Source organism: Dokdonia sp. LLG6352-1, from assembly GCF_045055815.1.
GTDB classification, from domain to species: Bacteria; Bacteroidota; Bacteroidia; order Flavobacteriales; family Flavobacteriaceae; genus Dokdonia; species Dokdonia donghaensis.
In genome coordinates this window covers 1,593,428-1,651,098 of sequence record NZ_CP159329.1, presented here as the reverse complement: position 1 = coordinate 1,651,098, position 57,671 = coordinate 1,593,428, and the positions used below count along the sequence as shown (strand labels likewise).

51 protein-coding genes and 3 tRNA genes (2 of these 54 running past the window's edge) are annotated in these 57,671 nt (G+C 38.8%); 27 read left to right on the top strand and 27 right to left on the bottom strand.

The window, feature by feature from the left end; all coding sequences use genetic code 11:
• The 3 genes from ABVM49_RS07375 to ABVM49_RS07365 all read left to right on the top strand — a co-directional run.
• Nucleotides 1-811: the 3' portion of an HlyD family secretion protein gene (locus ABVM49_RS07375; RefSeq protein ID WP_405201354.1), read on the top strand. Its footprint begins 542 nt before the window's first position; only the last 811 of its 1,353 coding nucleotides appear in the window; its start codon lies beyond the left edge, outside the window; the stop codon is at nt 809-811.
• On the top strand, nt 811-2,217 hold the full coding sequence (locus ABVM49_RS07370) for a TolC family protein (protein ID WP_405201353.1): 1,407 nt from the start codon (nt 811-813) through the stop codon (nt 2,215-2,217). Before ABVM49_RS07375 ends, ABVM49_RS07370 begins: the two co-directional genes overlap by 1 nt.
• Before the next feature lie 156 nt (nt 2,218-2,373).
• Nucleotides 2,374-3,519 carry a glycoside hydrolase family 5 protein gene (locus ABVM49_RS07365; protein WP_405201352.1) on the top strand — a complete coding sequence of 382 codons (1,146 nt, stop codon included), beginning with the start codon at nt 2,374-2,376 and terminating at the stop codon, nt 3,517-3,519.
• A gap of 81 nt (nt 3,520-3,600) precedes the next feature.
• Here the strand turns inward: ABVM49_RS07365 and ABVM49_RS07360 are convergent, their stop codons facing one another.
• From ABVM49_RS07360 to ABVM49_RS07310, 11 genes are all read right to left on the bottom strand, one after another.
• Nucleotides 3,601-7,281 (bottom strand): ABC transporter permease/M1 family aminopeptidase, encoded by a 3,681-nt coding sequence (locus ABVM49_RS07360; protein WP_405201351.1) that lies wholly within the window; start codon nt 7,279-7,281, stop codon nt 3,601-3,603.
• A gap of 2 nt (nt 7,282-7,283) precedes the next feature.
• Nucleotides 7,284-8,174, bottom strand: a complete 891-nt coding sequence (locus tag ABVM49_RS07355) for an ABC transporter ATP-binding protein (RefSeq protein WP_405201350.1) — start codon at nt 8,172-8,174, stop codon at nt 7,284-7,286.
• 317 nt (nt 8,175-8,491) lie between these two features.
• Nucleotides 8,492-8,566 (bottom strand) — tRNA-Val (locus ABVM49_RS07350).
• A 35-nt stretch (nt 8,567-8,601) separates the two neighbouring features.
• Nucleotides 8,602-8,676 (bottom strand) — tRNA-Val (locus ABVM49_RS07345).
• 107 nt (nt 8,677-8,783) lie between these two features.
• Nucleotides 8,784-10,001 carry a bifunctional folylpolyglutamate synthase/dihydrofolate synthase gene (locus ABVM49_RS07340; RefSeq protein WP_405201349.1) on the bottom strand — a complete coding sequence of 406 codons (1,218 nt, stop codon included), beginning with the start codon at nt 9,999-10,001 and terminating at the stop codon, nt 8,784-8,786.
• 28 nt (nt 10,002-10,029) lie between these two features.
• Complete coding sequence (locus ABVM49_RS07335) at nt 10,030-10,863, bottom strand: energy transducer TonB (RefSeq protein WP_405201348.1); 834 nt, start codon at nt 10,861-10,863, stop codon at nt 10,030-10,032.
• Between the two features lie 62 nt (nt 10,864-10,925).
• The gene (locus ABVM49_RS07330; protein WP_021778197.1) at nt 10,926-11,318 is read right to left on the bottom strand and encodes a biopolymer transporter ExbD; all 393 of its coding nucleotides are present in this window, start codon (nt 11,316-11,318) and stop codon (nt 10,926-10,928) included.
• Between the two features lies 1 nt (nt 11,319).
• Entirely contained in the window at nt 11,320-12,024 is a 705-nt protein-coding gene (locus tag ABVM49_RS07325) for a MotA/TolQ/ExbB proton channel family protein (protein ID WP_021778196.1), read from the bottom strand.
• A 59-nt stretch (nt 12,025-12,083) separates the two neighbouring features.
• Nucleotides 12,084-13,487: a sodium:proton antiporter NhaD gene (gene nhaD / locus ABVM49_RS07320; protein WP_375252988.1), complete on the bottom strand. Its 1,404-nt coding sequence runs from the start codon at nt 13,485-13,487 to the stop codon at nt 12,084-12,086.
• 46 nt (nt 13,488-13,533) lie between these two features.
• Entirely contained in the window at nt 13,534-14,766 is a 1,233-nt protein-coding gene (locus ABVM49_RS07315; protein ID WP_405201347.1) for a Glu/Leu/Phe/Val dehydrogenase dimerization domain-containing protein, read from the bottom strand.
• 65 nt (nt 14,767-14,831) lie between these two features.
• Entirely contained in the window at nt 14,832-15,938 is a 1,107-nt protein-coding gene (locus ABVM49_RS07310) for an anhydro-N-acetylmuramic acid kinase (RefSeq protein ID WP_405201346.1), read from the bottom strand.
• 84 nt (nt 15,939-16,022) lie between these two features.
• Here ABVM49_RS07310 and ABVM49_RS07305 point away from each other — a divergent pair, with 84 nt between their 5' ends.
• On the top strand, nt 16,023-17,165 hold the full coding sequence (locus tag ABVM49_RS07305) for an acyl-CoA dehydrogenase (protein WP_405201345.1): 1,143 nt from the start codon (nt 16,023-16,025) through the stop codon (nt 17,163-17,165).
• 64 nt (nt 17,166-17,229) lie between these two features.
• Here ABVM49_RS07305 and ABVM49_RS07300 read toward each other — a convergent pair whose 3' ends face one another.
• Genes ABVM49_RS07300 through ABVM49_RS07290 form a run of 3 tightly spaced genes read right to left on the bottom strand, consistent with a single transcriptional unit; the run spans nt 17,230 to nt 21,306 of the window.
• The gene (locus tag ABVM49_RS07300; RefSeq protein ID WP_405201344.1) at nt 17,230-18,039 is read right to left on the bottom strand and encodes a DNA/RNA non-specific endonuclease; all 810 of its coding nucleotides are present in this window, start codon (nt 18,037-18,039) and stop codon (nt 17,230-17,232) included.
• A gap of 9 nt (nt 18,040-18,048) precedes the next feature.
• Nucleotides 18,049-19,149 (bottom strand): ABC transporter permease, encoded by a 1,101-nt coding sequence (locus ABVM49_RS07295; protein ID WP_405201343.1) that lies wholly within the window; start codon nt 19,147-19,149, stop codon nt 18,049-18,051.
• A gap of 3 nt (nt 19,150-19,152) precedes the next feature.
• Nucleotides 19,153-21,306 carry a carboxy terminal-processing peptidase gene (locus ABVM49_RS07290; protein WP_405201342.1) on the bottom strand — a complete coding sequence of 718 codons (2,154 nt, stop codon included), beginning with the start codon at nt 21,304-21,306 and terminating at the stop codon, nt 19,153-19,155.
• A 147-nt stretch (nt 21,307-21,453) separates the two neighbouring features.
• Here ABVM49_RS07290 and surE point away from each other — a divergent pair, with 147 nt between their 5' ends.
• From surE to ABVM49_RS07265, 5 genes are all read left to right on the top strand, one after another.
• Nucleotides 21,454-22,227, top strand: a complete 774-nt coding sequence (gene surE, locus ABVM49_RS07285) for a 5'/3'-nucleotidase SurE (RefSeq protein ID WP_405201341.1) — start codon at nt 21,454-21,456, stop codon at nt 22,225-22,227.
• A 63-nt stretch (nt 22,228-22,290) separates the two neighbouring features.
• Nucleotides 22,291-22,578 carry a hypothetical protein gene (locus ABVM49_RS07280; protein ID WP_035325485.1) on the top strand — a complete coding sequence of 96 codons (288 nt, stop codon included), beginning with the start codon at nt 22,291-22,293 and terminating at the stop codon, nt 22,576-22,578.
• On the top strand, nt 22,578-23,699 hold the full coding sequence (gene lpxB / locus ABVM49_RS07275; RefSeq protein ID WP_405201340.1) for a lipid-A-disaccharide synthase: 1,122 nt from the start codon (nt 22,578-22,580) through the stop codon (nt 23,697-23,699). Before ABVM49_RS07280 ends, lpxB begins: the two co-directional genes overlap by 1 nt.
• A 29-nt stretch (nt 23,700-23,728) precedes the next feature.
• Nucleotides 23,729-24,202 (top strand): C40 family peptidase, encoded by a 474-nt coding sequence (locus tag ABVM49_RS07270; protein WP_405201339.1) that lies wholly within the window; start codon nt 23,729-23,731, stop codon nt 24,200-24,202.
• A 62-nt stretch (nt 24,203-24,264) separates the two neighbouring features.
• The gene (locus ABVM49_RS07265; RefSeq protein WP_405201338.1) at nt 24,265-26,289 is read left to right on the top strand and encodes a ComEC/Rec2 family competence protein; all 2,025 of its coding nucleotides are present in this window, start codon (nt 24,265-24,267) and stop codon (nt 26,287-26,289) included.
• Between the two features lie 5 nt (nt 26,290-26,294).
• Here ABVM49_RS07265 and ABVM49_RS07260 read toward each other — a convergent pair whose 3' ends face one another.
• From ABVM49_RS07260 to ABVM49_RS07250, 3 genes are all read right to left on the bottom strand, one after another.
• Entirely contained in the window at nt 26,295-26,834 is a 540-nt protein-coding gene (locus tag ABVM49_RS07260) for a thioredoxin family protein (RefSeq protein ID WP_405201337.1), read from the bottom strand.
• Nucleotides 26,835-26,944: 110 nt separating this feature from the next.
• The gene (locus ABVM49_RS07255; protein ID WP_035325495.1) at nt 26,945-28,534 is read right to left on the bottom strand and encodes a peptide MFS transporter; all 1,590 of its coding nucleotides are present in this window, start codon (nt 28,532-28,534) and stop codon (nt 26,945-26,947) included.
• A 41-nt stretch (nt 28,535-28,575) separates the two neighbouring features.
• On the bottom strand, nt 28,576-30,765 hold the full coding sequence (locus ABVM49_RS07250) for a S9 family peptidase (protein WP_405201336.1): 2,190 nt from the start codon (nt 30,763-30,765) through the stop codon (nt 28,576-28,578).
• 174 nt (nt 30,766-30,939) lie between these two features.
• Here ABVM49_RS07250 and ABVM49_RS07245 point away from each other — a divergent pair, with 174 nt between their 5' ends.
• Nucleotides 30,940-32,253: a hydroxymethylglutaryl-CoA reductase, degradative gene (locus ABVM49_RS07245; RefSeq protein ID WP_405201335.1), complete on the top strand. Its 1,314-nt coding sequence runs from the start codon at nt 30,940-30,942 to the stop codon at nt 32,251-32,253.
• A 10-nt stretch (nt 32,254-32,263) separates the two neighbouring features.
• A complete protein-coding gene (locus tag ABVM49_RS07240) occupies nt 32,264-33,178 on the top strand; it encodes a GYDIA family GHMP kinase (RefSeq protein WP_405201334.1) in 915 nt (304 codons plus the stop codon).
• Nucleotides 33,179-33,263: 85 nt separating this feature from the next.
• Here the strand turns inward: ABVM49_RS07240 and ABVM49_RS07235 are convergent, their stop codons facing one another.
• The 9 genes from ABVM49_RS07235 to ABVM49_RS07195 form a co-directional block, all read right to left on the bottom strand.
• A complete protein-coding gene (locus tag ABVM49_RS07235) occupies nt 33,264-35,405 on the bottom strand; it encodes a peptidylprolyl isomerase (protein WP_405201333.1) in 2,142 nt (713 codons plus the stop codon).
• Between the two features lie 77 nt (nt 35,406-35,482).
• Complete coding sequence (locus ABVM49_RS07230) at nt 35,483-36,781, bottom strand: hemolysin family protein (RefSeq protein ID WP_375252779.1); 1,299 nt, start codon at nt 36,779-36,781, stop codon at nt 35,483-35,485.
• A complete protein-coding gene (locus ABVM49_RS07225) occupies nt 36,781-36,975 on the bottom strand; it encodes a hypothetical protein (RefSeq protein ID WP_021778176.1) in 195 nt (64 codons plus the stop codon). The genes ABVM49_RS07230 and ABVM49_RS07225 overlap by 1 nt, the downstream gene beginning before the upstream one ends.
• A complete protein-coding gene (gene lptC / locus ABVM49_RS07220; protein WP_380034683.1) occupies nt 36,972-37,544 on the bottom strand; it encodes an LPS export ABC transporter periplasmic protein LptC in 573 nt (190 codons plus the stop codon). Before lptC ends, ABVM49_RS07225 begins: the two co-directional genes overlap by 4 nt.
• Nucleotides 37,544-38,923 (bottom strand): tetratricopeptide repeat protein, encoded by a 1,380-nt coding sequence (locus ABVM49_RS07215; protein WP_405203642.1) that lies wholly within the window; start codon nt 38,921-38,923, stop codon nt 37,544-37,546. Before ABVM49_RS07215 ends, lptC begins: the two co-directional genes overlap by 1 nt.
• A 17-nt stretch (nt 38,924-38,940) precedes the next feature.
• On the bottom strand, nt 38,941-40,188 hold the full coding sequence (locus ABVM49_RS07210) for a hypothetical protein (protein ID WP_405203641.1): 1,248 nt from the start codon (nt 40,186-40,188) through the stop codon (nt 38,941-38,943).
• Nucleotides 40,181-40,906: a type III pantothenate kinase gene (locus ABVM49_RS07205; protein WP_405203640.1), complete on the bottom strand. Its 726-nt coding sequence runs from the start codon at nt 40,904-40,906 to the stop codon at nt 40,181-40,183. Before ABVM49_RS07205 ends, ABVM49_RS07210 begins: the two co-directional genes overlap by 8 nt.
• 69 nt (nt 40,907-40,975) lie before the next feature.
• The gene (locus tag ABVM49_RS07200) at nt 40,976-41,734 is read right to left on the bottom strand and encodes a zinc-dependent peptidase (RefSeq protein ID WP_405203639.1); all 759 of its coding nucleotides are present in this window, start codon (nt 41,732-41,734) and stop codon (nt 40,976-40,978) included.
• 137 nt (nt 41,735-41,871) lie between these two features.
• Nucleotides 41,872-41,944, bottom strand: a tRNA-Phe gene (locus tag ABVM49_RS07195).
• A 252-nt stretch (nt 41,945-42,196) separates the two neighbouring features.
• On the opposite strand from ABVM49_RS07195, the gene ABVM49_RS07190 reads away from it, so the two are divergent.
• The 16 genes from ABVM49_RS07190 to ABVM49_RS07115 all read left to right on the top strand — a co-directional run bounded on the left by ABVM49_RS07190 (nt 42,197) and on the right by ABVM49_RS07115 (nt 57,408).
• A complete protein-coding gene (locus ABVM49_RS07190; RefSeq protein WP_013750118.1) occupies nt 42,197-42,532 on the top strand; it encodes an arsenosugar biosynthesis-associated peroxidase-like protein in 336 nt (111 codons plus the stop codon).
• Between the two features lie 79 nt (nt 42,533-42,611).
• Nucleotides 42,612-43,667, top strand: a complete 1,056-nt coding sequence (gene arsS / locus ABVM49_RS07185; protein WP_013750119.1) for an arsenosugar biosynthesis radical SAM (seleno)protein ArsS — start codon at nt 42,612-42,614, stop codon at nt 43,665-43,667.
• A 91-nt stretch (nt 43,668-43,758) separates the two neighbouring features.
• Complete coding sequence (locus ABVM49_RS07180) at nt 43,759-44,364, top strand: DUF2064 domain-containing protein (RefSeq protein ID WP_405203638.1); 606 nt, start codon at nt 43,759-43,761, stop codon at nt 44,362-44,364.
• Between the two features lie 66 nt (nt 44,365-44,430).
• Nucleotides 44,431-47,646 (top strand): SusC/RagA family TonB-linked outer membrane protein, encoded by a 3,216-nt coding sequence (locus ABVM49_RS07175; RefSeq protein WP_405203637.1) that lies wholly within the window; start codon nt 44,431-44,433, stop codon nt 47,644-47,646.
• 34 nt (nt 47,647-47,680) lie between these two features.
• The gene (locus ABVM49_RS07170) at nt 47,681-49,120 is read left to right on the top strand and encodes a SusD/RagB family nutrient-binding outer membrane lipoprotein (protein ID WP_405203636.1); all 1,440 of its coding nucleotides are present in this window, start codon (nt 47,681-47,683) and stop codon (nt 49,118-49,120) included.
• A gap of 116 nt (nt 49,121-49,236) precedes the next feature.
• Nucleotides 49,237-50,571, top strand: a complete 1,335-nt coding sequence (locus ABVM49_RS07165; protein ID WP_405203634.1) for a sodium:solute symporter — start codon at nt 49,237-49,239, stop codon at nt 50,569-50,571.
• Nucleotides 50,556-51,383: a metallophosphoesterase family protein gene (locus ABVM49_RS07160; RefSeq protein ID WP_405203633.1), complete on the top strand. Its 828-nt coding sequence runs from the start codon at nt 50,556-50,558 to the stop codon at nt 51,381-51,383. The genes ABVM49_RS07165 and ABVM49_RS07160 overlap by 16 nt, the downstream gene beginning before the upstream one ends.
• A 72-nt stretch (nt 51,384-51,455) precedes the next feature.
• Complete coding sequence (locus tag ABVM49_RS07155) at nt 51,456-51,881, top strand: rhodanese-like domain-containing protein (RefSeq protein ID WP_405203632.1); 426 nt, start codon at nt 51,456-51,458, stop codon at nt 51,879-51,881.
• The gene (locus ABVM49_RS07150; protein ID WP_021778162.1) at nt 51,882-52,073 is read left to right on the top strand and encodes a hypothetical protein; all 192 of its coding nucleotides are present in this window, start codon (nt 51,882-51,884) and stop codon (nt 52,071-52,073) included.
• Nucleotides 52,073-52,252: a hypothetical protein gene (locus ABVM49_RS07145; RefSeq protein ID WP_405203631.1), complete on the top strand. Its 180-nt coding sequence runs from the start codon at nt 52,073-52,075 to the stop codon at nt 52,250-52,252. The genes ABVM49_RS07150 and ABVM49_RS07145 overlap by 1 nt, the downstream gene beginning before the upstream one ends.
• Complete coding sequence (locus tag ABVM49_RS07140; protein WP_405203630.1) at nt 52,252-52,854, top strand: TIGR04282 family arsenosugar biosynthesis glycosyltransferase; 603 nt, start codon at nt 52,252-52,254, stop codon at nt 52,852-52,854. Before ABVM49_RS07145 ends, ABVM49_RS07140 begins: the two co-directional genes overlap by 1 nt.
• A 34-nt stretch (nt 52,855-52,888) precedes the next feature.
• Nucleotides 52,889-53,701, top strand: coding sequence for a purine-nucleoside phosphorylase (locus tag ABVM49_RS07135; RefSeq protein ID WP_405203629.1), 813 nt, complete (start codon nt 52,889-52,891; stop codon nt 53,699-53,701).
• A gap of 99 nt (nt 53,702-53,800) precedes the next feature.
• Nucleotides 53,801-54,769 (top strand): arsenosugar biosynthesis arsenite methyltransferase ArsM, encoded by a 969-nt coding sequence (arsM, locus tag ABVM49_RS07130; protein WP_035334537.1) that lies wholly within the window; start codon nt 53,801-53,803, stop codon nt 54,767-54,769.
• A gap of 98 nt (nt 54,770-54,867) precedes the next feature.
• Entirely contained in the window at nt 54,868-55,761 is an 894-nt protein-coding gene (locus tag ABVM49_RS07125; RefSeq protein WP_405203628.1) for a DUF547 domain-containing protein, read from the top strand.
• Between the two features lie 85 nt (nt 55,762-55,846).
• Complete coding sequence (locus ABVM49_RS07120; protein ID WP_405203626.1) at nt 55,847-56,647, top strand: DUF547 domain-containing protein; 801 nt, start codon at nt 55,847-55,849, stop codon at nt 56,645-56,647.
• A 53-nt stretch (nt 56,648-56,700) separates the two neighbouring features.
• Complete coding sequence (locus tag ABVM49_RS07115) at nt 56,701-57,408, top strand: TIGR04283 family arsenosugar biosynthesis glycosyltransferase (protein WP_405203624.1); 708 nt, start codon at nt 56,701-56,703, stop codon at nt 57,406-57,408.
• 5 nt (nt 57,409-57,413) lie between these two features.
• Here ABVM49_RS07115 and ABVM49_RS07110 read toward each other — a convergent pair whose 3' ends face one another.
• On the bottom strand, nt 57,414-57,671 hold the 3' portion of the coding sequence (locus ABVM49_RS07110) for a winged helix-turn-helix transcriptional regulator (RefSeq protein ID WP_405203623.1). It continues 69 nt past the right edge of the window; only the last 258 of its 327 coding nucleotides appear in the window; its start codon lies off the right edge, out of view; it ends in the stop codon at nt 57,414-57,416.

Here is a 57,671-nt window from a genome sequence, read left to right as displayed (position 1 = left end):
TAGAGATATTGCTCAAACACAGTACGAACGTACCGCAACATTACAATCTGAAGGTTTAAAAAGTACAGCAGAGGTAGAAGATAAGCGCCTTAAATTACAAGAGACAGAGGCAAAACTTATCTCTCAAGAAAATAAATTACTAGCTAGTCAAAATGAGGTACTTAATGCAACCCTAGAGATCTCTAGAACACAAGCTACCTATGCCGAAAAAATAAGCAAAGCTCAGAGTGATAAATTTACAGCCTCATCTGCTCAATATGACACAGAAGCACAGGTAAGTAAACTAGACAATGCATCTACTAATTATGAGATACGTAGCACATTACAATATGTAGTTGCTCCTCAAAATGGATATATAAACAAAGCCATAAAAGCAGGTATAGGAGAAACTTTTAAAGAAGGAGAGCAACTGGTAGGCATTATGCCATCCGACTATGACCTAGCTGTAGAGACTTTTGTAAGACCTATAGACTTACCACTCATCCATACCGGTGAGAGTATACGTGTACAATTTGATGGATGGCCTGCTATCGTATTTAGTGGATGGCCAGATGCCTCTTTTGGGACCTATGGAGGTACCGTGGTGGCTGTCGAAACTTTTATAAGTAGTAACGGAAAATTTAGAGTTCTTATCGCTCCAGATCCAGAGGCCGAAAGCTGGCCAAAAAACGTTCGTGTAGGCTCTGGCGCACAAACTATTGCTTTACTTAATGATGTACCTATCTGGTATGAACTATGGAGACAGCTCAATGGTTTCCCTGCAGACTACTATTTACCAGATGGAAAAGAACCTGTAAAAGATAAAAAGTAATGAGATTAAACACCTTCATTATATTAACAAGCTTGTTAAGTCTGTTTACTACTGTGAGTCACGCTCAAGAGAATGTCTCAACCCTAGAAACCACTTTTACTTTTGAAGAGTTTATAGGCTATGTAAAGCAGCACCATCCGCTTATTAAACAGGCAGAGCTTGTACTTACTACTGGCGAGGCAAACTTACTTAAAGCTCGAGGGGGATTTGACCCAAAAATTGAGGTAGACTATGACCGCAAGAAGTTTAAAGGGACTGAGTACTACGACCAGCTCAATGCTACTTTTAAAATTCCTACCTGGTACGGGATAGAGCTTAAAGGAAATTTTGAAGAAAATACTGGAGAGTTTCTCAACCCTAACCTTACCGTTCCAGAAGATGGATTGTACAGTGCTGGTGTATCTTTTTCTCTTGCACAAGGACTTCTCATTAATGATCGTATGGCAACGCTCAAAAAGGCTCGCTTTTTTGAACAACAAACGCAGGCAGATAGGGACTTGCTGGTCAATAATCTCATATTTGAAGGAAGTCTGGCCTATTTTGACTGGCTAGAGGCAGAAAATGAAAAACGTATCTACACCACCTTTTTAAAAAATGCAACGACTAGACGTAAAGCAGTAGAGCGCAGTGTAGAAGAGGGTGATAAGGCCGCTATAGATATTACCGAAGCTCGTATTACAGAGCAAAACAGACGACTTAATCTCGAAGCCGCAACACTCAAAGCGCAAAAAGCTCGTCTTGTGGTGAGTAACTTTTTATGGCTAGACGGTATCCCATTAGAAATAAATGAGACAGTAAACCCAGTGTTTCCAGATCTTACAGTACTTGATACCTCACTCCTACTAGCTGGTATCACAGACGTCTCAGTTTTTATGGCAAACCACCCTAAATTGAGAAGTCTAGACGCAAAAATCAATAGTTTAGAAGTAGATAGATTTCTTAAGAAGAATAAGCTTTTACCTAAGGTAAACTTGCAATACAACTTCTTAACCCCAGATGGAGACCAACTCAATAGCCTCAATACCGCAAACTATAAAGCCTTTGTAGATGTAAGCTTCCCTATATTTTTACGTAAAGAACGTGGAGACCTTAGGCTTGCAAAAATTAAGGTACAAGATGCAGAGTATGAGCGTAGCGCAAGCACCCTTTCTATACAAAACAAACTAGAAGCCACACAGGCAGAAATCACATCTCTGGCTACCCAAAATACACTTATTGCAAATATCGTAACAGATTATGAAGCACTAGTAAAGGCCGAAGAACGTAAGTTCTTTTTAGGAGGTAGCTCACTCTTTCTTATTAACTCACGTGAGCAAAAGCTTATAGATTCAAGACTCAAGTCTAACGCACTACTGGTAAAACAACTGGCTGCTAAGGCCAAGTTATACAACGCTGCAGGATTATAATTTTTTACGCTTTCGCGAAAGCGTAACCACCCACAACACAAATATCTTATTACACATAACATTGCCTTATGCTACTATGGCAATGTTATGTTTTTATATTTTGTAATTTTAATAGAATTTTTTCTACAAAAAGGAAATACACAAACCTATTAAATTATGAAACTACAGCTACACAAGTACATCTTACCTATACTTATAAGTATAAGCTCGCTGGCCTGCTCTGACAACGAAACGCCAGAAACGACAAATCAAAATATTCCAGAAGATGAAAACCCTGTGGCGGATACAAGTATAGACATACCAGGTACTATAAGAGATATCTCATCTACAACACTTGTTGCCGAAATGGGTATAGGATGGAATCTTGGTAATAGCCTAGATGTAGAAAATGCAGATAAAACCGCCTGGGGAAATCCATTACCCTCACAAGCTATTATAGATAAGGTATACGAGATGGGCTTTAGAACACTAAGAGTACCTATCACGTGGGGATACGACCAGCAGTCTACAGCGCCATATACTGTTAATGAAGATTTTATGACTCAAGTGCAAGAGACAGTAAATTATGGAATAAGTAAGGATATGCACGTTATTATAGACGTGCATCACGATAATGCCTGGTTACGTCCTACTACAGAAGATGCACCGGCCGCAAAAGAACGACTAGCAAGTTTATGGACACAAATAGCAAATCGATTTAAGAGTTATGGTGACAAACTCATCTTTGAAACACTCAATGAAAATAGACTTCTTAACTCTCCAGAAGAGTGGTCTGGCGGTACAGAAGAGGGAAGAACAATCCTCAATGAGTATCACCAGACAGCGCTTAATGCTATAAGAGCTACTGGAGGCAACAACCTAGGTCGTCACGTTATGATAAGTACTTATGCAGCAAGTACAACACCCGCGGCGATGGATGGACTTGTACTGCCAGAAGATGACCACCTTATAGTTTCTTTACATACCTATTTCCCTTGGCCATTTACAGGTCAAGAAGATGGCACAGCAAACTGGGGAACAGATGAAGAGAAAGCACAACTCGAAAATGAATTTGACTACATTAGAGAAAAATGGATTGTACAACAAGGACGTCCTGTAATATTAGGCGAGTGGGGCGCTATAGACAGAGATAACACAAGCACTAGAGAAGCCTATATGCAGTTTTATGTTGAGCAAAGTTTAGCACGTGGTCTCCTACCTATAGTTTGGGATGATGGAGGGAACTTTAGACTCTTAGATAGATCAAATCTAGAGTGGCACTTCCCCACCCTAGCAGAAACTATAATTGAAGCAAGTAACTAGTACTGTAGAAAATGACATAAACAAACAAGCCTCACTCTTAATTGAGTGAGGCTTGTTTACTTATAAGCGATGTATTTACTTTTACTCTTCTATAGTAGCGGTGTTTTCTGTTACCTTTTTTCGGTTATCGCTTCCTCTTCTATCTATGAGTTTATTAAATGGATCTATACCAGCTTCTACAGGTTTTTGATCTACGATGACATCAAAATTATTATTGATATCGCTCACCTTTATCTTCTGTAAGTATAGAACGTTCTCATCACCTGTCTCCTCATCTTCTTCTCCAAAGATACCAAGCTCTATATAATCACTTAGTGGTAAAGATACTAGTGCATCTTCTTCTCCTTCTGGAGTATAGGCAATACTGTCTCCTTGTTTTGAAACAAATTGCTTTTTACCTTTTTTCTGAGAGTGATATTTACTCACAAATGCTTTTACATTTACAGCATACTTACCATCTGGAAGTTCTGTATAACTAGCCTCATCTACTTTATTATCATACAGTGTGATTTTTTCAAACATATCTGTGATAAGATATTGCAGCGAGTCTGGTGTTACCGCTCTTAAGTCATTTACAAACTCTGTAGCTGTAGGGTAAGGACTGGCTTTAAATTGATACTTCTCTGCAAATCTTTTGGCAACTCCATTAAAGACGTCTTCACCTAGATAGTCACTCATTGCGTAAAGTACTAGCGACCCTTTTTGATAATGGATATACTGCTGGTTTTCATTATACATTAATGGCTGTTCTTTTATTTGCTCGGCTGTTCTACCTGTGAGATAGCCATCCATAGCATCTTTTAAGAAACGACGCATTTGAGTTTTTCCATACGTTTTTTCTAACACCTTAAGTGAGCTGTACTCAGACATACTTTCTGATAACAAAGTAGCTCCTTTTACTGGAGCACCTATCACTTGGTGTGCCCACCACTGGTGTGCAAGCTCGTGAGCAGTAATAGACAGAGGATAATCTACCGCATCTTGATCCTCGTCATCTACATCTGCTACAAAACCTAAGCCTTCACTAAAAGGTATTGTATTTGCAAATGCTTGTGCAAAAGTTCCGTAAGCCTTTGGAAACTCAATAATACGCACCTGCTTATGCTGGTATGGGGTATAATTAGTCCCGTAATAGTCTAGTCCCTTTTTCATACCGTTCATCATACGGTCTAAGTTATATGTATGATCTGGATGGTGATAAATCTCAAGGTTAATACCATTATACACTTCTCTCTTCACCTCGTAAGATGCACTTAAGAAGGAGTAAAAGTTAAGCATCTTAGAGTCCATCTTATAGTGATAGTACTTACGCCCATCTTCTTCCCACTCTTTTGTGAGGTATCCTGGTGCGATTGCAATTTGATCTGGAGCCGTGCTCAAGGTTGCCTCAAAGTCTATCCAGTCACTATATCCTCCTATGTAGTTACGATCTCTTGCTCCCGGAGTGTCTGGGTCTGGCATTCTATCTTTAGGCGCGAGGTCATACTTTTTACGCACCTCTGTACTACGTATTTCAAAACGCTCATCATACCCTATAGAAGGAAACATCCCGTAGTTTACAAAAGTTCCGTTTGTAGAAATAGGAGACTTATCGTCTAAAAATTTGTTCTCCTCATTCTCCATTGTAAACTTAAATACCAATGTATCTCCAGGCTGCATTGCTTTCGCGAAAGCGTACATTTTATAGTTATAATCTTCATTATCATAAACAATCTCTGCCTCACGGTCTAGTGTGATTTCTGTAGGGTAATCTGTGAGGTTTACGTGTAGAGTGTCTATGGCTACTGAGTCTTTATTTACCATTGTAAATGTTGCCCCAGCTTTAAAATCACGCGACGCTGGATACATATCCATAAACGTATTTACAGCTACTAGTCGTGGCTGTGGGATGCCGGCATATTTACCTAAATCTCTTTCGGCCTGCACGCGTAATTCTTCTCTTTCTTTACCTGTGAGCAGCTCATTTTCTACATTATTTATGTACCAAGAATAACTACCTATCGCTAAAAAGACAATGAGACTTGCCACTGCTGTGGTAATGATGGGTGTAGTTAATCTCGCTTTCGCGAAAGCAAAACGCGCCTTTGCCGTAGCCCCCATACCACGCCTATAGAACAGTATAGCCGCCATAAGTAAAATGATACCGAAAGCAATCCAATATACTCTAAATGTATAAAAACGAGGTAGTACGGTACCGTAACCATCAAAATCTGACGGGCTAGGCGTTCCTCCAGAGTTAAAGTCAAAGATAGCTTGCTGGACACCTATCGCATTCTGAAGTAATGGAACTCCAATACCTATAACTAGTAAGGTAACCAGACCCACCCACTTATTTTTAATTAAAGTATGTACGAGTAATGCCAGTAATATCCACGGTACATATTTCCAGACATTAATTAAAAATGCTTGAAAAACGTAAAGGTCTATCTGGTAATCATAAAACCCTTTTAAGGTTTGAAAAGCGAGACCACAAAGTATTAATACAACTTGTAAAAAAGCAGTCATTAAGAATAATGAAATTCCTCTAGAGACTAGAAACACCCAATCTTTTGTAGGTGTTACATCTACAATCTGATTGATGTGAGCTGCCTTTGCCCTGTCCATTAAAAATCCAGAATATAAGTGTATGAGCAAGAATGAAAATAACACGATATATGCAGATGGCTCTGCGAGCATTGTCCACGTTTTTGGTAAGATTGCCGTATTATATATAAGTTGAGAGAAACTCATCATTACAAAGGTCAATACAATAGCTAGAAACGTTATGATTATAAACGGCCAGCCAGTAATGATGTATTTAGTTTCACTTTTTACGAGCTGCCATAGGGTCTTAAACTGCCCCACCATTGAGAAGTCTGTAGTGACGGCAGGCATCTCTATGCGTTGTATTTTACTAGTATTTTTCTTTACTGCTCTAATTGCCTTTTTCTTAAAGAAATTAAAGCGCATAGCGTGCTGCTGAAAGTTAAAACGTGCAATGATTAAAAAGAGGATTCCAAAGGATATACCTGCCCACAATAATCTATTGTAAAGTAAAGTACCCACCATAGGTATAGATTTATTGTTTTGCTCAACTGGTGTCCAGTACTCTGTAGCATCTGCTAGTGCCACATTTGCCATAGGGTCAAAAAGCGCATACCAAAAGGTGTCGTCTGCATTATCTGCCATACTTGTCGCTATAAGCTGGATAATAATCATCGTGAGTACGGTCATAAATCCAATGTTGAGATTACGAGTAAACACGACTATAGCAAAAACAATCGCACTGTAAAAAAGCACATTAGGAAATATGATATAAGCAAATGGCTGTACATAATTCCATAAACTAAAAGGTCCCAAAAGCGCCTCATTAGATCCTGGAAGGAAAGATCCTACAAGAAGGCCTAATATGGTAGCGATAGCTATTAATAAGTTAATGGTTATTGCTGCCGAGAATTTGGCAAGTAAGTACTGCACCTTAGTAAGCGGGTACGAGTACAAAACATTGTGCATATTATTTTTAAAATCTCGATCTATTGTGCCCCCTGTAATAGAAGGAATTAATAGATAAGCAAGCATTGCCAGCTGTGATAAAATACCCGTTATAGCCAGCGGACTATTAAGATAAACATTGCTAGTCACTGTAACATTATCACTACTAAAAACGCCTAAGCCAGCTGCCATTATAAGTACAGCTAGTAAAAACATTATGGCAGAAAATATATAAAAAAGCGGTTTCTTAAACCACGTCTTTATCTCGTGTAGATAGATAGTACTAAACATAACTATGCTACCGTTTGAGATTGGTTCTTATTGAGTGTTGTAAAATACACATCTTCTAGTGTGGCAGCTACTGGTTCAAAACCATCTCCTGGCATACTCTCGCTATAAACGCGCACATCTAGATCGTTTGAATCATTAAAGCTAGATGATATTACATTATGGCTATTCTGTAATACTTCTACACCTTCTCTAGAGGTTGTAGTTTTCCAGATATGTCCCTCTAGGCTTTGCACTAATTCCTTTGGAGTGCTTTGCGATAAGATTTTACCTCCATTAAGAATTGCCATATCTGTACATAATTCTTTTACATCATCTACAATGTGTGTTGAAAATATAACAATGTGGTTTGTCCCTATCTCACGTAATACATTTAAAAATCTATGACGCTCTGCTGGATCAAGACCTGCTGTAGGCTCATCTACAATTATTAGTTTTGGATTATTAAGTAATAACTGGGCGATACCAAAGCGTTGCTTCATCCCTCCAGAATATCCTGCTACGTGTTTATTGCGCACATCACTTAGGTTAGTCACCTGAAGTGCTTTATCTACAATAGCTGTACGTTCTGCTTTATTTGTAATTCCCTTTAGGCTTGCAAAATAATGTAGCAAGTCACTGGCACTCATTTTAGGGTATACTCCAAACTCTTGAGGTAAGTACCCAAGTGTTTTTCTAAATTCAATTTTGTTGTTAAGTATATCAAGTCCATTAAAGTCTATCTCTCCTGTATCTGGCTCTTGTAATGTTGCAATAGTTCTCATAAGAGAAGACTTTCCTGCACCGTTAGGTCCTAGTAGACCAAACATTCCTGCCTTTATATCTATGGTTACATTATCAAGGGCTTTTACACCGTTAGGGTACGTTTTTGAGACATTCTTTAAACTTAGAATCATATATATGGTTTTTGTTAGTGCATAAGTATATCAATAATACATATTGTTACACCACAAGAGCGCATATAAAAGAATTAACCACCTGTTGCATATGCTCAATGACTGATAGTTCCTTTGTAAGTAATGCATTACAAGATAGTATAAAGAAAAATTAATGCATAAAAAAAGGCTCCCATTTCTGGAAGCTATTGTAATCGCTATGAGATTTCAAATCTCAAAACGTATTGATTTAATACCGATTAAGATTTGGTGAGAACAATATGTAAACGAAGAAATTCATAAAAACAAAAAAAGGCTCCCATTTCTGGAAGCCTCTGTGGGCGCTAAGGGATTCGAACCCCTGACCCCTTGGGTGTAAACCAAGTGCTCTGAACCAACTGAGCTAAGCGCCCGATTATTTTTAGACAAGTTTATCGTTTCTTGTTTGTGGGCGCTAAGGGATTCGAACCCCTGACCCCTTGGGTGTAAACCAAGTGCTCTGAACCAACTGAGCTAAGCGCCCCGACTTATGTAGTCAAGTGACATTAAAAAGATAGCGTTGCCATTATTTCAATGCGGGTGCAAATATAGAATTAAAGTTTAATAGTGTAAAATCTTTTGCAATAAAAATTAAATTATTTCTGCTACAACAAAGGTGCTTCCGCCTATAAAAATAAGATCACTGGTTCCTGCAACCTTTTTTGCCGCCTTAAAAGCCTCTGCTACACTAGGGTATGCTTTACCCTTAAGTCCTAACCCTTCTGCTTCCTTTTTTAATTGTTGTACTTCCATTCCTCTTGGCACGGCAGGTTTACAAAAGTAATAAGAGGCATATCCCGGAAATAATGGTAAAATGCTCTCTAAATCCTTATCTGAAACTACGCCAAGTACAATATGTAAATTCTTATAACGCTCCTTACCTAATTGATTCATCACATAAGTGAGCCCTTCCTTATTGTGCCCAGTATCGCAAATCACCTTTGGCTCCTCTTGTAATATTTGCCACCTTCCCTGGAGGCCCGTATTTTTTACCACGTTCTTTAATCCCTTTGCAATATGCTGGATCCCTACGTGAAAACTCGCTCCCTGCAAAACAGAAAACGCTACTTGAACCGTACGTATGTTGTTTTTTTGATAATCTCCCACTAGGTCAGATTGCATAGGCATTAAGTCAAAATCGTAGGCTTTGTGAAGGGGTGCATTACGCTTTCGCGAAAGCGTACTAAAGACCTCCTCTGTCTCTTCATTATACTCACCTATTACAACAGGGACATTCTCTTTAATAATACCTCCTTTCTCTGCGGCTATAAGCGGGATGGTATCACCCAAAAACTGCGTGTGATCCATACCAATATTTGTTATAACCGAAAGTACAGGCGTAATAATATTTGTGGCATCTAGCCTACCTCCTAAGCCTACCTCTATGATCGCAATATCTACTTCTTTTGCGGCAAAATATGAGAAGGCCATCCCTACAGTCATTTCAAAAAATGATAGTTGATGCTCTTCAAAAAAGGCTTTGTGCTTTTTTACAAACCCCATTACAAACTGCTTGCTACAAAGCTCACCGTTTATTTTTATGCGCTCTCTAAAGTCTTTAAGATGCGGTGAGGTATATAGCCCTACTTTATAACCTGCTTCTTGTAAAACAGATGCCATCATATGACTAGTAGATCCTTTACCGTTTGTGCCTGCTACGTGAACGGTTTTAAATGTGATATGAGGATTACCTAGATGTGCTGCTAGAAGATTTATGTTACTTAGGTCTGCCTTGTATGCAGCAGCTCCCTTGCGTTGATACATAGGTAGCTGGTTAAAAAGCCAGTCTAAGGTTTCTTGATATGTCATTGTGGTATAAAGATAGGTGTTACAACGATTAGTCTGAGAGACTAAAGCGGTATACTATTTTTCCTATTTGTTTTGAAGGCGCTTTTGAGTCGGCATTAAATTTTGTGGCAAGTGCTGCTGCTTTTGCCGGCTCTAAGAGACATCGTGTGTTATTTGTAGTGCCTCGCACTCCTGGCGTAGCTTTTATAACTTTACCGGTACGGTCTACCTCAATACTCACTACAACTACTCCTGACTCATTACACTCTTGCTGGCGTTTTGGTTTTCCTAGCGCTTTACGACCTCCTAGCTGGTAGTTACCATCACCATCTAGACCTCTTCCGGTACCATAATAACTAGATGCGTTGGGGTCACCATTAGGGTCGCCCTTATCTCCAGCTTGGCTATCATTACCTTCACCTCCTTGTGCTACTCCATCCTTTTTAGGACCATTAATAAGTGCGTCTAGTGCACTTGTGGTAGACTTATCTGGTTTAGGATCTGGCTTTGCTTCTTCTACGGGTTTTTCTACCAGCTTTTCTTTTGGTTTCTCAACCTTAGGCTTTGGAGTTTCCTTTGGTTTTTTTTCTATAACCGGAGCATCTTCTGTGTCTTGCGTGACAACCTCATCCTTAATCTCTGGTTCTGGTGGAGTGGGCTCTGGTTGTGGTGCTGTATTTTTTGGTGCAGATGCCACAGGTTTTGTAGGCTGTACGTTACCAGAACCTACACTAGAGGTTCCAAAGTTTACGGCTATACCTCCTTCTTCTGGCGGGTCCATATAATTCATCCCCACCATAAACATAAGCAATAATATAATCGCCATAATAATACTACTTATGGTGAAAGATTTGCGTTTATGTATGGTATCTAGGTATGCCAAGGTATATTTATTTAAGAGTGTAATTACGCTTTCGCGAAAGCGTACCAAAAACCATTTATCAATTAGTTAGGCCTTACCGCTAGTACAATTTTGTACTTATTACGGTTTGCGATATCCATAATCTTTACGGCATTTTCTATAGGCACTCCTTCTTCTGCTCTTAGTATGATGGTAGGTTCTTCTACTCCAGCTAGCTCGCTATTGATAAAGCCTTCTATACCGTTTTCTGTCACACGCTCCTTGTTTACATAATAGTCAAGGTCTTTTGTGATACTTACAGATAGGTTTTGCTTGTTACTGGTTTTTCCTTTTGCTTTAGGCAAAATAAGGTCTAGGGCATCTGGCGTGATAGCTGGTGAGGTTAACAGAAAGAATACAAGTAGTAAAAAGACAATGTCTGTCATACTACTCATACTGAACTCTGGGCTCACTTTATTTCTTCCGCGCAGATTCATACTAGCTAGGCTCGTTTAATAGGTCTAAGAAATCTACCGCATTTGCCTCCATAGAGTGTACTACTTTATCTGTACGCACTACAAGGTGGTTATATCCCATATAAGCAATAATACCCACAATAAGACCGGCAACTGTAGTGGTCATCGCGGTATAAATACCCTCTGCAAGGGTACCCATCTCTGCTTGTCCAGAACTTGTTGCTAGCGTGTGAAAGGCAAGTACCATACCTATTACAGTCCCTAAGAACCCAATCATAGGAGCTGCTCCCGCAATGGTAGCAAGTACACTTACATTGCGCTCTAGTTTATAAACTTCTAGTTTCCCTTGATTTTCTATAGCTGTATTAATATCCTCAAGAGGGCTCCCTATACGAGAGATTCCCTTTGCAGTTAATCTAGATACAGGAGAGTTAGCCTGAGCACAGTATATTTTTGCTCCTTCTATGTTACCAGAAGCGACATTATCTCTTATTTGATTCATAAAATTACCATCTACTTTTGAGGCTGCTTTTATAGCAAATAGCCTTTCAAAATAGATATAAATAGCTACAAAAAGTAGTACAAATAGAACGGCAATAATGATGATTCCCGCTGTACCTCCAGTTAAGAGCAAATCTATGATAGATAATGTCTTCTCTACGGGCTCGTCTGTAGCAAGAATATCTGCCGCATCTTGAGCTCCGTCTTGAATAAGTGTATTAAGCATATGTTTATTAATTGAGGCTTTAGAATGAAACGAACGTTATTTTAGAAAATTGCCTAGACTTAAGCACCCATTGTTCCTCCCGTAAGAAGAACAAAGGCAATAGCTCCCGCAGCAAACCCTACAAAGGCTAACCACGTGATCTTTTTAAGGTACCAGATAAAATCTATCTTTTCCATTCCCATAGCTGCAACTCCTGCCGCAGAACCTATGATAAGCATACTTCCTCCTGTTCCAGCAGAGTATGCAATAAAGTGCCATAATAAACTGTCTGTCTCTGCAGTATACATACCCATAGAGGCAGCCACAAGTGGCACGTTATCAATAATAGCAGATAGAATACCAAGTATTACTACCACAACATCTTGATTTGGTACCGCTCCATTAAGAATCTCTGCAACATAACGTAATGTCCCCACTGGATCACCAGCTTCAGACACACCATATACAAGACTTTCAAGTCCTGCTACTGCCATTAATATTCCTAAAAAGAAAAGGATACTTGAAATCTCGATACGAGAAAGTGCTTTGTGAGCACTGTATAAGTGCTTACGCTCTTTTGTAAAGTCTTCTTCTGGGTGAATGTACTCAGATACTAACCACACTACACCTAGTGCAAGCATCATACCCATATAAGGAGGTAAGTGCGTTATAGTTTTAAAAATAGGCACAGATACAATCATACCTAGTCCTAAGAAAAGCATTGTCTTACTACTTAGTAATCTTCCTGCTTCTTCATCTTCTTGTGTGTCTACAACTATATCGCCTTTAAAAGCTGGCAAGTAGGTTGCAATAAAGAATGGTATAACAAAACAAATTACAGAAGGTATAATTACAAACTTAATAAGTCCCATTGCTGTAACATTATCTGCAATCCAAAGCATTGTAGTTGTAACATCTCCAATAGGTGACCAAGCTCCCCCTGCATTTGCAGCAATTACTACCATTGCAGCAAACCAGAGACGTTGCTCTCTGTTTACAATAAGCTTACGTAATAAGGTAATAAGTACAATTGTAGCGGTAAGGTTATCTATTATAGCAGAAAGTATGAATGCTAGTATTCCTATAATCCATAATAACTTCTTCTTGCTACGAGTTCTTACAGCTCCTTTAAGAACTTCAAAACCTCTGTGAAGATCTATAATCTCAACAATGGTCATCGCCCCTATAAGGAAGATAAGTATCTCTGCTGTTTTACCTAAGTGGTGCAAAAGTGTGTTATCAAAACCGTGCTCTGCATCGTGCAAGGCATCTCCCGTAAGAGGTACCCCATTAGAAAACAAGCTATAAGCTTGCTCATAGGTATCTATTACGTCAAACCAGCCTAGGTGAAAACCTACTGCTAGAAATGCCCAGATAAGTGATGCCATAATAAGTGCAGGCACTGTTTTATCAAGTTTAAGAGGATGCTCAAGGGTTATAGAAAGGTACCCGATAATAAAAATGAGAATAATTACTGATTCCATATGTATATAAAGTTGGTGTGATTATTACATCTTACAGATGCAAGTATTAAAGTAATTCTTTTAATGCAATTTCAAAAGCTGTCTTGCTTATATTTTGTTTTGAACTGTTATTCTGATACGTATTTTCTATAGCATTACGTATAGTTTGTGATGTATCGTTAAAGATAGCATCATCTGTCATTTGCACGCGGCGCTCCATAAAGTATGCAAATACTCTTGCCATACCACAGTTTGAAATAAAGTCTGGTATAAGACTCACCTTTGCGTCTGTATGCTCCATTATAGGTCCAAAGAAAATCTCTTTATCTGCAAACGGTACGTTTGCACCACAAGAAATAACTTCCAGCCCCGTATCTATCATTCTATTAATTTGATCTTCTGTAATAAGACGAGAAGCTGCACAAGGAGCAAAAATCTCTGTCTCAAGATTCCATATCTCCTCATTCATTTGTGAGAATGGTATCAATCCTTCTGTAGAGGCGTTAAGTGTATTACCTGTTTTATTAAGATACATATCTCGTATCTCCTCAAAGGTAAAACCTTCTTTGTTTATAAAACCTCCTACAATATCTATAATACCTACTACTTTTGCACCCATTTGCGCTAGATAGTAAGCCGCTGCTGCACCTACGTTACCAAAACCTTGTACCACGGCACGCTTGCCCTTTACATCACCTCCGTAAATATCATAATAATGACGTACTGCCTCTGCAACACCATATCCAGTAATCATATCTGCTACGGTATACTTGCGCGTTACATCTGGAGAAAATGACGGATTTTCTATCACCTTTATGACTCCTTGTCTAAGTTGTCCTATACGGTTAATCTTATCTGCCTCTGTAGGTTGAAAGTACCCAGTAAAAACGCCTTCTTGAGGATGCCATACGCCACTCTCTTCTGTTATAGGTATTACCTCGTGTATCTCGTCTACATTAAGATCACCTCCCGTACCATAATAACTTTTAAGTAGTGGTGACACGGCTTTATACCAGCGCTCTAGTACTCCTTTCTTACGAGGGTCTTTTGGGTCAAAGTTAATTCCTGACTTTGCTCCACCTATAGCTGGACCAGAAACTGTAAACTTAACCTCCATAGTTTTGGCTAGAGAAAGGACTTCATTTTTATCAAGTCCTACACGCATACGTGTACCACCACCAGCGGCACCTCCTCTTAAAGAGTTAATAACTACCCACCCCTCTGCTTCGGTTTCTGGGTCGTTCCAGTGAAAAACAATCTCTGGTGACTTATCTTCGTATCGCTGTAAAAGCTCTCTCATATATTTGGTTAAGTAAGGCCCAAATATACAAACTTGAATCACCTTCTAGAAGAAGTGTGCATAAATTAAGAATCATATAACATTCCGCTAGAGTGGTCTTGTGATGCTCCAGTGACACTTGCAAGGCAATTAGGAAGCTCTTCAAGCCTTAAAACCCCTAATAAACCAAAAACGAGAGCCTCTTTAAATTCAATAAGTTGCGCATCTGGCACAACAAGATTTAACACAGCTCCCTTGACCCTATTTGCTTTATACTGAGCTTGCACACGACCTAGTAAATAGCTATTGTAAGCTCCTCCTCCGGTTACTAAAACTGAGGTGTTTTCTTTAAACTGAGTGGCAATTTGCACCGCAATATGCTCTGTAAACGTAGCCAGCACATCTATATCAGAGACTTTATAAGATTCAATTATTGGGAATACTTGTTCGTGCACCCACTCTATCCCTAGAGATTTTGGTGCTGGAGAGCCATAATATGGTAAGCTATTCAGTTCCTTTAATAAGGGAGCGTGTATGGTTCCCGCTTTCGCGAAAGCGCCCTCATCATCAAACGGTTTACCCAACTTATGAGCATAGGTATTGAGCACAACATTAACTGGACAAATATCATACGCCAGCCGAACTCCATTTTCATCAGTCGAAACATTTGCAAATCCACCAAGATTGAGACAATAATCATATGTACCAAACAACAGCTTATCTCCTATAGGAACAAGCGGTGCGCCTTGCCCCCCTAGCGCTACATCTTGCACTCTGAAGTCGCAAACCACTTTATGACTAAGCAACTGAGCAAGTTCTGGAAGATTACCTATCTGTAAAGTAAAACCATCTTGTGGCTGGTGTAATATGGTGTGGCCGTGGGAGCATACAGCATCTACCTGCTTTATACGATACCTAGCTTTAAATGTATTTATCACCTGAGCTAAATATATTGTATATGATGCATTTAATGTAGAGAGCGCCTCTGTTGAGAGTGTATGTGCTGTTCTTAGTTTATTTACCCAGTCATTTGGGTAAGCAATCGTTTCTGCGTTGATTATCTGAGCATTAAAGACTGGATAAACCTCACCAGCAATTTGAGGTGACATACTCACTTTAATAAGTGCGCAGTCTATTCCGTCTAAGCTGGTACCACTCATCACACCTATAACGTTATAGTTTTTTTGTTCCATCACCCTAAATCTATTGAGAAAAGCATAAGAAACAAGTATATTTGTACAGATTTTTTACACAATCGTTAATATTTAGAATTGACTATGGATTTTAGCTTAACAGAAGAACACCTTATGATACGCGACGCTGCTCGCGATTTTGCACGTACAGAATTACTAGACGGAGTAATAGAAAGAGATAACATACAACAGTTTCCTGCAGAACTTGTAAAGAAAATGGGTGACCTAGGCTTTATGGGTATTATGGTTGATCCAAAATATGGAGGAAGTGGTATGGACGCAATTTCATATGTTCTTATTATGGAAGAGCTATCTAAGATAGATGCCTCTGCGTCTGTAATTGTTTCTGTAAATAACTCATTAGTTTGTTATGGTCTTGAAACTTATGGGTCTGAAGAGCAAAAACAAAAATACCTTACTAAGCTTGCTACAGGTGAGATGGTAGGTGCTTTTTGTCTTTCTGAGCCAGAAGCTGGATCTGATGCAACTTCACAAGCTACTACAGCAATAGATAAAGGAGATCACTACGTACTTAATGGTACAAAAAACTGGATTACAAATGGAGGACGCTCTGACGTGTATCTTGTAATCGCTCAAACTGACAGAGAAAAAGGTCACCGCGGTATCAACGCTTTCATAGTTGAGAAAGGGATGGAAGGTTTTGAAGTAGGACCTAAAGAAGACAAACTAGGTATACGTGGTAGTGACACGCACACATTACAGTTTAATGACGTAAAAGTACCTAAGAAAAATAGAATAGGTGAAGATGGATTTGGTTTCAAATTTGCAATGAAAACACTTTCTGGAGGACGCATAGGTATTGCCGCACAAGCACTTGGTATTGCTTCTGGAGCATACGAGCTTGCTCTTAAATATTCAAAAGAGCGTAAAGCCTTTGGTACAGAGATTTGTAACCACCAAGCTATCGCTTTTAAACTTGCAGATATGTATGTAGAGATAGAAGCTGCACGTCACCTGGTGATGAAAGCCGCTTGGGATAAAGATCAAGGTAACAACTATGATCAATCTAGCGCTATGGCAAAACTTTATGCATCAAAGGTTGCAATGGAGCAAACAGTAGAAGCTGTACAAATACACGGCGGTAACGGTTTTGTAAAAGAATACCACGTAGAGCGATTAATGCGTGACGCAAAAATCACTCAGATATATGAAGGAACTAGTGAGATTCAAAAAATTGTAATCTCTAGAAGTCTTATAAAAGGATAATTACTTATCTCTTTATAAATAAAAAAAGCGGCACTAGGCCGCTTTTTTTTATTTCATACTTTAGTTATCTAAGCTTCCAGCCCTTAGTACTCGTGCTAGCTTCTAGCCTATCTTCTACACTATCTTCAAGTTCTGGAAAGAAGTCTATGCCAGTAAGCTTTTCTATCTGATCTACAGAGGTGACAAATGTTTTAAGAGACTTATTTGATGCTTTGTGATTCATTAAAAAGGCAATCATTTTTGCTTTTCCGCCAGATTGATCATAAACAATTTTATAAAAGGATTCTGGCACGGTAACTCCTTCTGTGCCTATGGCACCCATTTTATCTTTTAGCACACCACCTGTCACTACATAAACTCCATCATACTTCTTTGCCCAGTAACGCACTTGCTGCTCAAGTTCATTCCAGATACCCGCATTAAAATCGTGCCTTTGGGGGCTAATATTACTTGTCAAAAAAGTTTCTTCATAGGCCACTTTACTAAACTCCCTATCACCTGCTGGGCACAAATGCCCACGATCATATCCAGATTTTTTATAATTACGCCAGTGTGCAGACTCCGTCTCCACCTGAGGATCTACTTCAAAATAAGGACGTTTAAAATCATTATTTACAATGTGGCTTTTTTTAAGTTCGTAGGCCACCCATTCTGCTTGTTCATCTCTCTCACTATAACTGAGCGAGTAATAATTATGGTGGACAACCTGCCCCGTAGTAGATGTAGGTAAAAAGTAGGTGTTTGTAGTTGCCTTAGGCTGTCTGCCCTGCTCTATCATAGGAGCATCTACAGCCTTGTTTGCATAATTTTCAAATGCATACCAAGCGAGTGTAAAAACAATAACTAGTAACGGATAGGTGTATTTTCTTTTCATTAATAAAATCTAATTTTTTACATCCAGTGCGTCCCTTAGAGCATTACCTACCAGCATAAACGCCATTACAAGCAACATTATCGAAATACCTGGGATGATGGCAAGATACGGCTTCCCAAGGATGATATAACTATAGTGATCTTTAATCATAGCTCCCCAGCTGGGTGTAGGTGGTTGTGCTCCTATACCTAAAAAACTCAATCCGCTTTCTATAAGGATGGCCCCTGCAAAGTTTGCTGCCGAAATCACTATGAGCGGCGCTATAACGTTAGGTAAAATATGCTTTACAATAATACGCCCATCTGTATACCCTAGTGCTCTTGCTGCTGTAACATATTGCATTTGTTTTACCCCCATTACCTGCCCTCGCACAACACGAGCCACCTCAACCCACATTGTAAGCCCTACAGCGATAAAAACTTGCCAGTACCCCTTACCTAGCGCAAGAGTAATTGCAATAACAAGAAGCAAGGTTGGGATAGACCAGGTCACATTAATAATCCACATAATTGCGGCATCTACTTTTCCGCCAAAATAACCTGCTAGCGATCCCATAAAAAGACCTATAATAAGTGATATAAAAACCGCTACAAATCCTATAGAAAAAGATATTCTCGCACCTATGAGCATCCTACTCAAAAGATCTCGGCCGTACTTATCGGTACCTAGTATAAATGTACGTGGGGATATGTACGCTTTCGCGAAAGCGTTATAATCTTCAACCCCATTTATAGTGATTTTTTTTGGTAAACCCACCACTCCATCACTCATATACGGGGTGTATGTGATACCATCGATTTCTAGATTATAAGTGGTTATGGGTATTTCTGTATCTGAATTAATCTTGCCCGAAAACCATCTAGAAATAAATGACTGCTCCACCTTTAAGTCACTTGGGATAGTGAGTACATCTACCGTAAAGCCGGGCGTTTGTGAGTGGATAGAGAGGTGCATCTGGTTTGCATTTTCACTACTATCTGGAGCGATCACATAAGCAAATAAAGCAGCTAGACCGCACAATATGATATACACCAAACTCAAAACGCCCCAAAAATTTCTTTTAAATTTTTGGAGCGCTAGGCTTGTTAATGAATTTGCTCTTTGCGACATTTATTAATCCTTAATGGTCACAAGCTTATCTTTTCTAATATTGTTGATTTTTAAATCATTAAGCACATTAAGTGCCTCTTCTACATAAGCGTCTTTTGCTAAATTTTTGTGCCAGCGCTCACGCTTTTCTTGAAGAATAGTGTCTTTTTCAAAAAGTTGCTGCTCATACGGTAGTGACTCATAAGTGAGCTTTGTATCGTAATCATCTATGGCATCAAACTTTTTTGCAAATGCCTCACTTTTTGCTAGTCTTGCTTTGTATTTATCATAGTTGAGCGACCACTCTTTATCATCGCGACGTTCTTTAATCCACTTTGCATACTCATCTACTAGCTGCAAGTGCTCGCTCTTAGACATACGCTCGTTACTGTTTTCGATAGTTTGCTCAAAGTCTACATAACCATCCCACACATCATAATCTGCAGCTTTTATTTTATCCCAAGGAAGTGGATTTTCTTGATCACGCTCGCCTATATCTACATATGTAAAACGATCTGGAACAACTACGTCACTCTTTACTCCTTCTAGCTGTGTTGACCCTCCATTTACTCTATAGAATTTTTGAGTTGTAAGTTTAAGAGCCCCTAGATCTCCATAAGGATTTTTACGCAGGTAAGAATTGAGGTCTGCTAAGTTTTGCACAGTCCCTTTGCCGTAGGTCTGTTTCCCTCCTATAATAATGGCTCTTTTATAATCTTGCATTGCTGCAGCAAGTATCTCACTGGCAGATGCAGATATCTCGTTTACTAAAATCACAAGGGGTCCATCCCACAACACAGAAGAGTCTCTATCTTCTAGCACCTCTGGTTGATCACCATTAGAAGCTACTTGTACAATAGGTCCATCTTTTATAAACAAGCCGGCAATATCTACCACAGTTTTAAGCGATCCTCCACCATTGTTTCTAAGATCGATAACTAGTCCTTCTACTCCCTCTTTTTTGAGACGTTCTATCTCCTTCTTTACATCACTTGCAGCATTTTTTTCTTTGTAATCATCCATTGTAAAGTAAAACTTAGGCAGGTTTACAATACCGTATTTTTTACCATCTTTTACCACCTCTGCAGACTTTGCATAGGTTTCTTCTAGCTCTACAATATCACGTTCTATAGTAATCTCTTTTGTACTACCGTCTAACTTAGTCTTTACTGTAAGAATAACTTTAGTTCCTTTAGGGCCTTTTATAAACTCTATCGCATCTTGAAGACGCATACCTACAATACTTAAGGCATCTTTCTCATCTTCTTGACGAACTTTCATAATAATATCTCCCTCACGCAGCTCATCGCCTCTCCAGGCTGGACCACCAGAAATAATATCTGTGATACGTACTTCGCCTCCCTTCTTTTGAAGTCTAGCGCCTATCCCTTGAAACTGACCACTCATTTGTGTATCAAAACGATCTTTTGCCACTGGTGCAAAATAATAAGTATGAGGATCAAACTCTTCTACTATAGCATTTAAGAATACTGCAAACCAATCTTTACGCTCAAGCTCTAAGGTAAATTCAAAAAACTCTTTTGTATTATCTGCAACCTCTTCTCGTGCTTTTACCTCAAGCTCTTCATTAGTAAGAATCTCTTTTGGCTCACCTGCTTCTTTATCATCTTCCTCTTCGTCTACCTTTTCTTGGTCTTCTCTTAAATCATAGTAAGAGCTAAGCACATTAAGCTTAAGTTGCTGTCTCCATCTGTTTTTAAGCTCTTTTTTATTTTTTGCAAAAGGTTGCTTTTCATACTCTGTATTGAGAATTTCTTCCTTTTCAAAGTCAAAAGGTTTTTTAAGTAGCTCCTCTTGAATTTTATTTGCCTCCTCGGTACGTTCTATAAGACGATTGTAAGTAAGATCAAAAAATGATAAATCTTTATCTCTTATCGCATCATCTATTTGAGTTTTATACTTTTCAAACTCTTCTATATCCTTTTTGTAGAAAAAACGACGATATGGATCTAGCGCGTCTATGTAATCATCAAAGACATTTGCAGAAAACTCATCGTTTATATCTTTTGCGTCATAATGACCTCGCTCAAGCAAGTAAGCAATAAGGTCTAGCAATGTTTTATCTTTATCTGGATCGTCAAACGACTTTGTCGTAAAACTGCAACTCGCAACTGAAAACAGTAGTACCAGTGCGATTAATTTTAAATTCCTCTTCATAAAATTCAGTATTTTCATGTAACTAGCAATGTACATTAAAAATTGTGCCACAAAAAGAGCGGTGGTCGTAATCTTTTGTTAAACCCCTCTAGCGCTCATATTAATGTACAATTTACGTATTTTCGTGTATAGAACACAACTCCTGCTATGAACAATAAACCACTTATACTTATTACTAATGATGATGGCATCACAGCACCGGGTATACGCAACCTTATAGAGGTTATGCTCAATATAGGTGATGTTGTTGTAGTTGCTCCAGACAGCCCACAAAGCGGTATGGGTCACGCCATTACCATAAACGATACTCTCTACTGCGACCCAGTAAAACTAGATCCAGATGCTACGCACAAAGAATACACTTGTTCTGGAACTCCCGCAGATTGTGTAAAACTTGCAAACCAGCAAATTCTCACCCGCAAACCAGACATTTGTGTAAGCGGCATTAATCACGGAAGTAACTCAAGTATTAATGTTATATACAGCGGCACGATGAGCGCGGCAGTAGAGGCGGGTGTAGAAGGCATCCCAGCAATAGGGTTTTCGCTTTTAGATTACAGTCACGATGCAGATTTTGAACCTGCAAAAAAATATGTAGAACGCATCACAAAACAAGTTCTCAAAAACGGCTTACCTAAAGGTATCGTACTAAATGTAAATATCCCAAAATTACCTGCAGATAAAATTAAGGGCACCAAAGTGTGTCGCCAGGCAAAGGCACAGTGGGTCGAAGATTTTGACAAGCGCACAAACCCTATGGGAAGAGACTATTACTGGCTTACAGGAGAGTTTGTAAATCAAGACAAAGGTGAAGACACAGATGAGTGGGCATTATCACAAGGTTATGTTTCTATCGTACCCGTACAGTTTGATCTTACTGCACATCACTTTATTCAAGAACTTAATGAGTGGGAAGGATAGTAATTACGCTTTCGCGAAAGCGCATCTATTCCCTTTAAAACTTTTCGCGAAAGCGGAAAAATTATGAAAAAAGATATTCTCATAGGCATAATTATAGGACTACTAGCAAACACCATAGGCGTTCTTATTTTTTCCTTTTACATAGGCACAACACAAGACCGCACACTCACAAACGTATTACAAACCGCCCTAGCAGAGGGAAGACTTGGTAAAATAATCGCTATAGGTGCTGTTCTTAATCTAGTAGCATTTTTTGGACTACTTAGACAAGGGCAAGATGCGCGAGCAAGAGGAGTACTCCTTATGACCATCGCTATGGCTTTTGTGACAATGATATTAATGTTTAGTTAATGAAGTATTACATTCTTGCCGGTGAGGCTAGCGGAGATTTGCACGGTTCAAATCTTATGAAAGCCTTGTATAAACAAGATCCTGAGGCAGAGATACGCTTCTGGGGTGGTGATCTTATGCAAGAGGTTGGCGGTACTCTAGTCACACATTATAAAGAAAGAGCGTTTATGGGCTTTATGGAGGTGATTACCAACCTCCGTAAAATTAGTGGACTTATAAAAGAATGTAAAAGAGACATTGCTCGTTTTGAGCCAGATGCTCTTATTCTTATAGATAACAGCGGTTTTAACCTACGCATAGCAGCGTGGGCACATCCACTAGGTGTCACTACACATTATTATATAAGCCCTCAAGTGTGGGCATCACGATCTGGTCGTGTAAAAAAAATTAAGGCCTGTGTAGATCATATGTATGTCATTTTACCATTTGTAAAAAATTTTTATGACACGTATGATTATGATGTAAACTTTGTAGGACACCCACTACTTGATGCTGTGGCAAACAGAGAGCAAGCAGATGCTGTGGCATTTGCACAAGAGCATAATCTTGATGAACGCCCTATGATTGCCCTACTTCCCGGTAGCCGCACACAAGAAATTAACGCGATGCTGGAGGTGATGCTTAGTGTTATACCTAACTATCCAGACTATCAATTTGTGATTGCAGGCGCGCCTAGCCAAGAAGCCTCTTTTTACGAGTCATTTTTAAAAAATCACGATGTACAACTCGTGATGAATAAAACCTATGACATACTAAGCTTTGCAAACGCTGCACTTATCACTTCTGGCACCGCGACACTTGAGGCTGCTATCTTTAAAGTGCCGCAAGTGGTTTGTTATAAGGCAAATACGGTTTCATATAGTATTGCAAAACGTATTATAAAAACCAAATACATCTCACTTGTAAATCTTATTATGGACAGAGAAGTCGTAAAAGAACTTATACAAGGAGACCTTAACACAAAAAACCTCAAGCACGAGCTAGACAAGATTACAAACGACACGTATAGAGAGCAACTATTTACAGACTATTTTGAACTAGAGAAAAAACTGGGTGGTGCTGGTGCTAGTGATAAAACTGCAAAACTTATTGTAGATATCACAAATAACGAAAACAACTAACAAAATCACTCCAAATCTCATAGCTCCTTATGAAACACTTTTTTGCCGCATTATCTCTACTACTATTACTTACCTCTTGCGGTAGCTCAAAAAGAACCGCTGTAAAAGAAATTAGTACCACAAAAACAGAACGCATTATAAAGCAGGCGCAAGCATTTTCTGGTACTCGCTATAAATTTGGTGGGACTACGCGCAAGGGTATGGATTGCTCTGGTCTTATATATGTTGCTTTTCAAAAAGAAAACATTGTCTTACCTAGAGTGTCAAGAGATATGGCACAACGAGGCAAACCCATAAAAAATAAAGATATTGATAAAGGTGACCTCTTATTTTTTAGAACTTCAAAAAGTAGTAAACGTATAAACCACGTAGGCCTAGTAACAAAGGTAGATGGCGATGACATCTATTTTATACACGCCACAACCTCAAAAGGAGTACTTACCTCAAATCTTAATGAGCGTTACTGGAATCGTGCTTATGTAATGGCGAGACGTGTTCTGTAAAACATAATTTACTATCTTTCAGACAATTAATACTTGTAAAAAGCGAGTATTTATAGTTATCTGTGAGAAAAGTAAATATTCCTATTTTAACGCTACTCATATCTATCACATTAGGTATAGTACTGTATGACTACATTAAGATCCAAGCTATTACAGTTTGGATTTGCTCAATACTCTTATCCCTTACTGGAGTTTTACTTAATACATTTAGCCGTAAAAAAATCATAGGCTCAGCACTCTTTATGTGCTGTACTTCTGCAATATTTATCACCATAGGCTATCTATCCAGAACTTATACTGATGATACCCTCTCGCAGAATCATTATACACATATCAACACAGAAGGCTCACACACGCTATTTGTTAAAATAAATAGGGAATTAAAACCTACGTTGTATCAACATAAGTATCTAGTAGATCTCAAAGCCATAGATAGCACTATTACTACTGGTAAATTACTTCTCAACATTTATAAAGACTCTGCAACCATATTACCAAAAACTGGAGAATGGTGGTATGCAAGAACTGCTCTGTTGCCCGTACCCCATCCCAAAAATCCGTATCAGTTTGATTATGGTGCTTATCTCAATAAGCAAGAAATATACAGACAGGTTTCTGCAAAGCCTCAAGAGATGTTGCGCGCTACTAAGGAAACGTATGATGTTAGTGTGTGGGCAACACGCTTTCGCGAAAGCGTAAAAAAGTCCCTTCACAACCAATCTTTTACACCAAGACAACTTGCAGTCATTGAAGCGCTCGTACTGGGCCAAAGACAGGGTATAGATAAAGAGATGAGTTCTCAGTATGCCGCAGCAGGTATGATGCACATACTCGCCGTATCTGGACTGCACGTAGGTGTAATTTTACTTATTCTAAGATTCTTATTTGGTTTTATAAAATGGCGGCAACTGCAATGGGTAAAATCACTACTCATTATCTCACTCATCTGGAGCTTTGCCATTATTACTGGCTTATTTCCATCTGTGCTAAGAGCTGCAACTATGTTTAGCTTTCTTGAGGTAGGTGAGCTTCTGGGCGGAAAAAGAAAGTCGCAAGATGCAGTACTAGCTTCTGCTATCTTCTTACTTCTACTTGACCCGCTGCTTATATATCAGGTGGGATTTCAGCTCAGTTATCTAGCTGTGATAGCGATTTTATGGGTGCAACCTTGGCTTGCCAGTTTCTGGTCTCCAGAGGTGTTTATATTAAGAAAACTACGGGACGTGGTATCTGTGACTATTGCAGCACAACTAGGTGTAATGCCACTTAGTCTCTTTTACTTTCATCAGTTTCCTGGGTTATTTATTATTTCTAATGTTTTAATTATTCCGTTTTTAGGTCTCATACTAGGCGGTGGCTTACTTGTATGTTTTCTGAGCGTCACAGACCTTCTACCAGAGTTTATAACACAAACTTATGGAGGTATTATAGATGTAATGAATAATTATATAGCTTGGGTGGCAAGACAAGAAGATTTTGTAGCTAGACATATAAGTATGTCTGCAACACTTATGATACTCGTTTATACGTTTATGATTACTACACTCCTTTTGTGTATAAAATATTCAAAACGCAGACTTATTGTTGCTAGCCTAGCAACCATAATTTTGACAGGTTTTATCGTGTTAGAAAATAATCAGCCTGCTTCTCAACACCTGGCAATACTTAATAGAAGCGCTTCAACAACCCTTACTCAACTACAAGAAAAGCAACTTACGGTGTTTAATAATGACTCCCTATATCTCACCCACACAGATAGTAGAGTAAAGGCATATCAAGATGCTCACAAAATAGATACTGTTGTGCAGAAATCTTACGGAAATTATTTTCGCTTTAAGCGAAAAGAAATACTTATTGTAGATAGTTTAGGTATATACAATCTTGAGCAGGCTAGTCCAGATTATGTAATACTGACGCACTCGCCAAAAGTTAATATGAGTAGACTTATCGAGCGATACCCTAACTGTACAATTGTTGCAGACGGGTCTAATTATCACAGTTATGTATCCCGATGGAAAGCCACTTGTACAAAACAAAAATTCCCTTTCCATAGCACGTATGAAAAGGGAGCTTTTATAATAGATTGAGTAAATTATTTAGACCAAGTGTACACGAAGTCTTCTTGATATTTTGCCCATTTTTCTTGAGTTGTGAGCGTCTTATAGTCGTCATTACTCACCATCTTTACATAAATCTCAAGACGTCTAGGGGTATGGTATCCCACAATAGGCTGTATGTAATTACCCTGCTCATCAAAAAACACCATTGTAGGGTATCCTCTTAGTTTTAAAGCTGCTGCTAGCTCGTGCTGGCTATTACGCCCTTTTCTATTTGGATCGTGCCTTGGGTTTGTATATACGTTACCTAGATAATTAATTTCTTCAGTACCCTCTGCGTTAAACTTTACTGCGTAGTAGTTCTCGCTTATAAAAGCGGCCACATCTGGATTTGCAAATGTATTTTTATCAAGCATTTTACAAGGGCCACACCAAGTAGTGTAGACATCCATAAAAATCTTTTTAGGCTCTTCCTTTTGTGCAGCAAGGGCTTCATCCATCGTCATCCAGTTGATTTCTTGAGCACTTATAGATGTTGTAGTTATAAGAAGCAGGAGATATAGTATTTTATTCATTGTGTTTATTTAATTATTAAGTCTGTCTAATTACTAGATTCTTACAGACAAAAAACGTTCCACAATATAGGGAACGTTTTTCTTTATTCATATTATGTACGATTATACCATTATCGTATACCGTGCATCATTCTGATAAGTGTTTTATTTAATAACAACATTACTACACCTGCTCCTGCTGGTATCACTGTAAATATTAAAAAGAATGTTGCCATACCGTGCTCCTCAACAATAGGATCTATATAACTACCCGTTATACCCGCAGCTGTATTTGCAATAAAGTTTGCTACAAACCAGATCCCGAACATAAGTCCTACTAGTTTTGCTGGCGCGAGTTTACTCACATAAGATAATCCTACAGGAGATACACATAACTCACCTAGCGTATGAAAAAGGTATGCTAGTACTAAAAATACCATACTTACAGAAGCTGTCTTTGCTCCTAATGGAATACCCATAGACCCAAAAGAAAGAATACCAAAACCAAGACCTAATAAAATAAGACCTATAGCAAACTTTACAGGTCCACTAGGATTGTATTTACTCTTCCATATTTTTGAAAATAATGGTGCAAAAGCAATGATAAAGAATGAGTTTAAGATACCAAACCAAGAAGCTGGAACCTCTGGAGCATCATCTGCAAACTGGCGAGATAACATCCAGATTACAATACCCCATATTACTACAAAACCTAATCCTAAAATGATATTAGACAATGCATACTTACCATATGTTTGTTTAAATAACATACCTAGTACCCAGGTAATAATAATCATAGGTACAACGGTGAGAAGCGTGTTTATTATTTTAAAGGTCATACCACTACTTCCTTCTAGCACTCTATCTGTATAGTCTGCTGCAAAGATGGTCATAGATCCTCCTGCCTGCTCAAATGCCCACCAGAAGAAAATTGTAAAGAATGCAAGTACACTAATCACGATAAGTCGATCACGAGTTACCTTAGACTTCTCTGCATCATCTATAACACTATCTATAGCTTCTGCAGCGTTTTCTACGCTATCTTCTATAACATCATCAAGCTCGTCTGCTTTTGCTGGCTTAGAACCTATTTTACCAAAAATACCTTGAGCAAAATAGAATTGTAACATCCCTACAAGCATAAAGATACCTGCAAGACCAAAACCATAGTGCCATCCTACAGACTCACCTATGTAACCACATAATAAAATACCTAAGAAAGCTCCAGAGTTAATACCCATATAGAATATGGTATATCCCGCATCTTTTTCTTTTCCTTGGTCTTTATAAAGCTGTCCCACCATAGAAGAAATATTTGGCTTAAACATACCATTACCTACTATAAGTAACACAAGTCCTGCATAGAAGAAAATATCTGAGCTTATCTCAAAAGCCATAGATGCGTGTCCTAGTGTCATTAAAAATGCACCTATGATAACGGCTTTTCTATACCCCGTAATTTTATCGGCTATTAACCCTCCAAAGATTGGTGTTACATAAACTAGCCCTGTGTAGAAAGCGTATAATTGTAATGCCTCTGCACGCTCCCATCCCCAGCCGCCATCAAGTACTGCCGAAACTAAAAATAAAACAAGTAATGCGCGCATTCCGTAATAAGAAAAACGCTCCCACATCTCTGTAAAGAAGAGTACAAAAAGACCAGAAGGATGTCCTAAAACAGTCTTTTGATTGGTTTCAGAACCACCGAATTTATATTCCATATTGTAATTAATTATTTAGTGCTAATATAAGTCGTTTATATCTAAAGTTTTTCTTTGATAAAATCTGTCATCATTGTAAATAGGTGTAAACGTGTGTTACCTCCGTAAATACCGTGATTTTTATCTGGATAATTAAAGTAATCAAACTGCTTGTTTGCCTGTACTAGTGATTCTACAAGGCGCGTTGCGTTTTGCACGTGCACATTATCATCTGCACTACCGTGCACTAGTAGAAAGTCTCCCTCTAGCTTACTCACGTGACTCATAGGTGAGTTATTATCATAGCCACTTGCGTTTTCTTGTGGGGTTTGCATATAACGCTCTGTGTATATAGTATCATAAAATCTCCACGATGTTACCGGTGCAACAGCTATAGCCATCTCAAAGGTATCTGCTCCTTGAAAAAGACAATTTGAGGCCATAAAACCTCCATAACTCCATCCCCAGATACCTGTACGATCTTCATCTATGTAAGCACGCTTGCTCAACTCTTTTGCTGCAGCAATCTGATCTTGTACTTCGTACTTACCTAGTTCTTTTTGAGTTACTTTTTTAAAGTCACGCCCTTTTAATCCGGTCCCTCTTGGATCTACACAAACTACAATGTAGTCGTTTTGTGCTAGCATATGAAACCAGTAATCGTTAGACGTATCCCACTTATTTGCCACACTCTGTGATCCTGGCCCAGAATATTGTGTCATAAACATAGGGTACTTTTTAGATGGATCAAAATCTGTAGGCTTAATCATATAAGCATTAAGCGATTCTCCATTTACATCTATCTCAAAAAATTCTTTTGGAGAGATATCATAACCCGCATATAAATCTTTTAAGGCTTGATTATCTTTTATAACGCGTATTTGCTTTCCATCTTTTGCGCTGTTTAGTGTAAAGCGGTAAGGTGTTGTTGTATTTGAGTACGTATGTATAAAGTTGCTGTAGTTTGCGCTAAAGTCTGCACTGTTAGTCCCTTCTTTATCTGCAAGGGCTTGCTTCTTTTTACCATTAAGACCTATAGCATACACACCACGGTTAATAGAACCATTTTCTGAGCTTTGGTAAAAAATACGTTTTGTACCTGCGTCATAACCATAATAACCTGTCACTTCCCAGTTACCAGAAGTTACTTGATTTTTTAAAGACCCATCTGCATTATGGTGATAGATGTGATTCCACCCATCTTTTTCGCTTGTCCAGATAAAGCTATTGTCATCTAGAAAAGTAAGGTTATCTGTCACATCTACATATGCTTTATCTGTTTCTAGTACGGCAAGTGTAGTCTGGTAGGTACTCGCATTAAAAAGCGAAAGCTTTAAAGTATCTTGATGACGATTAAGTGTTTGTAGAGAAAGTACATTAGGATCTTTTGACCAAGAGATGCGTGGTATGTAGTACCCAGCGTTATCACGTAGATTAATTTCTACATCTTTTGCTTTACGACTATTACCCGTGTCTAGGTTATGCAAGCGTAGGCTCACTTTTGCATTAGGCTCTCCAGCTTTTGGGTATTTAAAAACAGTCTGTGTCTGGTATAATTTATTACCATATACATCCATAGAGAATTCTGGAACTTCACTCTCATCAAAACGTATGTAAGCAATTTTCTTACTATCTGCACTCCAGTCAAAGGCGCGCACAAAGCCAAATTCTTCTTCATACACCCAGTCTGTAATTCCATTTATGATGCTGTTCTTCTTTCCGTCTGTAGTGAGCTGTTGTGTTGCCCCAGAGGCAATATCAAAAACAAAGAGGTTATTATCCTTTCCATAAGCGATTTTCTTTCCGTCTGGTGAAAATGTTGGCTCTTGAATAAGATCGTCAGATACTTTAGTCAGCTTTCGCGAAAGCGTATTCCACACATAATATTCTCCCAGCGTAGATCTTCTAAAGATAGATTGCAATTTTGTAGCCAGTAGCACCTGCTGCTCATCATCACTAAACTCATAACTTATAAAGTAATCAAGCCCGTCTATATCTGCACTACTTACAGCTGTACGCACTTTCTTGCCCGTATCATAGCTGTAAATATCTACACTACCTGTGCGGGTTGCCCTATCAAAGTTTTGTACAGCATACTCTTGACCATTTGCCATAGAGTGTATAGACTGTAGTCGCTCTGCTCTAAAAGTTCCATTTTTCCAAATATCTTCAAGGCTTATTTGTTTTTTTTGCGCAGTTGCGCTCTGGATTGCAAGAAGAAATACAGCAATCAAAAAGGTATGTAATCTCATATATTTTTACCAATTGTGTAAAGTATTTCAATTTTACTAAAAATAAGGCAGAAAACCCTGCTTTTTGCTGTTAAAAACCTTCAAAATGTTAAGAACTAACACCGCTATAATCACGCATTAGACTTAGGTTAACCACATTCTCATTATCTTTATCACTTTCTAAAAAACTGCTTAATGACAAAGGCGATATCTGGTTTTTCTAAACTATCAAAAACTGAGAAGATTACGTGGCTTACCACAAACTTCTTTAACAATTCTGAGACAGCAACCCAGACTTTAACTTCATACTGGAACACAGATGCAAAGCTCCAGCAACTGCACGATGAGTTTATAGAAAATACCATCACAAATTACTACCTGCCGCTGGGAGTAGCGCCTAATTTTACCATAAACGACACCATCTACACTATCCCGATGGCTATAGAAGAAAGCTCTGTAGTAGCTGCGGCAAGTAAAGCTGGTAAATTCTGGCAAGAGAGAGGCGGTTTTAAAACCACCGTTCTAGGCACCACTAAGGTAGGACAGGTACACTTTACTTATGATGGTGATAAAGAAGACTTACAACAGTACTTTGATAAAATCACACCAAAGCTCTATGAAGATGTAGAAGAGATTACGGTTAATATGAAAAAACGTGGTGGCGGCATAAAAAACATCGCCCTGCGAGATAAAACAGCCGCTGTAGATGACTACTACCAGCTGCACTGCACCTTTGAGACGCTAGATGCAATGGGCGCAAACTTTATAAACAGCTGTTTGGAGCAATTTGCAACCACTTTTAAAGAAGGGTTTGAGGCAGAAGCCCGCTTTCGCGAAAGCGGAAACACGTTAGATATCATTATGTCCATTTTATCTAACTATGTTCCAGATTGTCTTGTACGTGCAGAGGTAAGTTGCCCTATAGATCAACTCACCGAAAAAAATATAGACGGCGAGACCTTTGCCAAAAAATTTGTCCAAGCAGTTACCATTGCCGAAGAAGAACCTTATCGAGCTGTTACTCACAACAAAGGAATAATGAACGGTATAGATGCCGTAATACTTGCTACTGGAAATGACTTTAGAGCGGTGGAAGCAGGTGTGCACGCATATGCAGCAAGAGATGGGCAATACAGAAGTCTCACGCACGCAAGTATCAAGGATGGCATTTTTACCTTCTGGATGGAGATACCACTAGCACTAGGTACCGTAGGAGGTCTCACAAAACTACACCCACTAGTAAAGTGGAGTATGGAGCTACTAGGAAACCCATCTGCAAAGGAACTTATGCAAATTGTTGCCGTCGCCGGTCTAGCTCAAAACTTTGCTGCACTTAAGTCGCTCACCACAACTGGCATACAGCAAGGGCATATGAAAATGCACCTTATGAATATTTTAAACCAGATGAATGCGACTCCAGATGAGAAGCAACAAACGGTAAATCACTTTAAATCAAACACCGTTACTCATAGCGCAGTTGTCACTTTTATAGACGGGCTACGCTCATAAATCTCGTTTTTTGAAACACCACTATTACAGTCACGGCAAACTATTACTCACCTCAGAATATCTTGTTCTAGATGGGGCACAAGCACTAGCGCTACCTACAAAAAAGGGACAGCATCTAGATATAAAGCCCATAAATCAAGAAGCAATCATCTGGCGTAGTTATTTAAGCACTGGAGAGCTGTGGTTAGATTATAAGTTTGGCTTTCCCTTAGATAGTAATGATGGAAGAGAAGATGCTATTTACGAGCGCCTTTTAAGCATTTTACAAGCTGCACAAAAACTCAACAGCTCATTTTTAAATACGCAACAAGGTTATGAGATCGAGAGTACACTGGAGTTTCAAAAAGACTGGGGGCTAGGCTCCTCTTCTACTCTACTCGCAAACATTGCCAGATGGGCCTCTGTAGACCCTTACAAGCTACTTGATATGACCTTTGGCGGTAGTGGATATGATATCGCTTGCGCCACAAAAGAGAGCGCTCTCATCTATCAAAAAACCAGCACGACACCTATAGTCACACCCGTGACATACAGCCCGCCTTTTAAGGACGAACTTTACTTTGTTTATCTCAATAAGAAACAAAACAGTAGAGAGAGCATAAAACATTATAGGAGTCTTGATCAAGCAGCACTAACTGAGGAGAAGGCTAGATTTTCTAGGTTTACTCAAGACCTTTTGAGTTGTAAATCTATTTTGGCTTTTGAAAAATTACTTTCAGAACACGAAGATAATTTGTCTCGCATTCTTAAAACACCCAAGATAAAAACACAACTTTTTGCAGATTATCCTCGCGCTATAAAAAGCTTAGGAGGCTGGGGCGGTGACTTTGTTTTGGCAGTAGGAACAGCTTCTCAAATGGACTATTTTAGAAACAAAGGGTATGACACTATCGTGCCTTATAAAGAAATGATACTGGGAGAATAACGCTTTCGCGAAAGCGTAAACACGCACCAAAAAAAAAGGCTCGAACAATTATTGTTCGAGCCTTTTTTACTTGAAATACAATCTACTAGTAGAATGTAGCTCTGTTATCTTCAATATCTGCAGCTTCTTTAAGAGCGTTAAGCACTTTTGTACTTACAGCTGCTCTGGATTTTTGAGCCTGCTGACCTGCAAAAGCAGCGTAGTTCTCTAAGCCTGGTGCTTCAGAGACTTTTACAACCTCTATTACATATACTCCTCTTGATCCTTCTATAGGTGAAGACACTTCTCCTTCTTTTAATCCGAAAGCTGCTCCTACAACTTTAGGCTCGTTTCCTGCTCCAGCGATAGTAGGCGCATTCATAGATACGGCACCAGCTGTTTTTACAGTTGTTCCTTGAGATTGTGCGATTTCGGAAAGTGTTGATCCAGAAATCTTATTTTTAATGATTTCTGCTTTCTTCATATTACGTATGATAGGCGTCACTTGTAGTGACACATCTTCTACTCTCTCTGTACCTGCTGGCGTTCTACGTGTAACCTGAGCTACTATGTATCCATCATTTGTAGCAAAACGCTTGATATCTCCTACATTAGTATCCTCTTCAAAAGCCCATTGTACAACAGTTCTCTGTGCTCCTTCTCCAGGTAACGTTTCATCCATAGCACGTATACGTTGTACTGGACGTACTGCATAACCATTTTCTTTTGCTACAGTTTGAAAATTTCCTTCGGCTGCAGCAAGTTCAAACTTTTGAGTTGTGTTGTAAATATTAGAAATCGTTTTATCTGAAGGTAATATTTCCTTCACTACAGTTGCCACCTTAATTACATCTTGTACGCTCTTTTGATCTACAATATTAATTACGTGGTAACCAAAGTTAGTTTCTGCAATGCCTATTGTTCCTTCATTATTGTCTACAATAAAGTCTCTGTATCCGGCTGCAAATAGATTTGGGTTTTGATAATCTAGATCTCCACCGTTATCACTATTAGACTTATCTGTAGAAAACTCTTTTGCAAGATCTTCAAACTTGTTTTTGTTTCTTTTTAAAACAGAAAGTAAGCTATCTGCAAGTTTCTTTGCATCTTCTTTAGATCTCGTCGCAGAAGAAGGGATAGGTCCTCTAGCCGTATTTGTAACAGCTCCTTGAAAATCTATAAGGATATGACTTGTCTTTACAGAGTCTGGCATTTTTCTCACGTCTACAACACGAGAAAGGTTCATATATCTACCGTCTTTATAAGGACCGTAAACTCCACCTTTACCTAAGGCAAAAAGTGTATCTGCATTAGTAGAAGGTAAATCTTTCTTAAAGAACCAACGATCTACAAATGGCACATCTGAGTTATCTATAAGAAAATCTTCTATCTCTTCTGTCTTATCAAATCCAGCAAAAGTTTCTGTTACTCCTGTTGCACCATTACGAGCTGTATACTCATTTCTTAATTTTGAAAGCTCTGCTTTAAGCGCATTCTCATCTTCTAGAGAAGCTTCTTCAACAAATTTTACAAAACGTATAGAACGTGTTTCCTCTGTTTGAAATTCATCTTTATGATCATTTACATACTCTTGAATTTCATCTTTACTTACTGGAGCTTCCTCGTCTGGTACAGATGTGTACAACATTTGTACATACTGTATATCTACCGTATTATTATCAAGCTTATAAGCTACCTCTCCATCCTTAAGAGTAGCTCCTACACCAGCTCTTACTAGATTATAGTAAATCTCTTGCTTTTCTTGATTTCTTAAGCTTTCTTCAAAAACTAACCAAGACTGGTAATCACCAGGGTTCTGACTATCTTTTAAAGTAGCAATAAACTCTTGCATTTTTGCCTCGCTAAAGAACCCGTCTGCATCTTGAAAACGCACATCATTTTGAAGTGCTTGCTTAAGTAACTCTTGTGTGCGGTCTTTACCCACTTGTATACCTAACTCTTCATACTGCTCCTCAAGAAGTACTCTGTTTACTTCTTGCTCCCATACAGCGTTTACGGCTCTAGTAGTAGAACTATTTGCTCCTGCTCTACGCGTTTGTGCCTCTACCTTTGTGGCAAAGTCTTCACGATCCAAGTTTACACCGTTTATAGATGCAACACGGTTTTGCTTATCTGCATTAAAACCTCCACTATCTAAAATAGATGAGAAGATAAATGCAAACAGTGCAAGTGCGATAATAATGATCAAGAAGATACTCTTGCTACGTATTTTATTTAAAATTGCCATTGTATGTTGTTTATGCTATAATAGTGGGCGAAAATACCATTATTATAGCATAATAAAAAATAAAAAAACAAGGCAATTTACTCTTTAGAAGTACGGACTTCTAATAGCTCAATTTTTGTATTTGAAGTCTCTAAGATGTGAAAGATTATTCCCGCTATCTCAATGGTCTCTCCTTCTTCTGGAATTTCTTCAGTATGGCTTACCACAAGGCCTCCTAGGGTTTCATAGTTCTCACTTTCTGGAAGATCAAGTTTGTAAGTCTCATTAAGGTAGTCTACCTCGTGCCTAGCAGAGAGCTTATACACAAACTCACTTAACTGTTCTTCTACAAGTGCTACTGTATCGTGCTCATCCTCTATCTCGCCAAAAAGTTCTTCTACGATATCCTCTACAGTCATCATACCACTTGTCCCGCCATACTCGTCTATAACTACACAAATGCTCTTGCGTTTTTTTGTAAGCACATTGAGCACATCTTTTACCAGCATAGTCTCCGGCACATAGACTACCGGCATCAAAACACTACTTATAGTTTTAGGTCTTTTAAAGAGCTCAAAAGAGTGCACGTAACCTATTATATCATCTATTGTGTCTTTATAAACTAATATTTTAGAAAGCCCCGTCTCTATAAAAATCTTGTTTATTGCAGCAGGTGTAGTGCGCTCATCTACAGCTACAATCTCTGTACGTGGCAACATTACTTCTCTCGACTTTACCTCAGAAAACTCTAGTGCATTTTGAAAAATCTGTATTTCTGTATCTACCTCATCAGAGTCATTTACAGATTCCATTTGCTCAGATATATAATTTCCTAGTTCCACTTTCGTGAAAGCTAACTGCACCTCATCTCCATCTGTCTTAAACAAGTATTTAAGAACGAGGTCTGATATCCAAATAATAAATGCGCTTAGCACATAAAATAAGAGGTAAAAGAAATAAGCAGGTATTGCAAAAAACTTAAGAAGCTTATTTGCATAAATCTGAAAGAAAACTTTTGGTAAAAATTCGGCTGTGATTAAAATCACTAGTGTAGAAATAATCGTCTGACTGAGCAGGCTAAATTCTTGCACGAAGGTATTGAGCCACGTTAAACTTTCGCCGAAAGGCATATTCTCCAGCCACCCTTGTAAGAGTGCTCCCATAAAATAACCATATACAACCAAGGCAATATTATTACCCAGTAGCATTGTTGCTATAAACTTGGAAGGTTTTGCAGTAAGTTTTTTGAGAACAATAGAGAGAAAATCATTTTGTTTCTTCTCTATTTCAATATGTATTTTATTTGCCGACACATATGCAATCTCCATTCCTGAAAAAAACGCAGAAAGTATGAGCGAACAGCATATGGTTATAATCTGTACTTCAAAACTTCCCATTAGGAGTTTTTCCTGTTTTCAAACTTCTTACGAAAATGACGTCTAAAGAAGTACATCCCCACACTCACAGCAAAGAAAAATAAGAACAGGTATGCTCTAGAGCGATCTTCACCCCAAAGTGATACTGTTTTATAACCTGCAAGCACGGCAACTATTATGTATACATACTCTGTGTATTTTGCATATCGCATCATAAGTCTTCAGTATTTTCTTTTACGTATTGTTTTGCTACGTTGTTTAAAGATACAAAATTTGTAAAGTCTTCATTTGAGTCAAAGAGGTCTCCGTCGTTACGAGAGCCATCTTTAAGAATAAGCGTGTACGGCTGGTCTGTAAAAATCCAACTATTAGATTGATCCCAGTACAGCTGTTGTGCTTTTAAAGTTATAGAGTCGTGGGTAAATAACACCACGTTATCTTGCAAATCTATAAGGTTTGTGCCTTTATAGCGTATGGCATAGTTTGAAGTAATTAAATTCTCCTTGCCATCTTCACTTATAAAAGTGACTTCTATGCCATCTGGAAACTCCTCATAAGGAAAGGAGGCATTAGCATAATTTTTTATGTAAGGTGTTTTTAAATGCGCAGTGACTTTACCAGAATCTACATACTTAAGATTGATACCCCTACCTTCTGTAACAGGACCATCAGACTTCATACTTAACCTGCGTATATCATCTGCTTTACTATCACAACTTAAAAACAAAGTCACGGCAAATGCCGTGACTAAGATTTTTAATATATTTCTATGTAATAGTGACATTAGTTATTTGGAACTCTTACACTTGATCCAATCCAACATCCTATCTTGATAGTTTGACCAGCTTTTCCAGATGTAAATACATCTGCAGTACTTGGAGCTAATGCTCTATAACTTGCTGCTGTCTTGTTTGCAGTACCAGCTAGTGATGGACTTACACGCCCAGCTCTTTGTGCTGTACTAGCAGCTAACCAGTATACGGCTCTCTTATCAAAAGTGGTCTGACCACAGTTATTTGCACTTGCTGCATACATTGCTGCAATTCTCAAGTAAACAATACCGTAAGATGGATCTTCACTAAGCGCTTTGTTATAAAGACCTCTTGCTTTACCGTAGCTACCACTCTTTCTTGCTTTTTCTGCAAGTCTGTAATAAGCGTTTGCTCTTTCTTTTGGATCTGTTTCAAGATCGATAGCTTCTTGGTAATATCTTGCCTCTGCAGCAGAGTCTCCTCTGTTTCCAGCTAAGATACCTAAGTACTTTGCAGATTTTGCAGAAGGCTCAAGTCTGTGAAGGTTTTCAACCATTTGCTTAAATAAATCTGTATCTGTACAATCTTTACTTGCAAGACGTCCTGCAGCTTTCTTGATCCACTCCTTATCATTCTTCATAGAATCAAAATCCTTCTGATAAAGTGGCACAAGGTTCTCACAATTACCTAACTCTCCAAGAGCTCCATCTGTACTTCCTCCAAAGATTCCGAAAGCCTTAAGGTTTGTTTCATATCCTTTTACTCTACGCTTTTCTTTTGCGCTAAGTGCAGTACCAGATTCTTCTTTTTCTACTAGCTTCTGTAATTTTGAATCTAGTGCAGTTGCTTCTTTATTAAGCTTTGCTTGTGTATCATCGTATAGATCAAAAACCTCTTGAAGTTCTACCTGCTGTCCATTTTTGTAAAGATCTACTGCTAGCTTAAAACGAGTGTAGATATTTTTTGCACTTGTAATAGACTTTGCATCCATATTAAATGCATTTTGAAAGGCATCAAATTGTGCTTTTGGCGTTCCAAGTTTGTTATCAAACATTATTTGCGCCTGTGCTGCTGCATTCTTTCCTTTTGGAGTTTTTGAAGGGAAGTATTGCTCTCTCTTCTTTAAAAACTCAATAAGCTTTTGTGCTACGGCTCCTTTTTCGGCAGCGCTTGCAGCTTTCAGATCTGCTTTAAGTAAACGCTCTCCGTACTGGTATAAAGCTAGCGAATAGTTAGGGCAGTCTTTTTGAAGTTTTTCAAAAGGTGCTCTCGCAGCCTCGTAATTTTTCACTTTTGCAGCTTCTACAAATATAGAACCCGTCGTAAGGCACTCCTCACTTATTTGTGCATTTGCTGTAAATCCGCCAGCTATGACGAGCGCTACAAAAAATGTGGTTAATCTAGTTTTCATAATGTTAGGTTTTACTGTTAATTAAATTTAGATTGGACAAACCATAAGTCATTTATAGATAAACTTACGCCTACGTTAAAAAAGTTTTCTTGTATAAGGTTTGCGTTTGTTGTTCCTCTTTGTCCTACTTCAAATTGTAAGTTAAGATTACTAATTCTTCGTCCTGTAGGTAATCCAACTCCAAAAGATATGCCAAACTCATTTATATCTTCATTAGAAACTACAAGTCCAGTCTCTTCATATCTAAATCCGGCACGGTAAGTCATACGCTCCCAGTAACTTGAGATAGAGTTATATTTTGGTGTATAAAAACCACCTATTCTCATTTGTGTTGCATCTTCAAAGGAAACATTATCTGGAGTAAAGGTTCTATTACTAAAACTACTAGTTTGCTGGCTTGTGTACTCACCACCAAAGAACCACTTATTCTTTTCTCCTATACCAAGACCTACCGTTACCGAAGAAGGAAGATCAAAATCTGTATCTGGAACATTAATCACTTCCGTATCTACATCTTGCAACAACCCTAAGCTGTTAAATAATACCGTAGAAACCTCTCTTTCATTTTCTGTACCTATAGTTGCAGATGGAACATACTTTACTGATGATCTAAGCTCAAGCTTATCACTAATCATTGTTTCATACTGAGCTCCAAGCTCAAAAGCTAATCCAGAAAAATCACTTCTATTAGACTCCCTAGTACCTAGCTCTGCTTCTTCTTGAGATCGTATAGCCTCGTTTTGAATATTTCCAAAGTAATAGTAGGCACTTGCACCCACAGTAAGTCCTTTAGCTAGTGTATACCCTGTAGAAAGAAATGCACGGTTAAGACCGCCACGACCTGTAAAACGGTTAAGAACCTCATCTGTACTATCATCCAGTTTATACCCTACTGCAGTATATGGCATAAGACCTATGCTCACCCCTCCTTTTTTTGAAATAGGAAAACCAATGGCTAGATAATCAAAAGTAGATTTTGAAGAACCCTCCTTTGTCGTAGCATCTTCTGCATTTACTTGATTATGATTACCACCTACTGTAAAAGTAGTATAGCGCAATTTACCTAGTGATGCGGGATTTAATAGGTTGAGGTGTAAGCTATCGCTATACGTCTGTATGCCTCCCATAGATTTATTTTCTACGGTTCCTCTAAACTGTTGTATCCCCACTCCATAAAAAGAGTATGGAGAAGTAGTAGCTCCTTCTTGGGCAAGACCTTTAACGGCCATCATCAGCACTGCTACAATAAAAAGTTTTTTAATCATTCTGATATGTTAAGATATAATTGAGGCCCTCAAGCAAAAAATTTGAGTGCGCAAAGATGCTATTTTTTAATCGTTTTGCCAAGAATTCTCCATCACCACCCGTTATTATTACGGTATCCACATTATAATGCTCTTTGTAATGATTTATTGCACCATCTATTTCAAGTAAAGTGCCTTGCACAACTCCAGAGTGTATAGATTCTTCTGTACTAGTACCTATTATACTATCTGGCATTTGTTTTTCTAACAGTGGAAGATTTGCTGTAAGTCTATTAAGTGTCTCATAACGCAAGCGCAACCCTGGCGAGATTGCTCCACCTTTATAAGAACCATTATTAGTTATAAAATCATAGGTAATACAAGTACCCGCATCTATAATGAGTCCATTTTTTTGAGGATGCGCTTGCATAAAAGCAGCCACAAGAGCCATTCTATCTACACCCAGCGTCTCTGGCGTACCATAATCGTTTGTAAATGGAAGCCTTGTATTGTGCGAGAGCACAATCGTAGGAAAACGTAATTGTACAGATCTGGCTTGCTCATCTGTAAGCCTTCCTACAGAAGATATAATTGCCTTTTTAATAGGATAAAGACCCGCAAACTCACCTACCTCTTCACTAAATTCTTGTAATGCAAAGTGATGCTTAGCTTGCAGCACATCTCCTTTATAGATAGCGGCTTTAACCCTAGTATTCCCTACATCAATTATAAGTTGCATATACAATAGTAAGCGCCAAAAATACAAAAGGAAAGCACCCACATTGTTAAGGTAATGGTAAAAATCACCCTAATAACCTGTTACAAAACAAACTTCAAGCATTTTGTATAACTCCGGATGTTTACGTTTAAATAGGTCTGGACGCTCAAAAAAGTACTCTGCCGCCACCGCAAAAAACTCTATTTTACTTGTCCCACCATATTTTCTTATATCAGAGGCATCATTATTTATAGCCTCCATCTCCGTATGCATCATATCAAGCCAGGGTGCAATATTTTCTTTACCTAGTAACTGTTCTGGTATGCCATCTACCTCTCCATCCATCTTATCAAGTAAATGCACAAACTCGTGTATAGCTGTATTTCCTTTATCTGTCTTGTTATTAAACCCAAAATGAAGCGCCTTGCGAGAGAGTATCATATGGTTTTCAAACTGTCCCGTCCCTACCATACCTCCTATAATACGATCTTCACCCTCTGAGTGATACTCAAGATTTGCATTAAAGTAATCTGGATAAATAAGCACCGTATCTAAGTTATTATAATGCCAGTCTCCAAAGTTAAAAATAGGGATCACCGCACTAGCTGCCACAAACACCTTATCCTTATCAGACAGGTCAAATCCTACAGCCTCTACATTTACTTCGGTGAGAAAGGCCATCATTCTTTTTTTAAAGAATTCCTTCTTTTTAGGAGTGAGCTCTTTGTAAAAAAGCACTTCATCACTTAATAACGACTCCCAAGTAGATGGGAAAGGATCTGGCGTACGCTTTCGCGAAAGCGTAAAAAGTCCGTAACCCATAAAAATAAATAAGGCTAATCCAGCCAAAAGGACAGTATAATCATCTAGTGTCTTATTACTTTTATAATATATCTTACATCACCCGCAATGTACGACTGTTAAGCAATTGCAATAACGAAAGTTATACAAAACAAAAAACCCGATCAAAAGATCGGGTTTTAATGTGGTACCTCCAGGAATCGAACCAGGGACACACGGATTTTCAGTCCGTTGCTCTACCAACTGAGCTAAGGTACCTAAAGCTTTTAGGTGGCTTACGTTTGCAATGTGACTCACATTTTTTGTTGAGTTGTATGCGATACTTCTCGTAAGCGGATGCAAATATAAACCCTTTCTGAGACCTGACAACATCTTTTTGAGAAAAATTGCAATATTTTTTTTCGAGACCGCATATTTCACAAATTAGAAACCTTATTCTTTATTTCTACGTAAGTAATTGTAGTTAATTACGATTAAGCCTATATTCGTATGCTTACACACTATATAACTATGGCAGATCAATATTACGACCCAAAAGATTTAAGAAAATTCGGAAAAATCACAGAGTGGAGTGAAGAGTTAGGAACTAAGTTTTTTGACTACTACGGTAAAGTTTTTGAAGAAGGAGCACTCACTGCGCGTGAGAAATCGCTCATCGCACTTGCCGTTGCCCACACAGAGCAGTGCCCATATTGCATAGACGCATATACTAAAGACGGCCTACAGAAAGGAATCACTAAGGAAGAGATGATGGAGGCTGTACACGTAGGTGCCGCTATAAAAAGTGGTGCGACGCTGGTACACGGCGTGATGATGATGAATAAAGTAAATAAACTAGACGGGTAGTTTTACGCTTTCGCGAAAGCGTACTCATACAGATTTCCAACCAAAAGAAATCAACACTACAAACGACAAACATTTTTAAATGTCAGCAACAAAATCACTGAAGAAAGAAGGCAGCGAACTCGCACAAGCAAACAAGCAGATAGAAATTTTATCTAATGGTATTTTTAAAGATGAACTACCTACGTTTGCTAAGAAAATAAAAGAGACCAACCAGCTACCGTTACGCCCTAACAAACTAGAAATACTCCAAATAAACGTGGGGTATATGTGTAATCAAGTGTGTGATCACTGCCACGTAGATGCTGGTCCAGATCGCAAGGAGATTATGACTTGGGAGACTATGGAGCAATGTCTAGAAGTGATACGCAACACAGGAGCTCACACGCTAGATCTTACTGGTGGCGCGCCAGAGATGAATCCGCATTTTAGACGTTTTGTAGAAGAAGCGAGTAAGGCTGGGATTAAAGACTTTATTGTGCGTTCTAACCTTACCATTATACGTGCAAATAAAAAGTACTATGACCTCCCAGATTTCTTTAAAAAACACAACGTACACGTCATCTCATCTATGCCACACTGGACACGTGGAAAGACAGATAAGCAGCGTGGTGATGGTGTTTTTGACAAGTCTATAAAAGCATTACAAGAGCTTAACGAGCGTGGCTACGGTATGCCAGGAAGCGACTTAAGACTAGACCTAGTTTACAATCCATCTGGAGCTTTCTTACCGGGAGACCAAGCAAGTATGGAGAAGGATTTTAAAAAGGCACTTATGGAGGATTTTAATATCCAGTTCCACAACCTTTTTGCAATCACAAACTTACCTATAGCACGATTTTTAGATTACCTCATCGCATCAGAAAACTATGAGGATTATATGTATCAACTCGTAGAGGCATATAACCCTGCCGCAGTAGAAAATGTAATGTGTAAAAACACAATTTCAATAAGTTGGGATGGTTATTTATTTGATTGTGATTTTAATCAAATGCTAGAATTGCCAGTCGCGAGTAGTGTAAAGCACATAAAAGATTATAATGAAGATTTACTTAATGATCGTAACATTATGATCTCTCAGCACTGTTATGGTTGTACTGCAGGCGCAGGAAGTAGTTGTCAAGGAACCGTTGCTTAATACATAGAGAATCACGACACCAAAAACCGCTATACTCATATTTGCTCAAACAGCAACTACCGAAGCTTCTCGTAAGAAGCTCGGGCAGTCTGTGGCTTTATTTAAAGAACTCAATAGGCAAACTATTGCTACAGCAGGAAAGACGGGAATTCCTTACGTGATTTTTTCTGAAAATGAGCAGATAGGAAACACCTTTGGCGAGCGTTTTACAAATGCGCTTACAGCAGTTTTTAATAGTGGTTATGACCAAGTTATAACCATAGGTAATGACACTCCTCACCTTTCGGCGGGGCATATACTTTTAGCACAAGAAAAGCTCAAGCAATCTGCGCTTGTTATTGGTCCAAGTACAGATGGCGGTTGCTATTTAATGGGGATAAAAAAGAACCACTTTAAGCCTGAGCAGTTTAAAAACCTACCGTGGCAGTCTAGTAAACTAGGTGCTATTATTTCTGATACGCTTTCGCGAAAGCGTACAAACCTTTACCTCCTTGAGACCCTTTCAGATCTTGACATATTTGCAGATTTACAGCAGATGCTCAAAGAGACTTCCACATTATCAAAAAGACTATTACAACTTATACAAAACATAGTAAATCAAGGTCTTTCTCTTGGTTATCACACTACAAACCGATTCTTTGAGACGCTCACTAAAAGCCACTTTAATAAAGGTTCACCGTCATTAGTTCGTATTTAGATCTTGTAAGCCACAACAGCTTACAGTTATTCTTAGATTTTCTTATTTACCAACTAATACACTCAGATGAAATCATTTTATCTTAGTATGCTCTTGCTTTTTACAGCAAGCTTGTATGCTCAAACTACCGTTACCGGAACCGTCACAAGCGCAGAAGACAACACTACAATACCATTTGTAAATGTCCTAGTAGAAGGCACAACCCAAGGAACCATTACAGACGAAAATGGTGTTTACACCATAACCATACCTACGGATGCATCCGTTTTAAAATTCTCTTCGCTCGGTTATAGCTCACAATTAATTACTGTAGCTGGCAGAACTCAAATAGACGTTACACTAAGTATCTCGCAAGAAGGACTTGATGAAGTTGTTGTAACCGCTCTGGGCGTAAAACGCAACACAAGAGAACTAGGGTATACAGTACAAACCATCAACGCAAAAGATATAGACGAGGTAAAGTCTGTAAACTTTCTAGACAACCTTTCTGGTAAGCTTGCTGGTGTTACTATCACTCAAGGAGCTACTGGTGTAGGATCTTCATCACGCATAAGCATACGTGGAGAAGCTTCGTTTTCTAATAATAATCCGTTGTTTGTGGTAGATGGTGTACCTATTAATAACAACACTGTTTTTAACTTCACAAATGAAGCAGCCGCAGGTTTTCAAGAAGTAGATTTTGGGAACGGCGCAATGGAAGTAAATCCAGATGACATTGCTTCTGTTTCTGTACTTAAAGGTCCAAGTGCTGCTGCATTATACGGTACGCGTGCATCAAACGGAGTCATTGTTATTGAGACAAAAGATGGTAGCAAGAAAAAAGGACTTGGTATAAGCATTAACTCTTCTATCTTTTTAGACAGTGCTTTCCAACTTCCAGATTTTCAAAACGAGTACGGACAAGGACAAGGCGGTGTTTTTGAATATGTAGATGGCCTCGGAGCAGGAATCTCAGATAACATTACGTATTCTTGGGGACCTAGGCTTGATGCTGGAATTTTAATTCCGCAATTTGACAGTCCGGTGACGCTTGCAGATGGAACGATTGTACGTGGTGGAGATACAGCTTTATACAGTGGACTTGCCATTACTCCAACTGAATTTAGGTCAAACCCAGATAACCTAAAAGACTTTTATGAAACTGGTGTAACCACCATAAATAATGTATCTGTCTCTAGCGGATTTGACAAAGGTGATTTCCGTATATCGTTTACAGATCTACGTAGTGAGTCTATCATCCCCGGTGTGAACTTAGATAGACAAACCATCGCAACAAAACTAAACTTTAAGCCAACAGACAAAACTAAAATCAAAGCGAGCATTAGTTATGTAAATTCAGGTAGTGATAACCGCCCCTCAAACGGATACGGAAGTGAGAATGTAAATTACTCACTCGTAGCCTGGGGACCTCGCTCTCTTAATATAGACAGCCTCCGTGATTACTGGCAGCCAGGATTAGAAGGCGTGCAGCAGTACTCTTTTAACTACACCTTCTTTGATAATCCATTTTTTATTTTAGAAGAAAACAGAAACTCTTTTAACCGTGATCGCGTTTTTGGTAACATAGCCCTTACACAAACACTTGCCAAAAATCTTGACCTTACCATACGCACAGGGATGGATTACAGTAGTGAGAAACGACAGTTTTTAAGAAACTTTAGTTCTAACCGTTTCCAGAATGGTGGCTATGCTGAGCACGATGTTTTTTATCGTGAGATTAATACAGACTTCTTACTTAATTATGATAACAAGTTTGGCGACTTCTCGCTAGATGTTAGTCTTGGAGGTAACCGCTTATCACAAGTAGCATCTACAAAACAGGTGCAAACTACAAACCTTGCACAACCAGGTATTTTTAACCTTAATAATGCCGCATCACCTATAGAAGCATTCCAATTTGAATCTGAAAAGCGTATCAACTCATTTTACGGAGTGGCAAAACTGGGTTACAAGAACTTTTTATATCTAGATGTTACTGGCCGTAATGACTGGTCAAGTGCACTGGCAACACCTTTTAGCGCAGATAATACTTCGTTTTTCTATCCTTCGGCTAGTTTGAGTTTTATAGGATCTAATGTGTGGGAACTTCCAGAGGCAATAAGCTACTTGCAATTAAGAGCAAGTGTTGCTCAGGTGGGTAATGACACTAATCCTTTCCAAACTTCTGGAGCTTTTATCGCACAAACTCCTTTTGAAGGGCAGCCTACTTTTAGCGCACAAAACTTTATCCCTAATGCAAACCTTAAACCAGAGCAAACTACATCGTACGAGATAGGTACGGATATACGTTTCTTTAAAGATAGGTTTAATGTAGACTTCACGTACTACAACGCCCTTACCAAAGATCAGATTATCTCCTTGCCTATTGCTATTTCTTCAGGCTTTAATCAGCAGGTGGTAAATGGTGGTGAGGTGCGCACTTCTGGTATCGAGGTCATTGCAGGCATCACTCCTATCGTAAATGAAAACTTTAGATGGAACACCACCTTTAACTTCAGCACCAACAAATCTGTGGTTGAAAGTCTACCGCAATCTGACGGTCGTCTTACGCTTGCCTTTAGCCGTATTTATGACAGCGCAAACCAAACCGTATTCTTTCAAGTAGAAGAAGGCGGGGAAGTTGGCGATATTTATGGAACAGGCTACCTACGTAATGACGATGGCGATTTTATCATTGATGATAATGGTCGCTTTATCGCAGATAACAACCTCAAGAAAATAGGAAACTACACCGCGGATTTTAACCTAGGCTGGAACAATGATTTCCGCTACAAGCAGTGGAGTGCCTCTTTCTTATTTGACTGGCGTCAAGGTGGAGATATTGTCTCAAGAACGCGAGCACTAGGTAATGTAGGAGGCCAACTAGCAGAAACAGCTTTCCGCCCAGAAGAGGGAATTATAGCACAAGGAGTTGTAAACACAGGCACTGCGGCAAATCCAAATTTTGTTCCAAACACCACGGCAGTTTCGGCAGAGAGTTACTACCGCCAGTTTTATGACCGTAACCACGAAGAAAACAACATTTATGACGCCTCGTTCTTAAAACTTCGTCAGTTTTCGATAGGATATTCTTTCAAGCTTAAAGACGGATTTATCGGTCTTAAAGAAGGTGTAGACGTAGACCTTTCACTTATAGGGCGCAATCTTTTTGCAATTACAGAAAATCCACATTTTGACCCTGAGCAACTTGCAGTGCAGGGACAAGGGTTTGTAAGCGGTGTAGAAGATTTGAGCTATGCTACAACAAGAAGCTTCGGATTTAAGGCAGGATTTAACTTTTAACGCTTTCGCGAAAGCGTAACATAAAACATTACAAATGAAACATTTTTTATACATCACTTCCCTCCTGCTTTTACTTGGAATGAGTAGTTGCACAGAAGATTTTGAAGAAATAAACACAAACCCAAATGATCCTGTAAGCGTGCAGCCTAGCTTGTTATTGCGACAAGTTATTTATGACTACGGAGAGCAAATGAGTTATGAAGGTTTTGTGGCAGGAGATTTACTATCGCAGCACAGAACGGCTCTTGACTTTAATCTTTTTGATCGTCACGCCTTAAAATCACCGCAGCTAGGTGGAAATCCTTGGCCTATTTTTTATACGAATTTAAGAGACAACGAGATTATCTTACAGCAGGCACAAACTAATGTGACTTTTGCCGTGTATGAAGGCCCTGCTCTTATCCTCAAGGCTTATATGGCGGCTGGGCTTACAGATCTTTTTGGCGATGTTCCTTACTCAGAAGCATTTAACGGAATAGATGGAACGGTAACACCAGCTTATGACACGCAGGAGGCTATATATACAGGAGCAGATGGTATTCTAGCAAATCTAGATGCGGGAATTGCTGCTATAGAAGCTTATGAAGATGTGATCCCGCTAGAAGGAGATATTCTTTATGGTGGTGATTTACAAGCTTGGGTACGCTTTGCAAACAGTCTTAAAATCAAACATCTTTTACGTATCTCAGATCGTGTAGATGTAAGTGCAGATTTGCAAGCGCTTGTAAATGAGGATAACTTTATATCAAGTAATAGTGATAATGCTGTTTTTAACTTTAGCAATACGGAGCCTAATAGTTTTAGACTTGCACAATTGCGTGTGGGCGACTTTAACAACTTTGTGCTTTCTGAAACGATGGAAACCATTCTTGTAGACCTTGAAGACACGAGGCTTAATACGTTTTTTAGACCAGCATCAAATACTGACGAATTTAACGGACTTATAAATGGAATAGATGCAACCTCAACGGCTGCCGTGCTTGGAGATTTATCACTTGCAGGCACTGCTTTTAGAGAAGATACTTCCGTACTAGATGCCAACTTTATGACGGCTTGGGAGACTTCGCTAGCTCTAGCCGAAGCTGCCCAGCGCGGACTTATCACCGCAGATGCGCAGGCACTTTATGAGAATGGCGTGACACTCGCTTTTGAATACTGGCAAACACCATTACCAGCAGATTATCTAACTGGGAATGCTGCTTTTAATAACGCAGATAGTTCGCCACTAGAACAAATACTTACTCAAAAATGGATTGCAAACATCATAAACGGCTATGAAGGTTGGATAGAATATAGACGTACCGGTTTTCCTGCGTTTATGGATGTGCAAGCAAGTCTTAATGACGGTTTAATTCCCGTACGTATGCCTTACCCATCTGAAGAAGAAGCGCTCAATGCAGATAATTACCAGACGGCATTTGATGCAACAGATGGCAATAGCCTTAATGTGCGCGTGTGGTGGGATGTAGATTAAGGAATTGTGGGAGGGTACTGCGGACATCTCCCCTAGCCCCTCTTCAAAGAGGGGAACTTTTGTGAAATACACTTTCCTGACGGAAAGTGATAGATATTAGAATAAGGAACTTATATATGAATGTAGAAATCTGGCAATGGGGATTAATTATAGCATCGAGTGTGTTGCTATTTGTGCTGTCTCCGCTTGCCAAAAGTCCTGATGAGTTTTTTAAGGCTACGCATCGTAAGAAGTCTCCTAATGTGTGGATGCTTACGGGTAGTCTTATCATCTCGTGGATTTTTGCAAAGAGTATAACCAATGCTGCAAACTTAGGCCTGAGTTTTGGTATTGTGGGTGGTGTGGCTTATGCAGGTTACTACCTCTCCTTTGCTGTGGCTGGTGTGATTATCTACCAGATGCGTTTGCAAGGTGGATTTACAAGTATACATCAGTTTCTAACTTCTCGATTTGGAAAAGGAGCGATGCGCTTATTTTCTGTGCTCATTGCCATTAGGCTTTTTAATGAGGTGTGGAGTAACACGATGGTGATAGGCTCTTATTTTGGAGAGATGGGAAGCACTCCTTATTATTGGGCGATTCTGGTCTTTACGATACTAACTCTTGCTTATGCACTCAAGGGCGGATTGAGCAGTTCCATTTTTACAGATGTGATACAGATGGGATTATTTTCCGTACTGCTATGTGTGATTTTATGGAGTATATTTTCGGTAGATGATTTTAGTGTGAAAGAGGTTGTGACTTCTGGAACGTGGAGTTTTGATCTTGGTCTTAATTTGCTTTTTGCAGCTTTGCTACAGTCATTTTCATACCCCTTTCACGATCCTGTACTGACAGACAGAGCTTTTTTAAGTTCGCCCAAAGTTACTTTACGCAGCTTTCTAATTGCCTCCGTGTTGGGAGCAGCTTGTATTATCTTATTCAGTGTAATAGGTGTGTATGCACAGTCACAAGGAATGGCAGGTCAAGCCGCGGTAGAAGTGGGCAAAGCTTTTGGTGTAGTCATATTGTTAGTCATCAACTTTATTATGATTACCTCGGCGGCATCTACGCTGGATAGTACATTCTCCTCTTTTTCAAAGCTACTTTCAGTCGATTTAAATTTGGGTAAAAATCTTTCGTTTGGGAGATTATCTATGGCTGTAATTGCCATATTGGGAACTATTCCAGTATTTCTTAATGCAGAGATTTTAAGTGCCACGACCATATCTGGAACAATGGTAATTGGACTTACGCCAGTATTTTTATTTTGGCGAAAGCCAGCCCCAAAAATCAGCTATTACTTGAGTGTAGTGACTGGTATCATTTTTGGCTTCATATTAGTTTTTGATGCCTTACCACTATCATTACAATTTACGACAGGATCTTATGCTGCGTTACTCTGGACAAACGTCTGGGGCATCACAGCTTGTACCATATTATACCTCATACCACGATGGATAAAAAGATAAAAAACATAGGTAAGCTCACTGGCAAAGTACTCCTTTATGGCGGTGTGTATAGCAATCTACAAGCGCTAGAGAAACTAAAATCTATTGCAGAGCAGCAAGGGATTGCTCCAGAAAATTGCATCTGCACAGGAGACATCGTGGGATATTGTGCGCAGCCAGAAGAAACCCTACAACTCTATAAAATATGGGGAACGCACGGTATTGCAGGTAATGTAGAAAAGCAACTGAGTGAGGGCGCAGAAGATTGCGGTTGCGATTTTAGAGAAGGATCGCGCTGTGATGGTTTTAGCCAGCTGTGGTATCCTTATGCACAAAGCAAACTCTCTAAGAATTCGCTAGACACCATCGAGGTGCTTCCAGACCATATTACATTTACCTATGCTGGAAAAAAGGTGGCGGTTGTACACGGCTCATACCATCATATTTCTGAATTTATATTTAAATCTACGCCTTGGGAAATAAAAGGTTCAAATTTTGATACAACACAAAGTGATGTGATTATTGCGGGACATTGCGGCTTGCCTTTTCATACGGAGCAAGAAGATAAACTCTGGCTCAACCCTGGCGTGATTGGGATGCCAGCAAATGATGGCTCTACCGAAGTGTGGTATGCCATTCTAGATGACACTTCTGGCAATCTTAGCTATGAACATCATACCTTTGCATATAATTACAAGCTCACGAGCCAGTTAATGCAAAACGGCTTACTGCCAGAAGAGTATGCGCGTACCATCGTAACTGGTATCTGGGACAACACAGAAATACTGCCGCCTGTAGAGAGTGGCTTACAAGGATTTGGCATCAAATTATAAAGACCTATTATCAAAAAAATCACATACATACTCATCTTTCTCATAAGCGCTATAAGTGTTGGGCAATCAGATATGGACTTGTTATTAAAACAGTACAACACGCGCTCTGTTCCTTATATTTCTGTGCAAGAACTCAAGATGGAAATGAGTGATTATTTAATTTTAGACACTCGTAAAAAGGAAGAGTTTGATGTGAGTCATATCCCTAGAGCGGTGTGGGTTTCTGAGAAGGTGAATGATAGTATGTACGCTTTCGCGAAAGCAAAAAAAGATCAACCCATCGTCGTTTATTGCTCCGTAGGGATACGCTCTGAAGATTTTGGCGAGCGACTGAAGAAGAAAGGATTTACAAATGTCAAAAATCTATACGGAAGCATATTTGCGTGGAAAGATGAAGGCTACGAAATTCAAAACAAGAAAAAACAACCAACCGACTCTGTTCACGTATTTTCCAAAGTTTGGGGAAAGTATTTAAAAACGGGGCATAAAGTGTACTAGATGAATAAATATATACCACTCATTTTTATAGGACTCACCATAGGAGGATTTGCTTTACTGGCTTATCATCTTACTAACGAGACATCCACTTGGAAAGACTATCTCTCTAGTAGTCTCATTATTATTGCAAATATTGGGATGTTTATAGCCATTAAAAAAAGTGACCAGTGGACAAAAAAAGATGATGAGTAATGACTAGAAAGAAAATCATTCTCATATTTATCATACTCCTCATCCTATTACTCGTACTTACTGTAAGCAAGCTAAATTTTGAGAACCTAGGTTGGTCTATTAATGCGAGTATATACCAGCAGCTCATCACGATGGCGCTTATGTTTTTGTACCTCGTATATAATTATAGAAAGCAATAATGAAAAAAAACATAGTACTCATATTCACCAGAAATCCAGAACTAGGCAAAGTAAAAAGCAGACTAGCCAAAGGTGTAGGTCAAGAAAACGCTCTTGAGATTTACAAGAAGCTCTTGTCACATACTAAGGACGTAGTAAGTACTCTAAATTGTACTAAGCGCGTAGGCTACTCTGTGAAGGTGCGCGATAATGATATGTGGGATAATGCTATTTTTGAAAAATTCCAGCAAGAAGGTGAAGATCTAGGGGTGCGTATGTATAATGCATTTGAAAAAGCCTTTGCAGATGGGTATGACAATGTACTCATTGTAGGCAGTGACCTTTATGACTTGCACGCTTCTCACATAAATGAGGCTTTTGACGCGCTACACTCTAATGATGCAGTAATAGGCCCAGCCCAAGATGGTGGTTATTATTTATTGGGTATGAACAAGCTTGTAAAAGAAGTATTTTACAATAAAGAATGGGGTGGCGATACGGTATTTGCAAGTACTATGGATGATCTAGCAACAGCAAAGGTTCATCAACTTGAAATCCTTAATGACATTGACTTTGCAGAAGACTTAAAACCATATGCTGAGTTTGCTCAGTATTTACAATAACAAAAAAAATTAATACGTTTAAAAAAAACATATTATGGAAAAATATATCACAGAAACAGCAGATTACTTAAAAAGCAAAGGCTTTGAAAACCCTGAAGTAGGTATCATTTTAGGTACTGGTCTTGGGCAACTCATTGATCGTGTTGAGATAGAACACACCGCAAGCTATAATCATATTCCTAATTTTCCAACGGCAACGGTAGAGTTCCACACAGGTAAATTAATTTACGGTACGCTAGAAGGTAAAAAGGTTATTATTATGCAAGGCCGTTTTCACGTGTATGAAGGCTACTCACTTACAGATGTAACCTACCCAGTACGTGTGATGCACGCTTTAGGTATCAAGCACCTATTAGTATCTAATGCTTCTGGAGCGATTAACCTTGATTTCAAAAAAGGAGAATTAATGCTCATAGATGATCACATTAATCTTCAAGGAGGTTCACCACTAGCTTTTAAAGGAGTAGAAAAAATGGGAGAGCGCTTTGTAGATATGAGCGCACCTTATGATGCTGCTATGAATAATACGCTACGCACTATTGCAAAAGATAATGGCATAAACTTACACGAGGGGGTATATGCATCTGTAGTAGGCCCACAGCTAGAAACCCGCGCAGAGTATCGCTACTTAAGAATTATAGGAGCAGATGCTGTAGGGATGAGTACCGTACCAGAAATTATCGTGGCAAATCACTTAAAACTTCCAGTAGTGGCAGTATCTGTTCTTACAGATGAGTGTGACCCAGACAACCTTAAGCCGGTAGATATTCCAGAAATAATTGCAATGGCTGGTAAGGCAGAGCCAGAAATGATCACACTCTTTACAGAATTAATTAAAACATTATAGTCAGATTAGAATGGGTGTAAGTACGCTTTCGCGAAAGCGGAATCTAAATCTAAAAAATCACCTTAACACACTAACTACTACCTATTAAAAAAACGAATTATGAGTTACCTTAATGCTACAAATGATCTTTATAAAGAAGCAGCACTTACACCAGATGTAGGACTGTGCTGTACTACAAATCCTATATGGGAATTACCTGGATTAAAGATCCCAAAAATTATGCAGGAGATGAATTACGGTTGCGGAAGCACTGTAAATGCTCGTGATCTTACTAATGAGCCTAAGATGCTTTATGTAGGTGTAGGTGGTGGTATGGAGCTATTACAGTTTGCATACTTTAATCGTAATAAAGGTGGCGTAGTAGGTGTAGACGTGGTGGATGAAATGCTAGAAGCGTCTCGCAAAAACTTTATAGAAGCAGAGAAGTTGAACCCTTGGTTTAAAAGCGAATTTGTAGATCTTCAAAAAGGAGATGCCCTTAACCTTAATGTGGCAGATAACTCTATAGACGTAGCTGCACAAAACTGCCTCTTCAACATATTTAAAGCCGAAGATTTAAAACGTGCCATTGCAGAGATGTATCGCGTGCTAAAACCTCACGGTAAACTTGTAATGAGCGACCCTACTTGTGAGCAAGAAATGAATGAGGAGCTACGCAATGATGATCGTTTACGTGCGCTTTGTCTTTCTGGAAGTCTACCCATAGCCGAATATGTAAAAGCACTTACAGATGCTGGTTTTGGGACTATTGAGATAAGAGCTCGTAAGCCATATAGAATACTTAACCCTGGGGCGTATCCTACAGATGAGCTCATATACATTGAGTCTATTGAAGTAGCAGCAATCAAAGACCCTATGCCAGCAGACGGACCTTGTATTTTTACAGGTAAAGCTGCCATTTATTATGGAGAAGAAGACTTTTTTGATGATAAGCTAGGACACATCCTTCTTAAAAATCAGCCGCTGGCTATTTGTGACAAGACAGCAGGAGCACTTGCTGCTTTAGGTCGTGATGACATCTTTATAAGTGAGTCTACGTATCACTATGATGGTGGTGGATGTTGCTAGGCTACTGTTAGTTTTTTATAATACATACGACTCTATATGTATGAGTCACACAAAAAGCGTTTCTTTATAAGAGGCGCTTTTTTATGAAACCAACATCTATGAAAACCTTTCTTTACATTGCATTACTCGGTCTTTCTTGTGCTTGTAGCACAACTAAGACTATAACTGCACCACCTGAAGTCACTACTACAGAAACACCTATGGTCATAAAGAAAGATAGTGTCCCTATAGAAACAGCTCCCATCATAACTGTTACTGAAGATACAACCACAGTAAGTGCTCAAGCAGAAGAGATGATTACAGAATCAGAAGAAATTGAAGTTGAAGTTTTTAATACTGCAATTACAGAAACTGTTAATCACGATAGTTTTAATGACTTACTTAAGGCATATGTATCACCAGCTGGAAATGTAGATTACAATGGTTTTAAATCAAACTGGGGGAAACTACGCAACTACATTAAATTACTTGGAGAACAAACACCTACAGACGCGTGGTCTCAAGAAGAAAAACTTGCCTACTGGATGAACGCATATAATGCAATGACTATAGATCTTATCTTACGTCACTATCCTCTAGAAAGCATAAAGAATATTAAAAACCCGTGGGATCAACGATTTTGGAAACTTGAAGATCGATGGTATAACCTCAACCAGATAGAGCACGATATTTTAAGAAAAATGGGTGATGCTAGAATTCACTTTGGGATAAACTGCGCTTCATTTTCTTGTCCACCATTGCTTAATGAGGCTTTTACAGCGGCAAGTGTAGACGACCAGCTTGACAAACTAGCTCGTGAATTTATAAATGACAGCTCTCGTAACACGATCACAGCGGAACGAGTTGAGGTATCTAAAATTTTCAGCTGGTTTGCAAAAGATTTTAAAACAGAGGGTAGCCTCATAGATTATCTAAATACGTATGCTTCAACTCCTATTTCACCTTCGGCGAAGGTGAGATATAAAACATATGACTGGACGCTCAATAAGTAGTAAAGTTTTCTTAATTACTCGCTTATCTATTTTGAAAAAGCGATATTAGGTTTTCACGAAAGTGTAAAACAATAAAATAATAGTTATGAAAATATACACACGCATTTTATCAATAATAGCCATAGCCATCTCTTTACAAAGCTGCGCGTTGCTCTCTGCTGGAGGGATTACAAGTCAAGGACAACCTACTAAGGAAGTAACACAACCACTTACATCTACTACGGCAAACTCTGCTGTAAATGTAGATCACTCGCAATGGGACTCATTGCTCAAAAAGTATGTAAACGAAGAGGGGCTTGTAGACTATGATGGATTTGAAAAAGACAGACCGCTACTTAACGGCTACTTAGATCAACTCGCAAATCTTGATCCATCAAACAAGTGGAGTGCACAAGAGTTACTTGCTTATTATATTAATCTTTATAACGCAGTCACTGTAGAGCTCATACTTGATAACCCAGAGGTAAGTAGTATAAAAGATATAGACGCCCCGTGGACTAAAGGACGTGCAAGAGTAGATGGACGCCTGCTCTCTCTAGGTGGTATTGAAAATGGCGTGCTACGCAAGATGAATGAGCCTAGAATACATTTTGCTATAAACTGTGCATCTATCTCTTGCCCACCTCTACTGCGTGAGGCATACACTGCTGGTAAAATCAATGAGCAACTTGACAAAGCAACTAAGCAGTTTATAAATAGTTCAAAAAATGATATTAGTGCAAATACGGCAGCGCTTTCTTCTATTTTTAAATTTTATACAGAAGACTTTTATATTGGATCTAATAAAAGCTTACTACCCTATATAAATAAATATGCAAATACTCAGGTTGCGCCTGGTACACCTGTAACATTTAAAGAATATGATTGGGGCTTAAATAAGCAATAAAGTAAAACTGATTGAGGTGTTTTTGCGTACATTTAAAATAAGAAACATCTTTAATGAATTCTATATCTGTAGTTATCCCAGTTCTTAATGAGTCTGAGACCATATGTGCATTGCTCACTCACCTAGAAAACAAGGCATCTTCTCAAAATTATATACACGAAATCATCGTTGTAGATGGTGGCAGTAGTGATGACACTGTTACTCAAGTCACTCAATATGCAGCGCTTAGTAAAACGGCATCTATTATTACATCTCAAAAAGGTCGAGCACGACAGATGAACACGGGAGCCATACAAGCTAAGGGTAACATACTTTATTTTTTACACGCAGACTCATACCCACCTCAAAATTATGATGCACTCATTGTAAAAGAGGTATCACTGGGAAATCCTGCGGGATGTTTTAAAATGAAATTTGATTCTAATCACTGGTGGCTTCGACTAGCTGGCTGGCTTACAAAGTTTAAGTGGCGAGCGTGCCGTGGTGGTGACCAAAGCCAGTTTATTACCAAAGCTCTTTTTGAAGAACTGGGCCGCTTTGATGAGCGATATATTATTTATGAAGATAATGACCTGATAAATAAGTTATATGCGCGACGTAAATTTGTCGTTATTCAAGAGTGGCTCACAACCTCTGCTCGTCGATATGAAGAAAATGGCATCTGGAAATTACAGTTTCACTTCTGGAGTATTTATGTGCGGAAATGGCTAGGCGCTAGTGCAGAAGATTTGCACAAATATTACCTCAACAAGATATCATAACAGGTTTATACCTCATCTGCTTTGCGGCCCCAGTCTGCAATTGCGTTTATAAGTGGTATAAGTGACTTTCCTAAATTTGTAAGCATATACTCAACTTTAAGTGGTGGCTTTGTAGTATAAACCTTTCTATCTATTATACCATCACTCTCTAGTGTTTTGAGCTGTAGGCTAAGGGTGCGCTCTGTCACAGAAGGCATTTGCTTGCGTAACTCATTATATCGTAAGGGACCTTCTATAAGGTGGTAAATGATTACCGTTTTCCA

Excerpts from the sequence above, each read along its gene's own strand:
- ABVM49_RS07370 (WP_405201353.1), top strand. The coding sequence starts at position 811 with ATGAGATTAAACACCTTCATTATATTAACAAGCTTGTTAAGTCTGTTT.
- ABVM49_RS07365 (WP_405201352.1), top strand. The coding sequence starts at position 2,374 with ATGAAACTACAGCTACACAAGTACATCTTACCTATACTTATAAGTATA.
- ABVM49_RS07360 (WP_405201351.1), bottom strand. The coding sequence starts at position 7,281 with ATGTTTAGTACTATCTATCTACACGAGATAAAGACGTGGTTTAAGAAA.
- ABVM49_RS07355 (WP_405201350.1), bottom strand. The coding sequence starts at position 8,174 with ATGATTCTAAGTTTAAAGAATGTCTCAAAAACGTACCCTAACGGTGTA.
- ABVM49_RS07340 (WP_405201349.1), bottom strand. The coding sequence starts at position 10,001 with ATGACATATCAAGAAACCTTAGACTGGCTTTTTAACCAGCTACCTATG.
- ABVM49_RS07330 (WP_021778197.1), bottom strand. The coding sequence starts at position 11,318 with ATGAATCTGCGCGGAAGAAATAAAGTGAGCCCAGAGTTCAGTATGAGT.
- ABVM49_RS07325 (WP_021778196.1), bottom strand. The coding sequence starts at position 12,024 with ATGCTTAATACACTTATTCAAGACGGAGCTCAAGATGCGGCAGATATT.
- nhaD (WP_375252988.1), bottom strand. The coding sequence starts at position 13,487 with ATGGAATCAGTAATTATTCTCATTTTTATTATCGGGTACCTTTCTATA.
- ABVM49_RS07315 (WP_405201347.1), bottom strand. The coding sequence starts at position 14,766 with ATGAGAGAGCTTTTACAGCGATACGAAGATAAGTCACCAGAGATTGTT.
- ABVM49_RS07310 (WP_405201346.1), bottom strand. The coding sequence starts at position 15,938 with ATGGAACAAAAAAACTATAACGTTATAGGTGTGATGAGTGGTACCAGC.
- ABVM49_RS07305 (WP_405201345.1), top strand. The coding sequence starts at position 16,023 with ATGGATTTTAGCTTAACAGAAGAACACCTTATGATACGCGACGCTGCT.
- ABVM49_RS07300 (WP_405201344.1), bottom strand. The coding sequence starts at position 18,039 with ATGAAAAGAAAATACACCTATCCGTTACTAGTTATTGTTTTTACACTC.
- ABVM49_RS07295 (WP_405201343.1), bottom strand. The coding sequence starts at position 19,149 with ATGTCGCAAAGAGCAAATTCATTAACAAGCCTAGCGCTCCAAAAATTT.
- ABVM49_RS07290 (WP_405201342.1), bottom strand. The coding sequence starts at position 21,306 with ATGAAGAGGAATTTAAAATTAATCGCACTGGTACTACTGTTTTCAGTT.
- surE (WP_405201341.1), top strand. The coding sequence starts at position 21,454 with ATGAACAATAAACCACTTATACTTATTACTAATGATGATGGCATCACA.
- ABVM49_RS07280 (WP_035325485.1), top strand. The coding sequence starts at position 22,291 with ATGAAAAAAGATATTCTCATAGGCATAATTATAGGACTACTAGCAAAC.
- lpxB (WP_405201340.1), top strand. The coding sequence starts at position 22,578 with ATGAAGTATTACATTCTTGCCGGTGAGGCTAGCGGAGATTTGCACGGT.
- ABVM49_RS07270 (WP_405201339.1), top strand. The coding sequence starts at position 23,729 with ATGAAACACTTTTTTGCCGCATTATCTCTACTACTATTACTTACCTCT.
- ABVM49_RS07260 (WP_405201337.1), bottom strand. The coding sequence starts at position 26,834 with ATGAATAAAATACTATATCTCCTGCTTCTTATAACTACAACATCTATA.
- ABVM49_RS07255 (WP_035325495.1), bottom strand. The coding sequence starts at position 28,534 with ATGGAATATAAATTCGGTGGTTCTGAAACCAATCAAAAGACTGTTTTA.
- ABVM49_RS07250 (WP_405201336.1), bottom strand. The coding sequence starts at position 30,765 with ATGAGATTACATACCTTTTTGATTGCTGTATTTCTTCTTGCAATCCAG.
- ABVM49_RS07245 (WP_405201335.1), top strand. The coding sequence starts at position 30,940 with ATGACAAAGGCGATATCTGGTTTTTCTAAACTATCAAAAACTGAGAAG.
- ABVM49_RS07235 (WP_405201333.1), bottom strand. The coding sequence starts at position 35,405 with ATGGCAATTTTAAATAAAATACGTAGCAAGAGTATCTTCTTGATCATT.
- ABVM49_RS07230 (WP_375252779.1), bottom strand. The coding sequence starts at position 36,781 with ATGGGAAGTTTTGAAGTACAGATTATAACCATATGCTGTTCGCTCATA.
- ABVM49_RS07225 (WP_021778176.1), bottom strand. The coding sequence starts at position 36,975 with ATGATGCGATATGCAAAATACACAGAGTATGTATACATAATAGTTGCC.
- lptC (WP_380034683.1), bottom strand. The coding sequence starts at position 37,544 with ATGTCACTATTACATAGAAATATATTAAAAATCTTAGTCACGGCATTT.
- ABVM49_RS07215 (WP_405203642.1), bottom strand. The coding sequence starts at position 38,923 with ATGAAAACTAGATTAACCACATTTTTTGTAGCGCTCGTCATAGCTGGC.
- ABVM49_RS07210 (WP_405203641.1), bottom strand. The coding sequence starts at position 40,188 with ATGATTAAAAAACTTTTTATTGTAGCAGTGCTGATGATGGCCGTTAAA.
- ABVM49_RS07205 (WP_405203640.1), bottom strand. The coding sequence starts at position 40,906 with ATGCAACTTATAATTGATGTAGGGAATACTAGGGTTAAAGCCGCTATC.
- ABVM49_RS07190 (WP_013750118.1), top strand. The coding sequence starts at position 42,197 with ATGGCAGATCAATATTACGACCCAAAAGATTTAAGAAAATTCGGAAAA.
- arsS (WP_013750119.1), top strand. The coding sequence starts at position 42,612 with ATGTCAGCAACAAAATCACTGAAGAAAGAAGGCAGCGAACTCGCACAA.
- ABVM49_RS07175 (WP_405203637.1), top strand. The coding sequence starts at position 44,431 with ATGAAATCATTTTATCTTAGTATGCTCTTGCTTTTTACAGCAAGCTTG.
- ABVM49_RS07170 (WP_405203636.1), top strand. The coding sequence starts at position 47,681 with ATGAAACATTTTTTATACATCACTTCCCTCCTGCTTTTACTTGGAATG.
- ABVM49_RS07165 (WP_405203634.1), top strand. The coding sequence starts at position 49,237 with ATGAATGTAGAAATCTGGCAATGGGGATTAATTATAGCATCGAGTGTG.
- ABVM49_RS07160 (WP_405203633.1), top strand. The coding sequence starts at position 50,556 with ATGGATAAAAAGATAAAAAACATAGGTAAGCTCACTGGCAAAGTACTC.
- ABVM49_RS07155 (WP_405203632.1), top strand. The coding sequence starts at position 51,456 with ATGGACTTGTTATTAAAACAGTACAACACGCGCTCTGTTCCTTATATT.
- ABVM49_RS07150 (WP_021778162.1), top strand. The coding sequence starts at position 51,882 with ATGAATAAATATATACCACTCATTTTTATAGGACTCACCATAGGAGGA.
- ABVM49_RS07145 (WP_405203631.1), top strand. The coding sequence starts at position 52,073 with ATGACTAGAAAGAAAATCATTCTCATATTTATCATACTCCTCATCCTA.
- ABVM49_RS07140 (WP_405203630.1), top strand. The coding sequence starts at position 52,252 with ATGAAAAAAAACATAGTACTCATATTCACCAGAAATCCAGAACTAGGC.
- ABVM49_RS07135 (WP_405203629.1), top strand. The coding sequence starts at position 52,889 with ATGGAAAAATATATCACAGAAACAGCAGATTACTTAAAAAGCAAAGGC.
- arsM (WP_035334537.1), top strand. The coding sequence starts at position 53,801 with ATGAGTTACCTTAATGCTACAAATGATCTTTATAAAGAAGCAGCACTT.
- ABVM49_RS07125 (WP_405203628.1), top strand. The coding sequence starts at position 54,868 with ATGAAAACCTTTCTTTACATTGCATTACTCGGTCTTTCTTGTGCTTGT.
- ABVM49_RS07120 (WP_405203626.1), top strand. The coding sequence starts at position 55,847 with ATGAAAATATACACACGCATTTTATCAATAATAGCCATAGCCATCTCT.
- ABVM49_RS07115 (WP_405203624.1), top strand. The coding sequence starts at position 56,701 with ATGAATTCTATATCTGTAGTTATCCCAGTTCTTAATGAGTCTGAGACC.